The 57,671-nt window shown below is 73.5% G+C and carries 49 protein-coding genes, 1 tRNA gene and 1 riboswitch (1 of these 51 running past the window's edge); of the genes, 9 read left to right on the plus strand and 41 right to left on the minus strand.

Annotated features, from left to right (window positions below; all coding sequences use genetic code 11):
• Positions 1-126 precede the first annotated feature (126 nt).
• Both PSU4_RS12955 and PSU4_RS12960 read right to left on the minus strand, forming a co-directional pair.
• The gene (locus PSU4_RS12955; protein WP_147107115.1) at positions 127-2,310 is read right to left on the minus strand and encodes a bifunctional copper resistance protein CopD/cytochrome c oxidase assembly protein; all 2,184 of its coding nucleotides are present in this window, start codon (positions 2,308-2,310) and stop codon (positions 127-129) included.
• Positions 2,311-2,344: 34 nt separating this feature from the next.
• Complete coding sequence (locus PSU4_RS12960; RefSeq protein ID WP_147107117.1) at positions 2,345-3,145, minus strand: PP2C family protein-serine/threonine phosphatase; 801 nt, start codon at positions 3,143-3,145, stop codon at positions 2,345-2,347.
• Positions 3,146-3,211: 66 nt separating this feature from the next.
• Between PSU4_RS12960 and PSU4_RS12965 the strand changes: the two genes are divergently transcribed.
• The 3 genes from PSU4_RS12965 to PSU4_RS12975 all read left to right on the plus strand — a co-directional run bounded on the left by PSU4_RS12965 (position 3,212) and on the right by PSU4_RS12975 (position 6,384).
• Positions 3,212-4,957: an N-6 DNA methylase family protein gene (locus PSU4_RS12965; RefSeq protein WP_147107120.1), complete on the plus strand. Its 1,746-nt coding sequence runs from the start codon at positions 3,212-3,214 to the stop codon at positions 4,955-4,957.
• Positions 4,948-5,021: transfer RNA gene (locus PSU4_RS12970), tRNA-Arg, on the plus strand. Before PSU4_RS12965 ends, PSU4_RS12970 begins: the two co-directional genes overlap by 10 nt.
• Positions 5,022-5,529: 508 nt before the next feature.
• Positions 5,530-6,384, plus strand: a complete 855-nt coding sequence (locus PSU4_RS12975; RefSeq protein ID WP_147107123.1) for a universal stress protein — start codon at positions 5,530-5,532, stop codon at positions 6,382-6,384.
• A gap of 64 nt (positions 6,385-6,448) precedes the next feature.
• Here the strand turns inward: PSU4_RS12975 and PSU4_RS12980 are convergent, their stop codons facing one another.
• The 4 genes from PSU4_RS12980 to PSU4_RS13000 all read right to left on the minus strand — a co-directional run bounded on the left by PSU4_RS12980 (position 6,449) and on the right by PSU4_RS13000 (position 10,083).
• On the minus strand, positions 6,449-7,039 hold the full coding sequence (locus tag PSU4_RS12980; RefSeq protein ID WP_147107125.1) for an Rv1733c family protein: 591 nt from the start codon (positions 7,037-7,039) through the stop codon (positions 6,449-6,451).
• 241 nt (positions 7,040-7,280) lie between these two features.
• Positions 7,281-8,189 carry a universal stress protein gene (locus PSU4_RS12985; protein ID WP_147107128.1) on the minus strand — a complete coding sequence of 303 codons (909 nt, stop codon included), beginning with the start codon at positions 8,187-8,189 and terminating at the stop codon, positions 7,281-7,283.
• Positions 8,190-8,424: 235 nt separating this feature from the next.
• Positions 8,425-9,039 (minus strand): CBS domain-containing protein, encoded by a 615-nt coding sequence (locus PSU4_RS12990; protein ID WP_147107131.1) that lies wholly within the window; start codon positions 9,037-9,039, stop codon positions 8,425-8,427.
• Between the two features lie 630 nt (positions 9,040-9,669).
• Complete coding sequence (locus PSU4_RS13000) at positions 9,670-10,083, minus strand: CBS domain-containing protein (protein ID WP_147107134.1); 414 nt, start codon at positions 10,081-10,083, stop codon at positions 9,670-9,672.
• Between the two features lie 239 nt (positions 10,084-10,322).
• Here PSU4_RS13000 and PSU4_RS13005 point away from each other — a divergent pair, with 239 nt between their 5' ends.
• Positions 10,323-10,544 carry a hypothetical protein gene (locus PSU4_RS13005; protein WP_147107137.1) on the plus strand — a complete coding sequence of 74 codons (222 nt, stop codon included), beginning with the start codon at positions 10,323-10,325 and terminating at the stop codon, positions 10,542-10,544.
• 294 nt (positions 10,545-10,838) lie between these two features.
• Here PSU4_RS13005 and PSU4_RS13010 read toward each other — a convergent pair whose 3' ends face one another.
• The 10 genes from PSU4_RS13010 to PSU4_RS13055 all read right to left on the minus strand — a co-directional run bounded on the left by PSU4_RS13010 (position 10,839) and on the right by PSU4_RS13055 (position 22,100).
• Entirely contained in the window at positions 10,839-11,726 is an 888-nt protein-coding gene (locus tag PSU4_RS13010) for a universal stress protein (protein ID WP_186816908.1), read from the minus strand.
• 169 nt (positions 11,727-11,895) lie between these two features.
• Complete coding sequence (locus PSU4_RS13015; protein ID WP_147107143.1) at positions 11,896-12,096, minus strand: ferredoxin; 201 nt, start codon at positions 12,094-12,096, stop codon at positions 11,896-11,898.
• A gap of 108 nt (positions 12,097-12,204) precedes the next feature.
• Positions 12,205-13,404 carry a cytochrome P450 gene (locus tag PSU4_RS13020; protein WP_147107146.1) on the minus strand — a complete coding sequence of 400 codons (1,200 nt, stop codon included), beginning with the start codon at positions 13,402-13,404 and terminating at the stop codon, positions 12,205-12,207.
• Positions 13,405-13,717: 313 nt separating this feature from the next.
• Positions 13,718-14,071, minus strand: coding sequence for a nuclear transport factor 2 family protein (locus tag PSU4_RS13025; RefSeq protein ID WP_147107150.1), 354 nt, complete (start codon positions 14,069-14,071; stop codon positions 13,718-13,720).
• Positions 14,072-14,330: 259 nt separating this feature from the next.
• Positions 14,331-15,701, minus strand: a complete 1,371-nt coding sequence (locus tag PSU4_RS13030; RefSeq protein WP_147107153.1) for an NtaA/DmoA family FMN-dependent monooxygenase — start codon at positions 15,699-15,701, stop codon at positions 14,331-14,333.
• On the minus strand, positions 15,698-16,795 hold the full coding sequence (locus PSU4_RS13035; protein WP_147107155.1) for an LLM class flavin-dependent oxidoreductase: 1,098 nt from the start codon (positions 16,793-16,795) through the stop codon (positions 15,698-15,700). Before PSU4_RS13035 ends, PSU4_RS13030 begins: the two co-directional genes overlap by 4 nt.
• Positions 16,796-16,810: 15 nt before the next feature.
• The gene (locus PSU4_RS13040; protein WP_147107158.1) at positions 16,811-17,746 is read right to left on the minus strand and encodes a TIGR03564 family F420-dependent LLM class oxidoreductase; all 936 of its coding nucleotides are present in this window, start codon (positions 17,744-17,746) and stop codon (positions 16,811-16,813) included.
• Positions 17,746-17,901, minus strand: coding sequence for a hypothetical protein (locus PSU4_RS31245; protein WP_186816913.1), 156 nt, complete (start codon positions 17,899-17,901; stop codon positions 17,746-17,748). Before PSU4_RS31245 ends, PSU4_RS13040 begins: the two co-directional genes overlap by 1 nt.
• Before the next feature lie 350 nt (positions 17,902-18,251).
• Complete coding sequence (locus PSU4_RS32315) at positions 18,252-21,029, minus strand: MFS transporter (RefSeq protein ID WP_246115090.1); 2,778 nt, start codon at positions 21,027-21,029, stop codon at positions 18,252-18,254.
• A 15-nt stretch (positions 21,030-21,044) separates the two neighbouring features.
• Positions 21,045-22,100, minus strand: coding sequence for an LLM class flavin-dependent oxidoreductase (locus PSU4_RS13055; RefSeq protein ID WP_147107164.1), 1,056 nt, complete (start codon positions 22,098-22,100; stop codon positions 21,045-21,047).
• Positions 22,101-22,209: 109 nt separating this feature from the next.
• On the opposite strand from PSU4_RS13055, the gene PSU4_RS13060 reads away from it, so the two are divergent.
• Positions 22,210-22,875 (plus strand): nitroreductase family protein, encoded by a 666-nt coding sequence (locus PSU4_RS13060; protein ID WP_147107167.1) that lies wholly within the window; start codon positions 22,210-22,212, stop codon positions 22,873-22,875.
• 20 nt (positions 22,876-22,895) lie between these two features.
• Here the strand turns inward: PSU4_RS13060 and PSU4_RS13065 are convergent, their stop codons facing one another.
• From PSU4_RS13065 to PSU4_RS13085, 5 genes are all read right to left on the minus strand, one after another.
• Positions 22,896-24,515, minus strand: coding sequence for an ABC transporter substrate-binding protein (locus PSU4_RS13065; RefSeq protein WP_147107169.1), 1,620 nt, complete (start codon positions 24,513-24,515; stop codon positions 22,896-22,898).
• A 142-nt stretch (positions 24,516-24,657) separates the two neighbouring features.
• Positions 24,658-25,023: a hypothetical protein gene (locus tag PSU4_RS13070; RefSeq protein ID WP_147107172.1), complete on the minus strand. Its 366-nt coding sequence runs from the start codon at positions 25,021-25,023 to the stop codon at positions 24,658-24,660.
• A 190-nt stretch (positions 25,024-25,213) separates the two neighbouring features.
• Positions 25,214-25,309: riboswitch (SAM riboswitch) on the minus strand.
• A 99-nt stretch (positions 25,310-25,408) separates the two neighbouring features.
• Positions 25,409-26,626: an acyl-CoA dehydrogenase family protein gene (locus PSU4_RS13075; protein WP_246115091.1), complete on the minus strand. Its 1,218-nt coding sequence runs from the start codon at positions 26,624-26,626 to the stop codon at positions 25,409-25,411.
• A 5-nt stretch (positions 26,627-26,631) separates the two neighbouring features.
• Entirely contained in the window at positions 26,632-27,339 is a 708-nt protein-coding gene (locus PSU4_RS13080; protein WP_147107175.1) for an SDR family NAD(P)-dependent oxidoreductase, read from the minus strand.
• A gap of 66 nt (positions 27,340-27,405) precedes the next feature.
• On the minus strand, positions 27,406-28,416 hold the full coding sequence (locus PSU4_RS13085; RefSeq protein WP_147107178.1) for an AraC-like ligand-binding domain-containing protein: 1,011 nt from the start codon (positions 28,414-28,416) through the stop codon (positions 27,406-27,408).
• A 210-nt stretch (positions 28,417-28,626) separates the two neighbouring features.
• Between PSU4_RS13085 and PSU4_RS13090 the strand changes: the two genes are divergently transcribed.
• A complete protein-coding gene (locus PSU4_RS13090; protein ID WP_147107181.1) occupies positions 28,627-31,305 on the plus strand; it encodes a winged helix-turn-helix domain-containing protein in 2,679 nt (892 codons plus the stop codon).
• A 4-nt stretch (positions 31,306-31,309) separates the two neighbouring features.
• Here the strand turns inward: PSU4_RS13090 and PSU4_RS13095 are convergent, their stop codons facing one another.
• The 5 genes from PSU4_RS13095 to PSU4_RS13115 form a co-directional block, all read right to left on the minus strand.
• A complete protein-coding gene (locus PSU4_RS13095; RefSeq protein WP_147107184.1) occupies positions 31,310-32,503 on the minus strand; it encodes an NAD(P)/FAD-dependent oxidoreductase in 1,194 nt (397 codons plus the stop codon).
• 10 nt (positions 32,504-32,513) lie between these two features.
• The gene (locus PSU4_RS13100) at positions 32,514-32,714 is read right to left on the minus strand and encodes a ferredoxin (RefSeq protein ID WP_147107187.1); all 201 of its coding nucleotides are present in this window, start codon (positions 32,712-32,714) and stop codon (positions 32,514-32,516) included.
• Between the two features lie 36 nt (positions 32,715-32,750).
• Entirely contained in the window at positions 32,751-33,839 is a 1,089-nt protein-coding gene (locus tag PSU4_RS13105; RefSeq protein ID WP_147107190.1) for a Rieske 2Fe-2S domain-containing protein, read from the minus strand.
• Between the two features lie 238 nt (positions 33,840-34,077).
• On the minus strand, positions 34,078-34,869 hold the full coding sequence (locus tag PSU4_RS13110; protein WP_147107193.1) for a creatininase family protein: 792 nt from the start codon (positions 34,867-34,869) through the stop codon (positions 34,078-34,080).
• Entirely contained in the window at positions 34,866-36,338 is a 1,473-nt protein-coding gene (locus PSU4_RS13115; protein ID WP_147107195.1) for an amidase, read from the minus strand. The genes PSU4_RS13110 and PSU4_RS13115 overlap by 4 nt, the downstream gene beginning before the upstream one ends.
• 92 nt (positions 36,339-36,430) lie before the next feature.
• Between PSU4_RS13115 and PSU4_RS13120 the strand changes: the two genes are divergently transcribed.
• A complete protein-coding gene (locus PSU4_RS13120; RefSeq protein WP_246115092.1) occupies positions 36,431-38,044 on the plus strand; it encodes a carboxyl transferase domain-containing protein in 1,614 nt (537 codons plus the stop codon).
• Positions 38,045-38,084: 40 nt separating this feature from the next.
• On the opposite strand, the gene PSU4_RS13125 is transcribed toward PSU4_RS13120, so the two are convergent.
• From PSU4_RS13125 to PSU4_RS13170, 10 genes are all read right to left on the minus strand, one after another.
• On the minus strand, positions 38,085-38,945 hold the full coding sequence (locus PSU4_RS13125; RefSeq protein ID WP_222596245.1) for an SDR family oxidoreductase: 861 nt from the start codon (positions 38,943-38,945) through the stop codon (positions 38,085-38,087).
• Positions 38,938-41,340, minus strand: coding sequence for an aerobic carbon-monoxide dehydrogenase large subunit (gene cutA, locus PSU4_RS13130; RefSeq protein ID WP_147107199.1), 2,403 nt, complete (start codon positions 41,338-41,340; stop codon positions 38,938-38,940). The genes PSU4_RS13125 and cutA overlap by 8 nt, the downstream gene beginning before the upstream one ends.
• Positions 41,341-41,343: 3 nt before the next feature.
• Complete coding sequence (locus PSU4_RS13135; protein ID WP_147107202.1) at positions 41,344-41,898, minus strand: (2Fe-2S)-binding protein; 555 nt, start codon at positions 41,896-41,898, stop codon at positions 41,344-41,346.
• Positions 41,895-42,767, minus strand: coding sequence for an FAD binding domain-containing protein (locus PSU4_RS13140; protein WP_147107204.1), 873 nt, complete (start codon positions 42,765-42,767; stop codon positions 41,895-41,897). Before PSU4_RS13140 ends, PSU4_RS13135 begins: the two co-directional genes overlap by 4 nt.
• A gap of 70 nt (positions 42,768-42,837) precedes the next feature.
• Positions 42,838-43,875 carry a sugar ABC transporter substrate-binding protein gene (locus tag PSU4_RS13145; RefSeq protein WP_147107207.1) on the minus strand — a complete coding sequence of 346 codons (1,038 nt, stop codon included), beginning with the start codon at positions 43,873-43,875 and terminating at the stop codon, positions 42,838-42,840.
• A 44-nt stretch (positions 43,876-43,919) separates the two neighbouring features.
• The gene (locus tag PSU4_RS13150) at positions 43,920-44,942 is read right to left on the minus strand and encodes an ABC transporter permease (protein ID WP_147107210.1); all 1,023 of its coding nucleotides are present in this window, start codon (positions 44,940-44,942) and stop codon (positions 43,920-43,922) included.
• Between the two features lie 2 nt (positions 44,943-44,944).
• Positions 44,945-46,417: a sugar ABC transporter ATP-binding protein gene (locus PSU4_RS13155; protein WP_186816909.1), complete on the minus strand. Its 1,473-nt coding sequence runs from the start codon at positions 46,415-46,417 to the stop codon at positions 44,945-44,947.
• A gap of 222 nt (positions 46,418-46,639) precedes the next feature.
• Complete coding sequence (locus tag PSU4_RS13160) at positions 46,640-47,479, minus strand: IclR family transcriptional regulator (protein ID WP_147107216.1); 840 nt, start codon at positions 47,477-47,479, stop codon at positions 46,640-46,642.
• A gap of 106 nt (positions 47,480-47,585) precedes the next feature.
• Positions 47,586-49,478: a hydantoinase B/oxoprolinase family protein gene (locus tag PSU4_RS13165; protein WP_147107220.1), complete on the minus strand. Its 1,893-nt coding sequence runs from the start codon at positions 49,476-49,478 to the stop codon at positions 47,586-47,588.
• 2 nt (positions 49,479-49,480) lie between these two features.
• Positions 49,481-51,538 carry a hydantoinase/oxoprolinase family protein gene (locus PSU4_RS13170; RefSeq protein WP_147107223.1) on the minus strand — a complete coding sequence of 686 codons (2,058 nt, stop codon included), beginning with the start codon at positions 51,536-51,538 and terminating at the stop codon, positions 49,481-49,483.
• Between the two features lie 180 nt (positions 51,539-51,718).
• Between PSU4_RS13170 and PSU4_RS13175 the strand changes: the two genes are divergently transcribed.
• Both PSU4_RS13175 and PSU4_RS13180 read left to right on the plus strand, forming a co-directional pair.
• Entirely contained in the window at positions 51,719-52,375 is a 657-nt protein-coding gene (locus tag PSU4_RS13175; protein ID WP_186816910.1) for an SRPBCC family protein, read from the plus strand.
• Positions 52,372-53,553 carry a CaiB/BaiF CoA transferase family protein gene (locus tag PSU4_RS13180; RefSeq protein ID WP_147107229.1) on the plus strand — a complete coding sequence of 394 codons (1,182 nt, stop codon included), beginning with the start codon at positions 52,372-52,374 and terminating at the stop codon, positions 53,551-53,553. Before PSU4_RS13175 ends, PSU4_RS13180 begins: the two co-directional genes overlap by 4 nt.
• A 177-nt stretch (positions 53,554-53,730) precedes the next feature.
• Here the strand turns inward: PSU4_RS13180 and PSU4_RS13185 are convergent, their stop codons facing one another.
• The 5 genes in view from PSU4_RS13185 to PSU4_RS13205 are tightly spaced (each overlapping or abutting the next) and all read right to left on the minus strand, a layout consistent with a single transcriptional unit that may run on beyond the window.
• The gene (locus tag PSU4_RS13185; RefSeq protein ID WP_147107232.1) at positions 53,731-54,573 is read right to left on the minus strand and encodes a fumarylacetoacetate hydrolase family protein; all 843 of its coding nucleotides are present in this window, start codon (positions 54,571-54,573) and stop codon (positions 53,731-53,733) included.
• Positions 54,570-54,962: a RidA family protein gene (locus tag PSU4_RS13190; protein ID WP_147107235.1), complete on the minus strand. Its 393-nt coding sequence runs from the start codon at positions 54,960-54,962 to the stop codon at positions 54,570-54,572. The genes PSU4_RS13185 and PSU4_RS13190 overlap by 4 nt, the downstream gene beginning before the upstream one ends.
• Entirely contained in the window at positions 54,949-56,169 is a 1,221-nt protein-coding gene (locus tag PSU4_RS13195; protein ID WP_147107238.1) for a vWA domain-containing protein, read from the minus strand. Before PSU4_RS13195 ends, PSU4_RS13190 begins: the two co-directional genes overlap by 14 nt.
• The gene (locus PSU4_RS13200) at positions 56,166-57,080 is read right to left on the minus strand and encodes an AAA family ATPase (protein ID WP_147107241.1); all 915 of its coding nucleotides are present in this window, start codon (positions 57,078-57,080) and stop codon (positions 56,166-56,168) included. Before PSU4_RS13200 ends, PSU4_RS13195 begins: the two co-directional genes overlap by 4 nt.
• Positions 57,073-57,671: the 3' portion of a (2Fe-2S)-binding protein gene (locus PSU4_RS13205; RefSeq protein ID WP_147107244.1), read on the minus strand. 4 nt of this gene lie beyond the right edge of the window; the window shows 599 of its 603 coding nt (coding positions 5-603); the start codon falls outside the window, past its right edge; it ends in the stop codon at positions 57,073-57,075. The genes PSU4_RS13200 and PSU4_RS13205 overlap by 8 nt, the downstream gene beginning before the upstream one ends.

Raw genomic sequence — 57,671 nt, forward strand, 5'->3', positions numbered from 1 at the left:
GCCCCCCTCCGGAGAGGCGTCAAATCGCCCCCCCCATTACCGGGTCTGACCTGCGAAAACAAGCCTCTTCGGGTTACCAGAACGTGTCGGGCCCGCGACGAACGGTCGCCGGCCCGACACGACGACTCAGCGGGTTCCCGATGCGCCCGAGTCGTCCTGACCTGCGGGGACGTCGGCTTGCGTCGGCGCGGAGCCGGCGCCGGACGTCGCAGAGGCCTGACGTTCGTCGCTGACAGTGACGGCGGCCACCTTTGCCAATTCATCGTCATTCGCGACGGACGTAGCGGTTCCCGTCGCCAGGCGGTTCAGCATCGCGTTGTACGCCTTCAGGTCCGCGTCATCGTCCGCATCCGCACGACGATCATCGCGTCGCGCCGACCGTTCGTCGTGGCGGGACCACTGGACGAGCAGCACGATGATGACCAGTAGCAGCGGGACCTCGCCGGAAGCCCAGGTCAGGCCGCCTCCGAGCTGCTGGTCACGCATCAGGTCGGGTACCCACGGCAGGCCGAGGCCCCGGTAGAACGTCCCGCCGATGATCTCGTTCGAGCTCATCAGCGCCACCCCGAAGAAGGCGTGGAACGGCACCGACGCGAAGACGACACCCAGCCTGGCCACGGGTGGTAGCCGGCGGGGCGAAGGGTCGATCCCGATGAGCGGCCAGAAGAACAACCAGCCCACCAGCAGGAAGTGGGCGTTCATCGCCAGGTGCGCCCAGTGCTGGTTGAGCGACGTCTCGAACAGGCTCGAGAAGTACAGGACGTAGTAGCTGCCGACGAACAGCGGCAGCGTGATGAGCGGGTGCGTCAGCCAGCGGGCGACCGGCGAGTGCACCGCGGCGAGGATCCACTCGCGGGCCCCGTCGGGACGGCCGCGGCCCGCCGGGGGAAGGGCGCGCAACGCGAGCGTGACGGGCGCACCCAGCACCAGCAGGATCGGCGCGAGCATCGACAGCATCATGTGCTGGGCCATGTGCACGCTGAACATCGACGGCGCGTAGCGGCCCACGCCCGAGCTGGTGGCCAGCAGCATGACCGCGCAGCCGCAGAGCCACGCCAGTGTGCGACCCACCGGCCAGGCGTCGCCCCGGCGTCGCAACCTTCTCACCCCGACGATGTACAGGGCCGCCATCAGCAGCGCCAGCGAGCCGTAGATGAGGCTGAAGCGCCAGTCGAAGAGCAGGCGCATGAGGGTGGGCGGGCCGTCGAGGTCGTACCCGATGACGGCCTCGGTGATGCTCGGCGGCGGGGCGCCGGTGTCGGGAGGGGCGCTGCGCCCCAACGCGACCGCGAGTCCGATCGTCCCCAGCATCAGCAGGATCTCGACACCACCCAGCGCGACGAGCGCCTTCGTGCGCCCGGCCGCGGCGTCGGCGACGGTTCGCCTGCGGTGCCACGCCCCCAGGACGCCGAGCAGGATCAGCGCCACGGCCTTCGCGACGACGAGCGTCCCGTACTGGGACGTGAACAGTGCCGACAGGGGCACCCGCACGAGCGCGTTGACCACACCCGTGACGGCCAGGACCGCCCAGCAGACGAGGGCCAGCGCCGAGAAGCGGGGCACCGCCGTCGACAAGGCGGTGGCCCTGTCGCGGTTGGCGCGGCTGCTCGCGAGGACCAGCACCGCCGCGAGGCCGCCCACCCACAGCGAGGCGCCGAGGACGTGCAGGACGAGGCTGTCGGTGGCGACGTCGTGCGATCCGCCGGCCGCCGAGTGGCCGGTCAGCGACACAGGCAAGGGGCCGGCCATCGCGAGGCCGAACGCCACGACCGTCCAGCCCCAGCTCAGCACCAGCCGGCACGCGACGAGCACGACCAGCGCGATCAGCGACGTCAACGACCAGGCCGACGCGGCGGAAATCTTCGGGACGAGGTTGACGAGCAGTCCGGGGCTCAGCACGTCGGACACCGGGCGGCCCATGGTGTCGGCGACGTTGAGCGGCACCAGCAGCACCGCGCACACGAACCACGCCGACGCCGTCCAGGACGCGGCACGCACCGCGCGGTACCCGGAGACGTCGAGATATCCGCCCTTCTGCGGTGGGACGAAGAACGCTGCGGACAGCACGAAACCGATGGTCAGCACCATCGCGACCTCGGAGAGCGACCGCACGGCCGGCAACGCGACCGTCGTCAGCTCCCCGGGGTCGGGCAGACCCAGGAGGATCGCGGGGCGGGCGCCCGTGAGCACTGTCAGTCCTGCGGCGACGAGCATCGCGATGCCCGCCCCGAGCCCGATGAGACCGGCCGCCCCGGACGATGACGTCCCGGCCTTCCGTGTCTCGGGGGGCTCGGCGGTCGTCTGCGCCATGACCCCCAGGCTAAGCCTCCGGGAGGAGGCGCCGTCAGACGGCTTCCGAGGCCCCCGCCGCGGCACCGGCGAAGACGGGCTCGACGGCCGCGTCGTCGTCGCCCTCGACGGCGTCGGCGACGATGCAGGTGATGTTGTCGGGGCCGCCACCCTCGTTGGCCAGCGCGATCACGGCGTCGACGACGTCGGCGGGTGTGCGGTCGCCTCCACTGAGCAGCTGGTGCAGCAACTCGTCGTCGAGGACCGCGGTGGCTCCGTCGGAACAGAGCAGGTAGCGGTCGCCGAGGACGGCGGTGTCGTCCCACACCTCGGGGTCGGGGTCGTTGCCCGCCTGCAGCGCGCGGAGCAGGACCGACCGCCGCGGGTGCATCGCCGCCTCCTCGGGCGTGATGCGGCCTTCGTCGACGAGCGCCTGCACGACGGTGTGGTCGTGGGTGATGCGGGTGAGCCGGCCGTCGCGCAGCCGGTAGATGCGGGAGTCGCCGATGTGCAGGATGCCGATCCGGGCGTCGTCGAACAGCAGCGCCACGACCGTCGTCCCCATGCCGCGCGAGCCGGGGTCGCGGCGGGCGCCGGCGTCGAGCCGGTTGGCGGCGTCCTCGATCCCTTCGACGAGCGCGCCGGTGAGGTCGAGCTCGCGGAGGTCGTCGGGCAGGGCCTCGTCCATCGCGGCGAAGGCGGCCACGGTCAGTGAGCTCGCGAGCTCCCCGTGCGCGTGCCCGCCCATGCCGTCGGCCACGACGAGCAGCCGTTTGCCCGCGAGCGCGGAGTCCTGGTTACCGGACCTTCTGCGGCCCACATCGGAGCCGATCGCGAACCGCAGCGCCAGTGGCATGGCGCGAAGTATGGAGGCTGTGTAACCGCTTCACAACTCACGACGCGGCGAATTATCGTTGCGCGCGTGGACGACGCCGCCACCGTGAGCGCGGGAGACATCGCCCGGCTGGGTGGCGTCAGCAGGGCAGCGGTCTCCAACTGGCGACGACGACATCCCGACTTCCCGCGCCCCGTCGACGGGACCCCTGCCAGCCCCCGCTACGACCTCGCCGACGTCGAGAAGTGGTTGCGGCGCAACGGGAAAGCCAGCGAAACACCCGCGCTCGAGCGGATGTGGCAGCGAATGCGGGCAGAGGGCGGCGAACTCGGACTGGGACACGTCGTCGCCCGCGCGGGCGCCCTGCTGGTGTGGCTGCGCGACGGCGACGACGAACCGCTGCTACCCGGCGTCACCGAACGCGCGGATGCCACGTTCGTGGAACTCGCCGAGCACGTGGCCGGCGAGTACGGGCACGCCGAGGCGTTCGAACTGCTCCACGCCCGGTGGGTCGCCGCCGACTCCCGACGGCTGCGCCCCACCCCACCCGACGTCGCCGCGCGGATGCTCGACCTCGCCGGCCCCGCCGACCTGCTGCTCGACCCGGCGTGCGGCACCGGCGGACTGCTGGTCGCGTCCACGGCACCACGCGTCGCCGGGATCGACCGTGCCCCCGACCGCGCGCTCGTCGCCGCCGCCCGGCTGCGGCTCGGCCGGCGCGCCGCGTCGCTGACCGGCGCAGACACGTTCGACGCCGACCCCCCGCCCGCCGACGCCGTCGTCTGCGACCCGCCGTTCGGCGAACGGCTCGACGCCAGTGGCCCCTGGCCCCACGGCACTCCCCCGCGCGGCGAACCGGAGCTCGCCTGGGTACAACGCTGCCTGAGGGCGGTGCGGCCGGGCGGCCGCGTCGTCGTCCGGATGCCGGTGGCCGCGGCGTCGCGACGAGGGGGCCGCCACGTCCGCGCCTCCCTGCTGCGCCACGGCGCGCTGCGCGAGGTGGTCGCCGCCGGACCCGACGCCGACCTCTGGGTGCTGCGCCGGCCCGCGCCCGGCGACCCGCGGCCGTCGACACTCCTGCTCTCCGCGGGCGCCGGCGGCGACCGGCATCGTGTGCGCGTCGACGACCTGCTCGACGACACCGTCGACCTCGGGCCACGCAACCCCGCCCGGCTGGACACGGACCGTTACCCCGCCCGCGCCCGCGCACTCGGCGAGCTGCGGCTCCAGCCGCCGGAGCTGCGTGCCGCCGCCCGCGACGTCGCGACCCTCCCATTGGCGGAGCTGGAACGGGCCGGAGCGGTCCAGCACCTCCACGCCACCACCGCCGCGCCGCCGGACGCCACCCTCACCGCCGACGACGTCCGTCGCCACCGCCCGGCCTCCGGGCCCGCCGGCCAGGCGCGGTGCGTGCACGCCGAACCCGGCGACGTCGTCGTCGCCGACGGAGCCGCCCTCGTCGTCGACGCCCCCGTCGCCCTCGCCACCGGACTCACCGCCTACCGGCCCGACCCCGGGCGGCTCGACGCCGACCTCCTCGCCGGGGTCCTCGCCGACGCCGGCGGAAGCCGCTCCGACCAGCGCCGCGCGATGCTGCCCGACCTCCCGATCGCGGAGCAGCGCCCCCTCGGCGAGGCACTGCGTCTCCTTGCCGGGACATGCTCCGACCTGCTACGGGCCGCCGACGACGCCGCCGCGCTGAGCGCCCGCGCCGTCGAAGGACTGGTGTCGGGACGCCTCGTTCCCACAGGCACCCCGGTCGAGGCGCCGGGTCCGACCGACCCCGCTACCCTTGCCGGGCGACCCGGACGTTCGGGTCGTACGCCCTCGTAGCTCAGCTGGACAGAGCAAGAGCCTTCTAATCTCTGGGTCGCAGGTTCGAATCCTGCCGGGGGCACGCAGCTCAGAGGCCGACAGGCGGGGTCGGCCTCCCCGCTCGATCATGGCCGGGCGTCGGGGCTACCGGTCGTGCGGCGAGCGTCCTCAGCGGGACGCGGCCCCGGAGTCCGCAGCACGGCCGCCTTCCCCGGTGCTCGGCGACGATCACCGTCGGACACCGGCTGTGCCGCGGCGGGCGGGCTGACTGTGCGCGACGTGCCGGCCCGAGCCGAGGACGATGCCACGCAGGCTTCCTCGTCCGTGGCTGCCGACCGCCACGAGCCGCGCACCGGCCGTCGCGGGTCGGCGGGTCCGAAGTCCCTACCGGCCGGACCGGTCGGGCCGCCGTGCTCGACGCATCGGCGCGCTGCAGGAGGTGTCGCCCCGGACCGGGCCCACCGGACCGGTCGTCGGAGGACGTTCGCCTCCGGTGCGCCTCCGCGGACCCGGGCAACGTCTGCGGAGACGACGGGCCACTGACATGGCCCCGGCCCGCACCGACCTGCGTGAGAGGACGTGGTGACGACATGACCCCCAGCGACACCGGAGCCCGGGTCGTCGTCGGTCTCGACGACACCGCAACGGCACTGCACGCGGTCGCCTGGGCGGCCGCGGAAGCGTCGGCGCGCGGCTGCGCGTTGTCGATCGTCCACGCGACCCCCCGGCTCGCGGAGCCGGCGCCGGGTCGTGGCCACGACCTCCTCGACCTCGGCCGGGCCGCGGCCGCCGCGAGCGACCCGCAGCTCGCGGTGTCGACGCTGCAGGTCGACGACGGGCCGGCGACAGCCCTGCTCGACGCCGCGGAGGACGCCGTCCTGCTCGTGGCCGGTCTCGCCTCGACGACCCTTGCCGACTCGATGCTCGGCTCGATCGGGCTGGACCAGCTCGGTCCTGCGTCGTGTCCGGTGGCTGTCGTGCGCCCACCCGACACCGTCGGCGGCGCCGTCGTCGTCGCCGGGGCCGAGCCGGGCTGCGACAACTCGACCGTCCTCGCCGCCGCCTTTGCCGCAGCCGCAGCGCATCACGGTCCCCTCACCGTCGCCTACGTCCTGGCCCGAGGCACGTCGTCCACGCCGGACGACCTGCACGACTGCATCCGGCTGTGGTCTGTTCCCTACCCGTCGGTCGACGTCGACGTCAGGTCCGTGGCGGGGGAACCGGCGGACGTCCTGGCGCAGGTGTCGGAGGGCGCGAGGATGCTCGTCGTCGGCGGCCCGAGCGGTCGCGGCGGCGAGCGGCCGCTCTTCGGCTCGACCACCCGCTCCCTCGCGTGGAACAGCAGGTGCCCCGTGCTCGTGGCGCGGGCGACCGCCGGGGCGGGCGGCCCGGCGCGGCTCGTCGGCACCACCGCCGCCGCGGGGGACCCGCCTGCGCGCGGTTGATCCTCGTCGGCAGTCTTCCCCACCGCGGTGTCGACGTTTCCTTCGTCATGCTCCGGCCCCGTCGTCAGTGCGTGCGCGGTCCCTCCCGGCCCCTCCACCCAGGCTCGGCCCGGCGCCACTCGGCGGCCCATTCGGTCGCCCGCAGCCGGTCGAGCGACCGTCGTTCGACCCACACGACGAGCGCGAGCAGGGCCGCGCCGGCGGCGAGCGTGCCCAGCGCACTCACCGCGGTCATGACCAGCGGGAACTCGGGGCCCGGTGGAGGGGCGACGACGTCGCCTTCACGGTTCGTCCAGATCGTGACGGCCGACCCTGCTCGCGTCAGCGCCGGCACCTGCGTGAAGCCGGTACGGACCGTGCCGTGGGAATCCGTCCATCGCACGCCGCCGTGTACGGAGGCGAGCCCACCGTCGCGCGGGGCCGCGGGTACGTCGGACAGCGTCGTCGCGGGCGTCTGTGCGAGTTCGGCGGCCCGCCGGCGCATCGTGTCCGTGGCCGCACCGTTGACCCACGCGCCGACGGCCGCCGTCACGACGAGCACGGCGGCGGCGAGACCGCAGAGCAACCACGTGGTCACGGCCTCGACCCGGTCGCTGCGACGACGGGGCCCGCGGCGCCGGCCGGTCGGGCGCCCGGGCTGCTCGTCGGTGCGCATGGCTTCCTCCTGTGCCGACTCGGCGGCGACGAACGGGCCTCCTGTGCCGACTCGGCGGCGACGAACGGGCTGCTGCGCGGGGCGGCTGTGTGGATCGGCGACGAGCACATCGCACCGACGTCACGGCGTCCCAGGGCCGAGCGGTCCGTCGCGAGCGCCGGAGGTCCCGCATCCGCGGGCCCGGGGTGTGGAGCGGTTCGTCCACCTCGTCCGGTGCGTCGGGTCGTCACACGGATTCGGATCAGGGCCCCGGCGGTGGCACGACGAGAACCGAGCACTTCGCGTGGTGCACCAGCGCACGGCTGACCGAGCCGAGCAGGAAGTCCCGCACGGCACCGCGTCGTCGGCTGCCGACGACCACTGTCCAGGCGTTCTCCGACAGGGTGGTGAGCGTGCCCGCGGCGCCGTCGCGGACGAAGACGCGCCGGACGGCGACCTCGGGGAACTCCTTCTCCCAGGGCGCCGTCCACTTCGCGACCAGGTCGTCGGACGTCGACTCGATGAGCGGCCAGTCGAGCAGCGGCAGCGCGACCGGGTCGAGCTTCGCGGTGTTCCAGGCGTGGACGACGACGAGCTCGCAGCCATGGGCGGCCGCCTCGGTGAAGCCGAGCCGCAGGATGTCGTCGCGGCCCGCGGAGTCGTCGACACCGACCACGACCGGCGCACCCGGCGGTGTCAGGTCGCGGACCACCGCGACCGGGCAGTGCGCGTGCGCGGCCAGCGCCAACGCGACCGACCCGAGCAGCAGCTCGCCGAACCCCCCGGTGCCGCGGCCTCCGACGACCAGCAGCGAGGCGCCCGCGGACTCGCGTTCGAGTGCTGCCGCGGCGGCGCCGTCGATCACGTCGCCGCTGACCGGCAGGCCTGGCTGCAGGGCTGTGACGCGTGCGGTGGCCGCAGCGACGTGGCCTCGCGCCTGGTCGAGGAGCACGCTGCGCAGAGGGCCCTCCCCCAGCGCGGGAAGCCCGATCGCCCGGTACGTCGTCCACTCCACCGCGGCGACGAGCCGCAGGCTCGTGGAGTGCGCCGCGGCCTCGGCTGCGGCCCGTTCCACTGCGGCGAGCGCGGCGTACGACCCGTCGACGCCGGCGACGACGGGCAGGCGCCACACGACACCACCGCGGGCGTCCTGATCGGCGGCACTGTTCACGACTCCTCCTCACGAACGACGGCGACCCGGGCACGGGCTGAGCCGAAACGGCGCCGGGCTGACCGAGCCGAGCAACGCGTCGCGCAGCGGGCCGCGGCCATGGTCGTCGACGACGACCGACTGCGCGCCGACGGACATCGTCACCGGCGTCGCGGCGGCGCTGTCGCGGACGAACTTCTCGCCCCGCCCGGCCAGACGTTCGCGCCGGGGGCGGGGACCCTCGCAGGTCCGTCGTTCACGTGCCGATGGCGAGGGGAACCCCGGCCGCGATCGTGCATCGCGTGGTTCCGATCACCGATTCCGCGATCCTGATCGCCAGGCTGCGATCCGGTACGTCGGCGGGATGATCGGATCTCAGAACGACCTCCCCGTCGTCCACCCGCACCGTCCACCGGTCCCCGAAACGCAGCGTCAGGCGGCGTCGTACGTCAGCGCGAATGTCCGCATCGGGGCGGGCGAGGGCGTGGATGAGGTCGCGCCAGGTGACCACCCCGGTGACGACCCCGTCGTCGACGACCGGGATCGAACGCAGACCTCCCTCACGCATCACGATGAGCAAATCCCCGGCGTCGTCCCTCGCGGAGGCGGTGAGGACGTCGCGGCGGACGACATCGCCGACGAGCCTGCTCACCCTGCGCGGTCGCCGGTCCGGTACGGGCAGGCGCGGGTCCGGCGGGAGGCGATCGCTGAGGACGTCCGTCTCGCCGACGACCCCGACCAGCCGTCCTCCGTCGTCCACCACCGGGAGCATGGTGAAGCCGCGTTCGTCGAGCAGCCGGGACGCCTCCTTCACGGTCGCGCCGCATCCGACCACGACGGCCGGCGCCGACATCACCTCGCGGACACGCATGACTCCTCCTCCTCCGTATATCGGGCCCGGCGTTCCTGACCCCCGGTCGACGCTAGGACGGCGCGGGCCGCCCCCGATGCCGACGAAGGACCCGGGCGGGCGGGACCTCCCGCCCGACGCCGCCTCACCCGCTCGGGGTCGTTGGGCCCTGTCCGCCGGACGACCCCCGGCCGACGGTGGGTTCCCGCACACGAGAGGAGCGCTGCGTCCGAGGCGCACACGCGTCGGGATCAACGGCGTGGACCGTGGGGACGAGCTCGCCCGCGGGCGCGAACAGGATCGCCGGGTCGAGAGGCTCGGGGGGCTCGCCGTCGGCGGGTCCCGCGGACGCCACCCCGAGCGCGAGTGCACGCCCGCGCGCCTGCTCGGACCTCGTGAGGACGTGGACGACGACACCCTGGGCACGGGCCACCTGCGCGACCACGTGCGCGGACCCCCCGAACCCGGAGAGTCCGAGCCGGCCTCCCGACGGCAGCTCGGCACGCAGCCGCGCGCGGTATCCGACGATCCCGGCGCAGAGCAGCGGTGCGGCGGCCCGGCTCGGGTTCGGGCCGCCAGGTCCGGACCAGTGGTGTCGAGATCGCGACGGGGCCCGGCCGGTCGACCACCCAGGCCTGCATCGTGGCCACGTCAACCGTGCTGTCCGGCGAGCGGCTCCAGGACGTCACGCACGGAGACGATCCCCGCCACGGCCCCGGACGCGGCGCGCACCGGCACGTGACGGACACGGGCCTCGTGCATCCGCTGTGCGACCTCGCCGATCGCGTCCTGGGGGTCCGCCCAGACGATCTCGGTGGTCATGAGATCGGCGGCCTGGAGACGGTCCAGGTCGCCGCCGGTCGCGAGGGCTGTCACGACATCGCGTTCGGACACGATGCCGATGGGGCCGTGCGGGCCCGTGACCAGGACTGCTCCGATCTCGTCGGCGACGAGCTCCTCGGCGATCTCGCGGGCGCTGCAATGCTCAGCGACCGTCGCGACCGGTGCACGCATGACGCGTCGAACCTGGTCGGCCGGGCCGATCCGCTCGGTCTCACCACGCATGGTTCCTCCGTGTCGTCGAGCGATCGTCGATCGTCTCCGCGATCGTCGTCCTGGCGCGGCCGCGCCGGGCAGAGCCCATCGACCTCCCGCTCCCGGGTCCACGGCCGGTGTCCGACGCCTCGTCGCGGGGTCCGACGGCCCGTCGCCACCCCGTCGTCCGGCCCTGGCTCCGCCGGCCCGATCGGCGAACCGTGAGGGCACCGCCCGCACACCCGGGCTCGAGTCCGAAGGAGACCCTCATGGCCACAACAGCTCCCGTCATCTCGGCCGCCGGTGCCGACGGGGCAGCCGTCGCTGTCGTCGTCGACGACAGTGGGATCCGCATCGGCGTCGCGGACGAGCACGGCCAGGTGCGCGACTTCTCCGGCATCCACATCGGCGCGCTGGCCGCGGGCCGCGACGGTGCGGTCCTCGACTTCGCCGGGGTGCGCATCGGTCACACCCTGCGCGCGGGGGGATGACACGCGCACACCGCAGGCTGCCCGGGCCGGGCCTCACCGTTCCACGGACGGGGAGCCCGGCCCCGCTCATGGGGCACGGCCGGTGCCCCGTTGTGTTCGTCGGTGCGGCGCGCGACCGGCGCGAGGTCGCGCTCGGGTGCCGGTCCCGGCAGTGCCCGAGACGGCCCGGGCCGGTCACCGGCCCGATCAGCGCCCCGGGTCGCCGGCCCGGACGTCAGTGCACGCAGCGGTGATCGTCGGCGGGTGCGCCCGTTCGGATCGCGAGGACGGCTGCCTCCGCCGCGCGGGACGCGCTCACGGCGAGCCCGGGACCGTTGCGACGTCGGCGGGCGCCCGGTCCGCGCCGGCCGAGACATACCGGTCGAGGAGCGGCGGAACGGCGACGATCGGGCAGGGCGCGAACTCGATCAGCTGACGCATCGTCGACCGCGCCGACGGCGGCTGTTCGTGGTGGCCGACCACGATCGCACGAGCGGATGCGGCGAGGCCCACCAGACCCGGCCCGCCATGCTCCTCGATCACCTCACCGGTGACAGCGACGCCGCCATCCTGGTCGTTCACCCAGCGCATGGCCCAGTCGACGAGGCGACGGGCCGCTGCACCGTCCTCATCGGAGACCGTGCCCGACGACTCCCGACCGGCGGCGCAGTGCGCCACGAGGACCGGCGCCCCCCACGCACGGGCCAGCAGGAGCGCGGTGTCGAGGACGCCCGGTCCGGTCCGCAGGTCCTCCACCGCTGCGACCACGGGACCGCCGCGTGCGGGGGGCACCCCCGGCGTCGCCCCCCGGACGACGGCGACCGGGCATCCCACCCTGCCGGCCAGCCCGAGGGCGATGTGGCCCACGAGGGTGCCGGACCAGGCCCCGTCGCCGTAGCTGCCGACGACGAGGAGGCGCGCATGGCGCGCCCTGTTGTGCAGCAGATCCACCGTGTTGCCGTGGACGACCTCCACCGCTGCATGTGCGACGCCGCACCGTTCGGCGTCGGCGAGCAGCTCACGCATGTACGGCGGGTGTGGCGCGAGGGCCAGTCGAGCGGAACCGTGGAGCTGAGCGTGCAGGAGCACGAGCGGTGTTCCGGTGGCCGCTGCGAGATCCGCGGCCCAGTGCAGGGCGACGCGGGACGACGCGGACTCGTCGACACCGACGACGACAGGGCGGGGTCGGTGTTCGTCGGACATCTCGGCCTCCATGACGACGCGTACTTCGGTACGCCTCAGCCTCGACCGGACGGACGCGCCCCTCCAGAGGACCTCGGTGGGTTCGGCCGGGGGCGAAGGTCCCCCTCCGCTGTCCCCGCGCATTCTTTCTTCGATACGGAACCGCGGGTCAGGGCAGGACCCGTCGGTGTCAGCTCTCCGTGGCGGTGATGGCCCCTTCGGGGCAGGCGTGCACCGCGCGGCTGGTGAGCTCTTCCTGGCCGGGCGGCACGGGAATCGGGACGTCGCGCTGCATGCTGTAGCCCTCGTCGTCGGGTTCGAAGACGTCGGGGGCGAGGGAGTAGCAGCGGCCGTGCCCGGTGCACAGCGATCCATCGACGGTGACCTTCACCGGTCCTCCTTGTGCGTGGCGGCAGCGGAGTGCGTGGCGGCAGCGGAGTGCGTGGCGGCAGCGGAGTGCGTGGCGGCAGCGGAGTGCGTGGCGGCAGTGGACGTCGCGTCAGGTGGAGGGGGTCCAGACGAGGTGCAGGTTCTTCATGGTGCGCAGCTGCGCGCTCTCATAGGTCGGAGCACTCCCGGGCTTGAGCTCGAAATCGGGGATGCGGGCGAGGAACTCCTCGATCGTGACCCGCAGCTCCAGGCGCGCGAGATGCGCACCGAGGCACCGGTGGACACCCACGCCGAAGGCGGACTGCACGATGTCGGTACGCCGGATGTCGAACTCGGCCGGGTCGGCACAGGCCGCGGGATCGCGGGAGGCGGCAGCGTAGTTCAGCGCGACGCGGTCGCCCGCCTTGAGCTGCACCCCGCCGATCTCGACGTCGTTGCGCACCGTTCGGGCCGGCGCGACCACCGGCGGGTAGAGCCGCACGGTCTCCTCGACCGCGTTCGCGACGAGATCAGGATTGGCGATGAGATCACGGCGGATCTCGGGGTGGGTGGCGAAGTGGTAGATCGCGCCGGACATGGCGTGGGTGGTGGTCGCCAATCCGCCGAAGACGACGTCGAGCAGGGTGTGGACCTTGTCCTCCCATGGGGACGGCTCGCCGTCCTTGTCGACACCGGCGACGATGGCGTCGATGACGTCGCCGCGTGGGTCCTCTTCGCTGCGACGCTTCAGGAACGCGTCGAGGTACCCGTAGACGCGGACGAACGCGGGAACACGGTCGTCGAGGGGCCCGAACGAGTAGGTGTCGATGTCCTGGAACAGCTGAGGCAGGTCGGCTTCGGGCACCGGGACGATCGAGTTGAACAGCACCAGACCGGGCAGGTGCGCGGCGAAGTCGGCGACGAACTCGCATTCACCCTTGTCGGCGAAACCGTCGAGCAGCCGGCGAGCGCAGTCGTGGGCGAGCTCTTCGACCTTTGCGACGTTGCCGGGCGCGAAGAACGGGTTGAGCACCCGGCGCCAGGTGTCGTGGTAGGGCGGGTCGAGGTCTTCGGGCAGGATCGGGATCGACTGGTCGGGTGGGTTGAGCAGCCATCCGTCCGCGCTCGAGAAGGTGCGCCAGTCCTGCCCGGCCTTACGCACGTCGGCGTGCTTGTTGATCACGTGGTAGCCCTTGCCGACCGTGCTGTGGGCGACCGGGCAGTGGGCGACGAGATCATCGAGGACTTCTTCGAAGTTCTCGGCCAGCGACACGTCTTCGATGTCGAAGTCGGTGTGCATGTCGCGGCTGGTCACGCGGGCTTCGGTCACGTCGTTGTGCCCTTCGTTCTCATCTCAGCAGCAGCCGAGTAGCTAATAACGATGACCCTAGATTGAGGGCGTCGACAAATACTGTCAAGCTCCCATCCGCGTGACCCACTGCCCGAATTTCAGGGATATTGTGTTCATAGTTAGGCGTCACTTAGCTAGCGACGCCGGTCGGTCCGATGGCCGCAGCCGAGCACGTCGGTGGGCCGACCATCCGTGGCAACGGCCCCTTGCCGGCGGTGGCTGTAGAGGGTCGGTCCGGGACCAAGAACGCCAAACTGCGGCGCCGGTGTGGACCGCGCCGGTAACGACCTCGCTACGTGACGGGTGTGCCCTGGTGGAAGAACACCCGCCACGGCCCGCCGTCGCGGCGACGCCACAACGAGCTGCGCAGCGCGGGGCGGCCCGGGGCGCCGGTGCGGTAGGTGAGCAGGACGACGTCGTCGGCCAGGCGGGTCGCGACCATGTCGTCGCAACGCGGTGGCGGGGAGTCGTCGGCAGCCATCATGTCGAGGATCGACTCCCGGTCCCACACTCGGCCCGAGGCGCCGAACTCGTGGAACTGCGGGTCGAGCAGTTCACCGGCGAGGCGCCGGGAGCCCCGGACCGCACGGTCCTGCAGCGCCAGCTCCAGATCGACGACGGCACGCAGGTCGGGGTAGTCGGTCATCGGCCGATCCTCGGTGCCCGCACGTCCGGGATGCAATGCGTGTGCGGGGCGCGACTCTCGATCGCCGGCGCCGGCCGGCCGGCCGCGCAGGAATGCCGGGCGGCGAGGTGCGGGACAGCGACGCGTGGGGCGACGCGCGACGACGACCACGCCGGCATGTCCGCCGACGACGTGGTCGGCGCGGCGACTGGCGGGGCACGCCGTTCACCTCCGAGAGCGAGCGCCACGTCTCGATGTGGCGCAGGCCCGCCGCCTGAGGTCAGCGCGGGCCGGTGTCGTCGACGGGCGGCAGGGCGAGGTGGTCGCGCAGGGTGCCGCCGGTGTACTCGGTGCGGTAGACGCCGCGGTCCTGCAGCGCGGGGACCAGCTTCTCGACGATCTCGGTGAGCGACTGCGGGATCAGGTACGGGAGCAGGTTGAACCCGTCGACGGCGCGGGTGCGGACGAAGCGCGCCCACTCGTCGGCGACCTGGCCGGGCGTGCCGACGAAGGACGGGTGCCCGGGCGACACCTCCAGGGCGAGCTGCCGGATGGACAGCCCCTGCGCCGCGGCCTGCTCGCGCCAGCGGGCGATCAGGTCGAGCTTGCCCTTGCGCCGGTCGATGGAGATCGTGCCGCGGGACGGGTCGAGCTCGTCGGCGCTGGGTTCGATGTCGGGCAGCGGCCCGTCGGGGTCGTACCCGGACAGGTCGGCCCCCCAGTACTGCTCGAAGTAGGCGAGTGCGCGCGGCCCGGTGATCTGTTCCTCGCGGACCCAGCGCGCTTTGTCCTCCGCGTCGGCGGGTGTGTCGCCGAGTACCACACCGGCGCCGGGCAGGATGCGCAGCGAGTCCGGCGACCGACCGTGGCGGGCGAGGCGTTCCCGCAGGTCGGTGGCGTAGGCGAGCGCGGCGTCGTACTCGGTGTGGGCGGTGAAGACGACGTCGGCGTGGCGCGCGGCGAGGTCCCGGCCGCCTGCGGAGTCACCCGCCTGGAACAGGACCGGACGGCCCTGGCGGCTGCCGGGCACCGTCGGGGTCGCGGTCAGGTGGACGAGGTCGGTGGCCCGTCGGACGTCGGCGATGGCGCCGGGGCGGCTCCAGCTCTTGGCACGGGCGTCCTGCGCGGCGTCGGGTTCCCACGCGGCCCAGAGCGCTTTCGCGGCCTCCACGAACTCGCCCGCCCGCTCGTAGCGGCGTGCGTGCTCGAGCCAGCCGCCGTGCCGGAAGTTCTCGCCGGTCCACGCGTTGTCGGTGGTGACGATGTTCCAGCCGGCGCGGCCGTCGGACAGCAGGTCGAGGCTGGCGAGGCGGCGGGCGAGGTCGGCCGGCTCGTTGTAGGTCGTGTTCTGGGTGGCGACGAGACCGATCCGGCTCGTCGCACCGGCGAGGGCGGCGAGCTGGGTGATGGCGTCGGGGCGGCCGGCGACGTCGAGGTCGTAGGGGCGGCCGCGGTTCTCCCGCACGCGCAGGCCCTCGCCGAGGAAGAACGCGTCGAACAGGCCGCGTTCGAGGAGCTGTACGACGTCGACGAACGTCTCGATCGCCATGTGCGGCGCGGCGTCGGGGTGGGCCCAGATCAGCTGCGGTCCGACGCCGGTGAGGAAGACACCGAGGTGGACCTGCGGCTCGGTGGAGGGTCGGTCGGTCACGCGGGGCTCCCAGCGGCGACGTGGCGGTTGGCTGGACGGGGCAGTCCGAGGGACGCGCGCAGTGTGCGTCCGGGGCGACGCAGCAGGTCGCGGAGTCCCGGCAGCACCTCGGTCGCGAGGAGCGGGAGGTCGACGGCCAGGACGGCCGGGTGGAACCGGACCCCGTCGACGCTGCCCGCGAGTCGCTTCAGCACCGTCACGAGACCGGCGGGGGTCCCGACGTGGCGCAGCCGGCCGGTCGGGGGCCACACGGTGTCGGCGTCGAGCGCCGCGAGGCGGGCGGCAGCAGCCGGGTCGGAGCCGTCGAGGACGACGTCGACCTCGGCGAACACGCGGGGCGCACCGGCGTCCCTGGCCCGGGTCGCGGCGGCGGCGACGTCGTCGGGGTCGGTCCCCCGCACGAGGACGACGTCGGCGCGGTCGGCGATGCCCAGCGCCGCGTCGGCGATCACGACGATCTGCCCCTGGGGAGGGCGGGGCGTGATCAGCGGCCCCTTCACGGTGAACCGGGCCCCGGTGAAGTCCACGTGGTGGACCTTGTCGGGGTCGAGGTAGCGGCCGGTGGCGACGTCGCGGACGACGCTGTCGTCCTCCCAGGAGTCCCACAGCGCTCGTGCGACGTCGACGACGTCGGCGGTCTCGCGGTGCAACGCGTCGTCGCCGAGCGGGACGGCGCCGACGGTCGCGGCCGACGCGGCGTCGTTCGCGGTGCCGACGACCCAGCCGGCCCGGCCGTTGGTCGCGTGGTCGAGCGCCGCCAGCTGCGTCGCGAGGTGGAACGGCTCGGTCGTGGCGACGTGCAGCGTCGGGGCCAGGCCGAGGCTGCGGGTCGTGGTCGCGACGAACGCGGCGCGGGTGCCCGCCTCGAGCCGGCCCGCGGCGTCGAGACCGCTGCTGGGCGGCAGTGGTCCGTCGGCGAAGGTCGCGAGGGCGAACCCGGCGTCCTCCGCGGTCCGCACGACCGAGCGCAGCGCGGCCGGGCCGAGGACGTCGGCCGGCGCTCGCCCGGACCACCGCCACGCGGCCGGGTGGGCACCGTCGCCGTCGAGCTCGACGGCGGCGACGAGCCCACCGCCGGGGACGTGTGCGGTCATGGGAACCTCCGATTGCTAGAGTTCACCGGCCAGCGCCCAGGTGCGTTGCGCCGCATCGGGTTCTGCGCCGTCGAGGACGCTGAGCACGACCTCGTCCGCACCGGCGTCGAGGTATCCGCGGACGCCGTCGGCGACGGCCTGTTCGTCGCCGAGCAGCGCCAGCTCCACCGCACTGTCCACACCGGCCAGGTCGAGGACGCGTCGGTAGGACGGGACGGCTCCGTAGCGGGTGAGCGATGTGGTGACGGCGTCGCGCGCGGCGTCGGGATCGGTGACGACGGCGGCCGGCACGAAGGCCACGACGCGCGGTCGCGGCCTGCCCGCCGCGTCCGCGGCCGCGGTCAGCGCCGGGACGACGTGTTCGGCGAGCACCTCGGGTGCGGCGAGGTAGGGCAGGATGCCGTCGGCGAGCTCGCCGGAGACCTGCAGCGTCCGCGGGGCCATGGCGGCGACGTACAGCGGGACCGCCGGGCGCGCACCGGCCGTCCCGACCCCGCTCGCGGCGGCGGTCAGCTCGGCGCCGTGGTGGTCGACCGCGTCGCCGGCGAACACGGAACGCAGCACGGTGAGGTACTCGCGCAGCCGGTCGACCGGGCGGACGTGGGGCACGCCGTAGACCGGCTCGGTCATGAACGCCGCACCGAGACCGAGGCCGAGCCGGAACCGGCCGTGGGTGGCGGCCTGGGCCGTGAGCGCGGCCGACGCCGTCACCAGCGGATGCCGGGTGAAGATCGGCACCACCGAGACGCCGACGGTCAACTCCGGCACCTCACGTCCGACGACCGCGGCGAGCAGGGTGGCGTCGAGGTCGGGCCGTTGCCCGATCCACGCCGAGCCGACCCCGGTCGCGGCGGCCGCGCGGGCTCGCCCGACGACGTCGTCGACGGTGTTGCCCGGGTCGGTCGACGCCGACACCGGCGGGGTGAGGGTGATCCCGACGTTCCCGGCCATCAGGCGGCCCGCTCCCCCACCGTCCACGCGTCGGCGAGCAACGCGGGGGCCGCACCGACGGCACAGGGGTCGACGTGGCGTTCGGCGAACCGGACGCGCTGGCAGCCGAGCTGTTCGGCGTCGCGTGCGGGGTCCAGTACCGACAACGGGGTCACGTTCGGGTCCTTCCTCTGGCTGTGCGGCAACGGTCGTCGACGCCGGTCGGCGGTGGCGCCGGGACGGGAGCGGACGGGTGGAGATCGGGCACGGAGGCTCCTGGGACACGGCGGACCGGGCGACTGGCGGGCCGGTGCCACGACGCACGGGTGCGCGGGATCGGCCTCAGCAACAGTGCTGGTCGTAGGCGTGCGCGCGACGGCCCGGCCAGAACGGCTCGAGCAGCGTCCGCGACATGCCTCGATCCCACCCGATCGTGGACGTCGGGGCAAGGTGACCGGCCCCGCTGACCGTATCGCGGGATCGGTTCGCGTACCTGTCCGTACCGGTCGGCCGGGATCACCACGGATCACGACCGTCCGGGGACGGTGCCGACCGGCGTGCGGTGGCGGCGGCCGTCGAGCAGCGACGCGCCCACCGCCGCCGTGGTGAGCGCGGCAGCCAGGCCGAGCGCGAGGGCGACGCCACCGCGGTAGCCCCCGCTGCCCGTCCCGCCGCCCGCGGTGGCCGCGACGACGATGCCGGTGCACGCCGCGAGGCAGATCGTCGCCGAGACACGCTGCGCCACCTGGAAGAACCCGGCAGCGAGACCGTGCGCACCGGGCGGGGCGAGGGCCAGGGTGAGGCCCTGGTTGGGCGCGGTGATCAGCCCGCCGGCCGCGCCTGCGAGGAACTGTGACCCGGCGAGCACGAGCGGCAGCGCTGCGGTGGGCAATGTCAGCACGGCGGCCACCGTCGCCACGAGCACGACCAGCAGCACGACGAGCGAGAACGTCACCGACGCCCGGCCCCAACGGGCGACGACCCGCCAGCCCGATGCAGACGCCACCCCCATCGCGAGCGCCGACGGAACCGTGTACAGCCCCGCGACCAGCGGGCTCAGCCCCAGCCCCTCCTGCAGCGCGAGGGTGACGACGACGCTCGTCCCCAGCGTCGACCCGAACCAGCACATCGCGACGACCGTGCCGAGCACGAATCCGCGTGACCGGACGAGTGCGGGGAGCAGGATCGGGACGGCGCCGCGGCGCTCGACCCGCCGCTCCCACGCTGCCAGGGCAGCGACCGCGGCGATCCCGACGGCGACCCACACCGCCGGCAGCGCGGCCCCGGCCACCGGCAGCAGCACGCACAGCGTGACGAGCGTGAGCAGCCCGATGCCGACGGCGTCGAGGTGCGGGCGGCCCGCGGTCCTCCGCCGGTCGCGCAGCCACACCGCGGCGACCACGCAGGTCACGATCCCGAAGGGGACGTTGACGGCAACGACGAGCCGCCACCCCACGCCCGGCCCCGCGACGGCGAGCAGCACCCCGCCGACGAGCGGCGCGAGCAGCGCCGACAGCGACGCGACGGCCGCGTAGGCCCCCAGTGCGCGGGAGCGGGCCGGGCCGTCGAAGGTGTCCTGGATCAGGGCGATGACCTGCGGGTTCGCCGTCCCGGCGCCGATGCCCTGCACCAGCCGCGCCAGGACGAGCAGCCACGGCGCGGTCGCGAACGCGCCGACGAGGCTCGCCGCGCTGAACACCGCCAACCCGCCGACGAGCAGCCGCCCGCGACCCAGCGCGTCGCCGAGACGCCCGGCGGGCACGAGCGCGAGCCCGAACGCCAACGAGTAGACGGCGAGGATCCACTGGACGTCGCTGCGGTCGGCGCCGAGGTCGGCGCGCAGCGCGGGCACGGCGACGGTGAGGATCGCCTGGTCGAGCAGGGTCGTGAATCCCGTGGCCAGGCAGATCGCGAGGACGGTGCGGGGGTGGGCCGTCATGCCGACGCGCGGCGGTGCCTGCGGGCGACCGCGGGCGGAGCCCGAGGTTCTCCCGCAATGTCGTGCCCTCGTACTCCGTGCGGTAGACGCCACGGTCCTGCAGCGCGGGCACCAGGCGGTCGACGACGTCGTCGAAGCCGCCGGGGACCGAGTTGGGCTGCAGGTTGAGCCCGTCGATCGCGCCGGCGCGCACGTAGCGGGCCAGCTCGTCGGCCACCGACGCGGGCGTCCCGACGAACTCGACCGTGTCGCCCAGGTGCAGCACGAGCTGCCGCATCGTGAAGCCGCGTTCGGCGGCCAGCGTCCGCCAGGCCGCGGCGGTGCGCAGCGGCCGGTCGCTGCTGTTGACCACACCATGGGTGATCGTCTGGGTGGCGACACGGGGTCGGTCGCGGGGAGCGGCCCGTCGACGTCGTGGTCGGACAGGTCGTGGCCCCACACCGCCTCGACGGTGGCGCGGATCCGCCGGTCGCTCCACGTCCGGTCGCGGAACCACACCGCGCGGTCGCGGGCCTCGGACGCGGTGTCGCCCAGGATGATCCGGGTCGCCGGGAAGATGCGCAGGTCGTCGGTGGGGCGCCCGGCCCGTGCCAGGCGGCGGCGCAGGTCGTCGGCGAAGTCCAGCGCGGCGTCGAACTGCAGGTAGCGGGAGAAGATGCCCTCGGCGTGCCGGGCGGCGAAGTCACGGCCCTCCGGCGACTCCCCGGCTTGGAACAGCACCGGTTGGCCCTGCGGGCTCGGTGGCAGCGACGGCCGGGCGCGCCGCGCACTCCGCACGACCTGCGAGATCGCCCCCGGCGCCGACCACGACGTCGCTCCGGTGTCGGACGCCGCGGCACCCTCGGGCCACGCCGCCCACAGCTGCTCGACCGTCGCCAGGTGCTCCTCGGCGTTGCGGTAGCGGTCGGCGTGACCGACCTCGCCGCCCCGGCGGAAGTTCTCGCCCGTCCACTCGTTGTCGGTGGTGACGACGTTCCAGCCCGCCCGGCCGCCGCTGAGCACGTCGACGGTGGCGAGCCTGCGCGCCAGGTCGACCGGGTCGGTGAACGTGGTGTTCAGGGTGGCGACGAGCCCGATCCGCGACGTGACCGCGGCCAGGTGGGCGAACAGCACCAGCTGGTCGGGCCGCCCGGTCACGGAGTGGTCGGTGACCCGGCCGAGGTGTTCGCGCAACCGCTGGCTGTCGCCGAGGAACAGGGTGCTGAACAGGCCGCGTTCGGCGGTCTGCGCGAGCCGGCGCCACGCGGCGAAGTCGTAGTAGACGTCGTCGCGTTCGGCCTCGGACCACACATAGGCGGGTCCGAAGCCGAAGAATCCGGCCAGGTGCAGCCGGGCGTGCGGGCGGGCGGGATCGGCGGATGCCAAGAGGGACCTCCGGGTTCAGGACGCGTAACGGCCCGCGGGACGCGGCAGGTCGAGCCGGTCGCGCAGGGTGTGCCCGGTGCCGACGGAACCGAATGCGGGCAGCACCTCGGCGGCGAGGACGGGCACGTCGCGGTCGAGGACGGCGGGCACCAGCCGGACGGCGTCGACGTGCGGTGCGAGCCGGTGCAGCAGCGCGACCAGCCCCGCCGACGACCCCACGTGCCGTAGCCGCGGCCCGGCCCGCCACGGGGTGTGGGCGTCGAGCGCGGCGAGCCGGACGACCGCGGGCAGGTCGGTGTCGAGGACGACCTCGATCTCGGCGAGCACCCGCGGGGCCCGGACCCCGGCTGCGGCGGTGACGATCCCGTCGGCCGTGGGGGCGGTGACGACCTCGACGTCGACGAGGTCCGCCGGCAGTGCACCTGCGGGGGCGAGGACGACGACCTGTCCCTGCGGCGGACGCGGGACCAGCGCGGGGCCGCGGACCGAGAACGTCGCGCCGCGGAAGTCGACGTGGTGCACGCGGTCGGAGTCCAGGAAGCGACCGGTGGCCTCGTCGGCGACGACGGCGTCGTCCTGCCAGGAGTCCCAGAGCCGGCGGGCGGCGTCGACGACGTCGGCGGCCTCCTGGGCGAGCGCGGTCGTGTCGGGGTCGTGGCGGACGCCGTAGGCGGCGGCGCGGGCCTCGGTCGCGTCGGTGCCGACGAGCCAGCCCGCCCGGCCGAGCGACGCGTGGTCGAGGCTCGAGAGCTGGTTGGAGACGTGGAACGGCTCGGCGTGCGCGGTGTCGACGACCGGGACGAGGCCGATGCGGCGGGTGCGGGCGGAGACGAACGCGGCCGCCTCGACCGGGTCGAACCGGCCGGCGACGCCGTCGCCCGGGGCGCCCGCCGTCGCGTCGTCGAAGGTCAGGAAGCCGAAGCCGGCCGACTCCGCAGCCGTCGCGGTGTCGGCCAGCCGCCCCGGCGTGAGCAGGTCCACGGGCGGATGGGCCGCCTCCCGCCACGCGGCGGGGTGCGCACCGTCGCCCGCGAGCTCGACACCGATCAGAATCTCACGTCGTCTGTCCATACAGGACTCCCTCCGATGTCCACGTGGTGGGAGGAACGGCCGCCGCCGGTCCCGGCGTGCCTACGGTGGCGACGTCCCGCCCGTCCCGTCCTGCCCCTGGAGGCACCCCGTGACCGACCGGCCCGCAGCCGACCGCATCGGCCTGATCGAGGGGCTGTTCAGCACCCCCGCGCGGCGCTACCTGTCCGACCGGCCGATCCCGGAGGAGGTGCTCTGGGAGCTTCTCGACGCCGCCACCCGCGGCCCGTCCGGGGGCAACCGGCAGAGCTGGGGCTGGATCGTCGTCACCGATCCCGAGGTCAAGGACCGGGTGGCCGCCTGGTATCGCGAGGGCTGGGAGGCGGCCTACGGGGTGCGGCGCGCCGAGCTGTCGGATCCGGCCCGTGACCAGGCCGACACCGGCCTGAGCCCGGCGTCCTACCGCGCCACCGAACACCTCGCGCGCCACATCGCAGAGGCGCCGGTGTGGGTCGTCCCGGTGCTGCTCGGGGCCGCCGGGTCGACCGACCCGCGGGCCGGGGCCTCCATCTACGGCGCGGTGCAGCAGCTGCTGCTCGCTGCCCGCGCCCACGGCATCGGCGGCGTCCTCACCTCGTTCCACCTCACGCACGAACGTGAGGTCGACGACCTGCTCGACGTGCCCGACGACGCCCTCACCGTGGGCATCGTCCCGCTGGGTTACCCGGCGCGGGGACGCTGGTCGGCACCGCGGCGCCGCCCGGTCGCCGAGGTCGTCCACTGGGGGCGGTGGGGCGCCGCCCGCCCGCGCCCGTGAGCGCGGGCGCGCGGGCCGCACTACGCCGACTTCCACGCGTCGTGCAGCTGGATGCGTGAGGAGGCGTCGAACGTGATGCCGTGGACCTTCGCGCTCGTGCCGAGCACCGTCGTCAGCTCCACGACCGGCACGTAGAAGCCCTGCGCCACCAGCGTCTTCTGCGCCTGGTCGACGATCGCGGTCCGCTTCGCGGGGTCGGTCTCACCGGCCTGGGCCCGCAGCAGCGGCTCCAACGGGCTGTCGGGAATGCGGTAGTAGTTCGCACCGGCCGTCGAGAACGAGCTGCGCAGGATGTCGGGATCGGCCCGGGTCAGGTTGCCCCAGAACGCGGTGAAGTCCCCGCTCTGCTGCACGACCGACACCTGCGCGATCTGCACCTCCTGGATCTGCAGGTCGATACCCGCGGCCTTGACCTGCTGCTGGATCAGCTCCAGCGTGGGCTTGTTGGTGCCTGCGTTGGCGGCGAACGTGACCGTCACCGTCAGCCGCTGCCCGCCCTTCGCGCGGATCCCGTCGGGCCCCGGTACCCAGCCCGCGGCCTGCAACGTCGCTTTCGCCTTCTCCAGGTCGAAGCCCAACGTCGCCGAGTCGTCGGCGTAGGACGGCGTCGTCGACGACAGCACGCTCGTCGCCGCCTTCGTCTGCGACGTGTAGACGGTGCCGACGATGTCGCGCCGGTCGATCGCCAGGCTCAGGGCCCGCCGAACCGCCGGATCGCCGACGATCGGCTTCGACTGGTTGAACCCGATGCCGAACGCGAGCCCGGGATTGGGCCTCGCGAGCAGCTGCGCGCCCGCGTCGGTCAGCAGTGCCTCGTCCTGCTGCCCGATGCTGCCGATCGCGTCGACCTCATCCGACTGCAGGCTGCCCGTCCGTACCCCCGACTCCGGCACGATCCTGAACTCGATCGAGTCGAGGTAGGCCTCCCCCGGGTGCGCGAACAGTGCCGACCCCCACGCATAACCGGTCCGCTTGGCCAGGACCAGCGACGCATTCTTCGTGTAGCTCGTGATCGTGAACGGCCCGGACCCCACGACCGCGGCGCACCGCTCGTCGTCGGACTTCGCCACCGTCGCCGGGGACAGGATGCCCAGGCTGTGTGTGGACGTGCCCTGCAGGAACTGCACGTTGGGCTGCTGGAACGACACCGTGAACCGCGTCGGGCTCTCCACGGTCGTGCCGCTGTAGCCGGCCAGGTAGCCCCTCGGCAGGGTTCCGCGCGCACCGATCTGCGGCACCCGGTCGAAGTTGGCCTTCACCGCCGCGGCGTCGAGCGGGGTGCCGTCGGAGAACGTCACCCCCTCGCGCAGGGTGAAGGTGTAGCTCTTCGCGTCCGGCGCGGACTCCCACGCCGTGGCCAGCCACGGCCGCAGCTCACCCGTCCCCGGATCCTGGTCGGTGAGCGAGTCGACGATCTGGCGCAGCGAGTAGATCGAGTCGTTGCTGCCGACCTGCTGCGGATCGACGCAACCCTGGTCGCTCGACACGGCGAACCGCAACGTCCCTCCCGCGACGGGCGCACCGGCGTCGGCCGCGTCGGTCGCGGCACCCCCGCCACCACAGGCGACGAGGGTGAACGCGGCCGCGGCCAGCACGGCGACCGCGGCGCGCAAGGGGGATCGGGAACGGGATCTGCTCATGGGAGTGGGAGTCCTCGGGGGAAGCAACGGCGGGGAGATGGGCGGCGGCGCGGGCGACGGCGTCAGGGCCGACAACCCGCCCCCGACGTCCGGCAGAGGTCGACGTGGCGGCGCCGTACCCCCTGGAATCCGACGCCGTCGGTCACGGCGTGTTCCGGCGTTCCCGCTGCGCGCGGGCGGCGACGTCGACGGAGATCGTGGTGGACACGGCCGGGCACGCCGCCGCGGGCGCCGACGCACGCCGCGCCCCAGGTCCAGCGGGGACCGCCGTCAGCGACGGCGTGCGCTGAAGTGCCGCGCGGGCCAGCTCCAGCTCGTGCGCGACCTCGGCGGCGATCAGCTCGGCGTGCAGCGCGCTGATGTCGGGCTCCACCAGCAGCGCCCGGTGGCGGGTCAGCAGCGACTCCAGCCCGTCCAGGAGACGGGCGGCGATGTCGGCGCGGCGGCGCTCACGTGGAGATGCGCCCGAGGGGGACGCGGAGGGCGGGGACGGGACGGCACGGGTCATGGCGGCACTCCGGGAAGGGTGAACGGTGAGGGCGGCTGCGCGACACCGTCCGCACCCACGCCTGGTCCGGCCTCGGCCGGGTGGCGGGTGTCAGCGGAGGGACGCGCGCGGCGTCACCGACAGAGCGCGGCCTCGGTCCTGCCGAAGTCGACGTGGCGCCGACGTGACCACCGCTCCGGGCTCATCGCTTCCTCCATCGCACCCGGCGGGAGCACCCGCACCCGCGCGAGGCGGGGGGTTGCTGCGGCGTCGTCGAGCCGGGTCTCTCAGCCGCTCTGGATGGTGCCGGCGAGGGGGTTCCGCGCCGTACGTCGACTGTAGGTTCCGCAACCCGGCGCCTGTCAACACGGACAATTCTTCCCGCGATGTGGGACGGGCGCCCTGGTCAGACGTCGATCGTCGCCCACGGGTCGTAGGTGGGGTCGGCGAGCAGGGCCTGCAGGCGACGGCGTCGGAACCCGATGTTGCCCCCGCTGAACAGCGGATACGCCAGCGCGTCCTGGACGAGCCCGGCGAGGGGGAGGTGGTGGCCGTAGGAGTCGACGCCGACGACGCGCATGAGGTCGAGCAGCGACTGCACCGCGGCCTCGGACCCGAACACCTTGGCGTGCACGGACAGTTCCTCCGCGGCCGGCGATCCCGCGTCCAGGGCGGCGCAGGCCCGGTAGGTGAGGCTGCGGACGGCCTCGATGCGGGTCTTGACGTCGGCCAGCAGGAACCCGACACCCTGGTGCTCGACGACCGGGACCCGCCCGCCGCGGCGGTCGGTGCGGGCGAAGGCCAGCGCCGCGTCGAACGCGACCCGCATGACACCCGCCGCGCAGGCGCCGATGAGCGCGCCACCGAACGCCGCGGTGACGATGCCGAGCCCGTCACCGACCTCGCCGACGAGGTCGGCCTCGGGCACCCGGACGTCGACGAGCGAGAACCGCGGCAGCAGGTGCGAGCGGTGTCCGAGGGGGTCGAGCACCGCGTCGATGCGCAGGCCGTCGACCGGGCCGGGGACCAGCAGCACGACGAGGGCGGTGGCCGGGTCGTCGCCGGCGCGGGCGACGACGGTCATCAGGTCCGGCCCGGTGCCGCCCCAGCCGGTCGCGTGCGAGACCCACTGCTTCTGCCCGTTCACGACCCAGTGCCCGTCCTCGCGGCGGGCGGTCGTGCACAGGCCGGTGTCGGGGCCGGGCTCGTCCAGGTTCGCGGTGCCACCGGGTTCGCTGAGGGCGAGCGATGCGAGCGGGGCACCGGTCGTCGCCAGGAACGGCGGCAGGTACCGGGCGTGCTGGTCCGCGTTGCCGGCCCGCAGCAGCGGGGTGAGGCCGAGTCCGGTCGAGAACAGATTGAGCGCGACGCTCGGGTCGCCCGCGACGAGTTCCTCGGCGAGGACCGCGGCGGCCGACGCCCCGGTCCCGTCGCCGCCGAGGGCCTGCGGGATCAGCGCGCGCAGGAACCCGGCCGCGACCAGCTGCTCGTAGAACGGGCGGGTCGCCCGGTAGCGCTCGGTCGCCGTCGGGAGCGCCTCGGTTGTCTCACGCGCCTTCGACAGGACGTCACCGGCGAACTCGCGGGCGTTGGCGCGCAACGACTTCAGCTCTGCTGCCGGCACCGCGCTCAGTGTCCCGCGCTCTGGCCGCCGTCGACGTGCAGGGTCTCCCCCGTCACGAACGCCGCGGTCTCGAGATACATGACGCCGTGGACGATCTCGTCGATCTCCCCCATGCGCCCCAACGGGTGCAGTCCCGCGTAGGCGCTGTGCGCCTCGACGGGGTGCATCGGGGTCTTGATGATCCCCGGCGACAACGCGTTGACCCGGACCCCGGCTGCGGCGAGCTCGATGGCGAGCGACCGGGTGGCGGCGTCGAGGCCGCCCTTCGTCAGCGCCGCGAGCACGGACGGCACCACGCTCAGGGCGTGGTCGACCAACGACGTCGTGATCGTGACGACGTGCCCCGACCCCTGCTCGACCATCGGCACGACGGCACGACGGGTGACGGCGAAGAAGCCGGCCAGGTTGAGGCTCACGACCGTCGCGAAGTCCTCGTCGGTGTAGGCGGTGAACGGCTTGGCGAGGAACGCGCCGGCGTTGTTGACCAGGGAGTCGATGCGCCCGAAACGGTCGAGCGCGGCATCGACGACGCGGTCCGCGGTCCCCGGCTCGGCGAGGTCGCCGGCGACGGTGAGCACCTGCGGGTCGTCGGACGGGCCGATGGAGCGTGACGTCGCGACGACGGCGTACCCCAGCTTGCGGTAGCCCTCGACGACCCCGGCACCGATCCCGCGCGAGGCGCCGGTGACGATCGCGACCTTCGGAGCGGACATGACGGTCTCCCTTCGTACACAGTGGACAGTGCAGGTCGAACGGAGCCACAGGTGACACGGCCGGGGTCAGGCGGTGGCGAGCCCCGCGGCGGGGCGCGGGCCGCCGCGCTCCCAGCGGCCCGAGCGGCGGATCTCGGTCGCCGTCACGCCGAACTCCGACTTCAGAGCACGGCTGAGGTGCCCGGCGTCGGTCATCCCCCAGCGCGCGGCGATCGCCGAGACGGTGCGGCCCGACAGCGACTCGTCGGCCAGGTCCCGGCAGATGCGTTCCAGCCGCTGCCGCCGGATCCAGGCCGACAGCGTGATCGCGCGCGGCGCGAGGACCTTGTGCAGGTACCGCACCGACACCCCGTGCGCACGCGCCACCGACTCGACCGTGAGGCGCGGATCGGACAGGTGCGACAGACAGTGCGCCAGCATCCGGTCGGCGAGGTCCTCCCCGGCGCCGAGAGGCGGGATGTCGACCAGTTCCGCGAGCACCAGCGACACGATCGCGTCGGCGAGGTACTCCTTGCTGCAGTTCGCCTCGCCCGCGGTGCAGTCGCCGATCTTCGCGGCGAGCCCCTCGAACAGGGTCCCCACCACGTCGCGGGGCCCGCTGTCGGTGGCGACGGCGATCGCCGTGCGCCCGGCCAACGTGTCCGCGTGCGACCCCAGCGCCGCCAGCGGGACGGTGATCACGACCGTCTCGTACGGCTCCCAGAACGTCAGCTCGTACGGTCGCGAGGTGACGTAGTTGACCAGGTCACCGGGCCCCACCAGACAGTGCCGCCCGTCCTGGGCGACAGCGGCCCGTCCCGCCCGGTGCAGCGCGACCGTCAGGAAGCCGGGATCCGAGGCGCGGATCAGGTCGGCGTCCCGGGTCACGACGCACGGGCTGCCGCTCATCGCCGAGACCCGGACCTCGCCCGCGGCCGCGCTGCGCAGCGAGCTGCGGAACGTCCCGTCGGCGAGCGGCCGGACGCGGACCGGCGCGAACGTCGACCCCAGGAGCGAGGCGAACCCGTCCCGGTCGTCGACCTCCGCCGCCGCGGTGAGGTGGCGTGCGGGCAGGGCCGTCGCACGACTCACGACCATCCGCCACCTCCTCGGTCCGGCGACCCGGTCGGGCCTGCACAGACTGTAGGCGCCGTGACCAGCCGTGACCCGCCGTTGCGCGCACCGGGGCCCGCCAGATCGCGCACTCGCGCACCGACGCACGGACGATGGACCTCCGTTGCTGTCCGGCTTTAAGGTTCAGACCTTGAACCACGCGGCTGGACGTCTGTCCCGACCACAGGAGCAACCATGCGCGACGCGGCGCAGGGACGGAACGGGGCGCCGATGCCCGACCCGTTGGTCGCGCGCAAGATCGTCGTGCCGACCTCCCGGGGCGCCGTGGTGCCACGGCCGCGGCTGTTCCGCCTACTCGAGGACGGCAGCCGCTACCCGCTCGTGACGGTCGTGGCCCCGGCGGGCTGGGGCAAGACCACGCTGCTGTCGACATGGCTCCAGCAGCCCGCCGACGATCGCGTCGTCGCCTGGCTGTCGGTCGACGGCGAGGACGACGACCCGGTCCGCTTCTGGTCGCACGTGATCACGACGATGGCGCACGCGCTGGCCCTGCACCCCGACCATGCGCTCTCGACGATGCGACCCACCCGCGCCACGTCGAACGACGCGCGGTTCGTCGCCGAGATGATCGACGTGCTCGCCGCGCTCCCCGAACCGGTCTGCCTCATGATCGACGACGTCCACGAGATCGGCGAGCCGAGCATCCCGGCGGCGCTCACCTACCTGGTCGCGCACGCGCCACCGAACTTCCGGCTCGTCCTGTCGGGCCGGTTCCTGCCCGGAATCCCGTTGGGCCGCATGCGCGTCCTCGACGAGGTCCTGGAGATCAACGCGGCCGCGCTGGCGTTCACCGACGCCGAGCTCTCGTCCGTCCTCGACGCCGCGGGACACGAGGTCGCCCCGGCGGACACCGCGCGGTTGCTGCAGCGCACCGAGGGGTGGCCCGCCGGCGTACGGCTCGCGGAGCTGGCGATGTCCGGTACCGCGGGCCCGCCCGCCACCCTCACGGACCTGACGGGGGAGGAAGCGGTCGTCGCCGAGTACTTCATCAACGAGGTCTTCGACCGCCAGGACCCGGTGACGCGCGAGTTCCTGCTGCTCACCTGCGTGGCCGACACGCTGACCGCCGACCTGGCCGACGCGCTGACCGGCCGGGCCGACTCCGAGCAGCTGCTCGAGACGATGGCCCGGACCAACACGCTCATCGGGATCCAGGGGCGGCGCCCCTGGTACCGCTACCACCAGCTGTTCGCCGAGACCCTGCGCTCGACGCTGCGCCGCGACGACCCGCAGCTGATGCGGGCCCAGCACCGCACGGCGGCGCGCTGGCACGCCGCGCGCGGCGACCCGGTGGCAGCCGTCCGGCACGCCGTCGACGGCGGCGACCTCGCGACCGCCCGGCTCGCCCTCGGCAGGGTGTGGCTGCGCCTCGTGCTCGACGGCGAGCTCACGACGCTCACCCGGGTGCTCGACCTGCTGCCCCGCAACACCGTGTCCGGGGACGCCGAGCTCGTCCTCGTGCGCGCGGTCCTACACCTGGAGTCGGGACGCGACCGGCTCGCGCAGGCCGACGTCGAGACCGGGGAGCAGCTGCTCGGCGGTCTCGACGGCACTGACCGGACCAGGGCCGCGGCGGTGGCCGCGACGGTGCGGCTGCGGCTGGCCCAGCTCGGCGGCGACATCCACGCGGCACGGCACGCGGGCGAGGCCGTGCTGGCGTCTCCCGCCCTGGAGGTCGACGACCCGTTGCGGGCCATGGCCCTGCTCGCTCTCGGCGTGTGCGAGTACTTCACCGGGCGTCGTGGCGCGTCGCAGGAGATCCTGCGCGAGGGCCTCCGGATCGCCCGGACGACTGGCCACGACTATCTGGTCACGGGCTTCCTGAGCCAGCTGGCCGTGGTCCTGACGGCGCAGGACCGGCCCGTGGAGGCCGTCGACGCGGCGCAGGAGGCCGTCGAGCTCGCACAACGGCGCGGCTGGGGCGCGACGCCGCAGATGGCCGTCACGTGGCACGCCCTGGGCTGGGCGCACTTCCTGTGGAACCGGCTCGACGAGGCCGACCTCTACCTGGACCGGGCCGAGCTGGCCGCGCCGAGCGGTGACGCCGCCCTGCTCGCGGCGATCCACATGGTGCAAGGCCTCGTGCAGTCGTTGCGCCGCAACCGCGACGCCGCCCTCGCGCTCCTGGCCGCCGCGGAGGGCAACCTCGGCGACGTCATCGACCGCTTCGTCTTCCGCTCCTACATCCGGGCCGAGGTCGTCCGGCTCCTGGTGGCGACGGGCCGGCTCGACGAGGCGGACCGCCGCCTCGCCCCCCATCGCGGCGGGCAGCGGTCGGTGGGCCTCGCGGTCGCCGAGGCCGAGCTGGCGAGGGCCCGTGGTGACGTCGCCGGCGCACTGGCAGTCGTGGGGTCGGCGCCCGGCGGCACCGGGAGCGGGTTCCTGGACCAGCACCTGCAGGCCCGTGTGCTGACGGCGGTCCTGACCGCGGAGCTGGGCCGTCCTGACGATGCCGACCGCGTCCTCGAGGACGCCTTGGACCTCGCACTTCCCGGCGACTACCGGCAGCCGTTCCTGCAGTTCGACGCGGCGCGGGCGCTGCTCGAGGCCCACCGTGGCTGCCCGGCGCACCGGCGGTTCGTGGCGGACCTGCTCGGGTCCGACGACGCCGCCGTGGCCGGGACGGCCGCCCCCGGCGCGGAGGTGCTCTCCGACCGGGAGGCCGAGGTCCTCGGCCACCTCGCGGCAATGCTCACCGCCGCCGAGATCGGCGCCGAGATGTTCGTGTCGGTCAACACCGTGAAGACCCACCTGAAGAACGTCTACCGCAAGCTCGGTGTGAGCAGCCGACGGCAGGCGGTGGCGCGCGGCGTCGCGCTGGGCATCGTGCGGCCCGGCCCCGGCAGGGGGTGACAGGTCAGCCGAGAACCGCCGCGTGCACGTCGGCCCACGCCACACCCCGGTCCATCGCCGTCTTGGCGCGGACGAACGCGGCCGACCGGTTCTTGGCCAGCACCCCGACCAGGCGCCCGCCGTCGCCGTAGCCGACCACGAACTCGTCGGCCTCCAGCCCACCGCAGAGCATGCGGACATCCGGGGCGCACGGGTCGCCGGCGAACTGGAAGTGGTGGCCGTACTGGTGCGTCCAGAAGTAGCGTCCGCTGGTGAACGGGCCGGGCGTGCCGCCGGTGAGCCGGTTCGCGACGTGGCGGGCCTGCTCGACCGCGACCATCCACTGCTGACCGCGCGCCGTCCGCCCGGTCGAAGTGTCGGTCCAGCGCGCGACGTCACCCGCGGCGTGGATGTTCGACGGGCCCGCGCACAGCTGCTCGTCGCACACCAGGCCGTCGTCGATGCGCAGGCCCGACCCCGCGAGCCACTCGACGTTGGGCACCACGCCGAGGCCGGCGACGAGCAGGTCGCACGGGAGCACGCTGCCGTCGCTGAGCCGGACCGCCTCGACCCGCCCGCGGCCCAGGACCTCGGCGATGCCGACCCCGCACCGTAGGTCGGTGCCGTTGTCGCGGTGCATCGACACGAACGCCGCGTCCACCCGGGGCCCCACGGCCCGCACGAGCGGCGTCGGCTGCACCTCGACGACGGTGACGTCGAGCCCCAGCGCCCGCGCGCTGGACGCCACCTCGGCACCGACGAACCCGGCCCCCGCGACGACGACGGTCGGGCACCGTTCGAGCTCCGCCCGGATCGCCGCCGCGTCGTCGACGGTCCGCAGCGCGAACACGCCCTCCGCTGGGATGTCCCACGGGACCGGCCGGGGCCGTGCGCCCGTGCAGACGACCAGGTCGTCGTAGGGCACCGGACCCGCGGCGGTCTCGACGACGCGGCGCCCGGGGTCGAGACCGAGGACCGCGCAACCCGTACGCAGCTCGACGTCGAGGTCGGCGAAGGCCTGCTCGTCCTTGAACGTGGCGTCCTGCGGCTTGACCTTCCCGGTGAGGACCTCCTTGGACAGCGGCGGACGGTCGTAGGGCAGGTGCGGCTCGTCACCGAGCACGACGACCGACCCGTCGAATCCCCTGCGCCTGAGGAACTCAGTGACCCGCACCGCGGCCAGCCCGCCGCCGGCGACGACCACCCGCCGCGTCCCCATCCCGGTGCCCTCAGCCCTCGGCCGCGACGCCGATGGCGTCGACCGGGCAGCAGGCCGCGGCGTCGTGCACGCTGTCGAGGTCGGCGCCGGTCACGGTGTGGTGCAGCACAACCAGCCGCGCGTCGGGCCCCATCCCGAACACGTTCGCCGCGATCGTGGTGCACATCCCCGAATGGATGCACCGGTCCCAGTCGATCGTCACGTCCGCCATGTCTCCTCCTTCTCCGTCGGGCCGGTCGCGCCGGTTTCAGCTGCCGCCGAGCTTCTCGGCCAGCTCGAACAACCAGCGCCGGTACTCGATGGAGTACTTGTCGACGCCCTTGAGGTGCATCTCCTCGGACAGGTCCTCGGGCAGTTCCTCGGGGCGCTGCGACTCGACCACCGGGCGGTCCTGCTCGTAGATGAAGTGGACGAACCCACCCAGCTCCTCGTCGGCCTTCGCCGGGTCGCCGAAGTCGCGGCCGGCGATGGTGAAGTTGCGGATGCTGCGCGGGCCCAGCGGGGTCGGGTGGAACAGCAGGTTGTACTTGTTGCCGTCGGAGAAGACGATGTTGAGCATGCAGGTCAGCGGCATGAACACCCGCCAGTCGATGGAGAAGTAGACGTACGGGTCCTCGGGCAGGTCCTTGCCGCCCCAGGCCGCCGAGTCGACCGGCACCCGCACGAGCGTCTTCTTGTCCTGCAGGTTCTCGAGGCGGTTCTCGTCGCGCCAGACGTCGTGGCCCGGCACCGCGGGCTGCGACGCGTCGCCCAGGTAACCGTCGTGCAGGATCGCGAAGTGCGAGTAGTCGGTGTAGTTCTCGACCCGGCGTGGCGCGCTGCAGTCCCAGTCGGTCAGCGGACGGCACGCGATGTGGTGCAGCCCCGGGTCGTCGAACTGGGGGTACTCCGGCAGCGGGTAGTACGGCTCGTCGACCAGGCAGGCCCAGATCAGCCCGTAGCGTTCCGCCGACAGGTACTTGTGCACGCTCGCCCGGAGGTGGCCCGCGAGGTCGGGGCGCTGGGGTGCGAGGGTGCAGCGGCCGCTGCCGTCGTACTGCCAGCCGTGGTAAGGGCACTGCAGCTCGCGGCCGCCGATCACGGTGCCGATCGACAGTGCGGACCCGCGGTGCGCGCACAGGTCGTCGAAAACACAAACCTCGCCGTCCAACCGGACGACGACCAGCTGCTGCCCCATGAGCGTCGCCCGGATCGGCGTGTCCCCGAGATCCTCGGCGTAGGCGATGGGATGCCAGAAGTGCCGCAACGAGCGGTAGATCCGGGCCTCGCCGTCGGCGTTGAACTCGTTGACCCGCGAGGTGAACGCGGACTCGTCCGGGAGGTCGGTGAGCGTCATGGTGGAGGTCCCTTTCTCGGCGGTGAGGTGGGGGCGTCATGTCCGGCTCCGGTCCACAGTGTCGGGCGTCACGGAGATCGAGTCGACACACGGGGCGGGTGACCCCTCGGGCCGAACCCCTCACCCGCGACGGGTGACCCGGCACCCGGAACTGCATGCGCGCGAACGGGTTCGGACATGCCGACGCGGGCCGCGGCGGCTGGTCGGCCGCGGCCCGCGAGGCGTGGACGTCCTCCCGCTACGGCGTGCCGGCGGGCACCCGTCGGTCGGCGTAGGACGGCCGGATGTCGGTCATCATGACGACGAGCTCCTCGACGACGGCGTCGAGGAACGCACGGCCGCTCTCCGCGGACGCCACGTGCGGGTCACCGAAGATCGAGGTGTCGTTGGTCGAGGGGCTCGGCCGGGTCGTGTACGTCCGCGACGGCGTGACCGGGGCGACGAGGTCCCAACCGACCAGCGGCGTCGCCACCCCCTCGATCGCGGCCATGTCGACGAGCTCCGGGCGGACGGCGAGCTGGAACGACGTCTCGAACTCGCAGCCGTGGCCCATGCCGCCGACCTCGGACCGGCGCAGCGCGTGGATCCGGGCCGCCGCGGGCTCCCAGTAGCTGACGGCCGTCACCGTCGGGGCGAAGGTCGTGTCGAGGTCGTCGATCAACCGCCGGGCCACCGCGTCGTTCGCGGTCCCGTTGGGCCGGTTCCCGTTGAGGATCAGCAGCTTGCGGAACCCCTGCTTGATCAGCGCCGTCCCGACCTCGTAGACGAGCTCCTGGTAGAGCGGCACCGACAGGGAGATCGTGCCGGTGAACGACTCGAAGGTCTTCGAGATCCCGTAGGGCAGGGGCGGGGCGACGACGGCACCGAGCCGCTCCGCCACCAGCGTCGCGACGTGCTCGGCCTGGTGGGTGTCGGCGTCGTTGGGCATGTGCGCGCCGTGCGCCTCGGTGGCGCCGGTGGGCAGGATGACCAGGGCCTCGCGATCGATGGCCTCCTGGACCTGCCGCCAGCTCATGTGGGCGATCTTCATCGGGACTCTCCTCCCGCGACGGCCGCAGCCGTCGCGTCGACGACGGGCGGCCGCCGGCGGCCGTGCCCGGTGGACGTCTCGAACATGTGGCCGATCTCGAGGACCCGCCGGTCGGCGCCGGGTGGGCCGACGATCTGCATGCCGACGGGCAGCCCGTCGTCGGTGAAACCGGCCGGTACCGACAACGCCGGGCATCCCGTCGCACTGATCCAGTAGGCGAGGCGCATCCAGTCGAGGTATCCGGCCCCGCCCGCGGGGCCGCCGTCGCCGGCCGCCGGGAGGCGGGGGTACTCGAGCCGGGCGTCGAACGGGGGCACCGGGCTGACCGCGGCGACGAGGACGTCGTAGCCGGCGAAGAACGAGCGCATCCGTTCCCACAGCTCGCCGCGGGTGCGCTCGGCGCGGGCGACGTCCTCGGCGCGCAGTGCACGGCCGGCCTCGATATTCGCGACCAGGCTCGGCTTGACCAGGTCCCGGTGCGCGTCGAGCAGGTCGCCGTAGGCGAGCTGGAACTGCCACGCGCGCAGGGTGCGGAAGACCTCGTCGGCGCCGGCGAGGTCGGGGTGCTCCTCGACGACCGTGCAGCCGAGGCCTTCGAGGACGCCCACCTGTCGTGCGAGCACGTCCGCGACGGCCGGATCGAGCGCCACCGCGCCGCCGAGGTCCGGCGCCCACGCCACCCGCACCCCGTGCAGGTCGACCTCGAGTGGGCCGTCGAGCGTTCGAGGGTCGTCGGCCAGGCTGATCGGGCACCGCGGGTCCGGCCCGGCGATCACCGACAGCAGCAGCGCGACGTCGTCGACCGAGCGGGCCATCGGGCCGGGAACGGTCAGGCTCGACCACGGCAGCACCGACGGGTACTGCGGCACCCGTCCGGACGACGGCCGCAGGCCGACGACGTTGCAGAACGACGCCGGGTTGCGCAGCGAGCCCCCCATGTCGTTGCCGTCGGCCAGCGGGTGCATCCCGCAGGCCAGAGCTGCGGCCGCACCGCCGCTGCTGCCACCCGCCGACCGGTCGAGCGCGTAGGGGTTGCGGGTGAGCCCGAACACCTCGTTGAACGTGTGCGAGCCGGCCGCGAACTCGGGGACGTTGGTCTTGCCGATCGTGATCGCGCCTGCCGCGCGGATGCGTTCGACGACGAGCTCGTCGTCGTCGGGGACGTGGTCGGCGAAGATGCGCGAGCCGTAGGTGGTGCGGAGGCCGGCGGTGCGGTGGGTGTCCTTGTGCGCCACCGGTATCCCGTGCAGCGGACCGCGCAGGCGGCCGGCAGCGCGGTCCTGGTCGGCCCGGGCGGCGTCGGCGAGCGCCTGTTCCGGCACGAGCGTCACGATCGCGTTGACGACCGGGTTCACGGCGTCGGTCCGGTCGAGGTGGGCACGGACGAGCTCCACCGCCGACACCTGCCCGGTGCGGACGAGATCGGCCATCTCCCGTGCCGGGAGGAAGCACAGCTCATCGGCCGTCACGGGGGCGGCCCCGCCGCACGAAGCGGATGTGACATACGCCCTCTCCTGTCCGCTGAGCGGATATGTCATCCTTCTTGCGGACAGTCAAGCAGGTGGCGCCGCCGACCGTCAACGCCGTCGGAGGCCCCCACCGCCGGACCGAGGAGACGATCAGCGATGGCCACAGCCCGTCCCGGCACGTCCCGCCCCACGGTCACCCCGACGTCACGGAGGGCGGGGTGATGCCCGGGGCCGCGTCGCTGATCGCCACGGTGCTCGACACCGGCACCTTCGTCGGCTGGGACGCCCCACCACCGCCGGTGGCCGACGACGACTACCGGACCGCGCTGGCCGCCGCCGCTCGGCGTAGTGGCGCCGACGAGGCGATCGTCACCGGTCAGGGCCGGATCGCCGGCCGGGCGGTCGCCGTCGTCTGCAGCGAGTACGGGTTCCTCGGCGGTTCGATCGGCGCGACCGCCGCCGGCAGGATCGTCGCCGCCGTCGAGCGGGCCACCGCCGCCCGGCTCCCGCTGCTCGCCTCCGCGGCCTCCGGCGGAACGCGGATGCAGGAGGGGACGCCCGCATTCGTGCGGATGGCGCCGATCGTCGCCGCGGTGACCGCGCACAAGGCCGCGGGCCTGCCCTACCTCGTCCACCTGCGGCACCCGACCACCGGTGGCGTGCTCGCCTCGTGGGGGTCGCTCGGCCACGTCACCGTCGCCGAACCCGGCGCCCTCATCGGCTTCCTCGGGCCGACGGTCTACGAGGCGCTGCACGGACGCCCCTTCCCTGCCGGCGTCCAGACCGCTGAGGCCCTCCACGACCACGGCCTCGTCGACGCGGTGCTGCCGACATCGCTGCTGCGCGGGATCGCCGCGCGCGCACTCGCGCTGCTCGCGCCACAACCGCCCGCCACCGACGCCGCCACCCCCGCGCCCACGCCCCGAGGCCCGGTGCCCGAGCCCCCCGCGTGGGAGTCCGTCCGCCGGACCCGCCACCCGGGCCGGCCGGGGCTGCACGCCGTCCTGCGCCAGGCCGAGGACGCGCTCCCCCTCAGCGGGACCGGGGCGGGCGAGCGCGGCGAGGCGCTGGTCCTGGCGCTCGTCCGGTTCGGCGGCACGGCCTGTGTGCTCGCCGGCCACGACCGCACCGTCTCCCGGCCGCCGACACCCGCCGACCTGCGCACCGCGCGCCGCGGGATGCGGCTCGCCGGCGAGCTCGGCCTGCCGTTCGTCACCGTGATCGACACCGCCGGCGCGGAGCTCAGCCCGGCCGCGGAGTGGGGTGGCCTCGCCGGGGAGATCGCCCGCTGCCTCGCCGACCTGCAGCAACTGCCCGCACCCACGCTCTCGGTGCTGCTCGGCCAGGGCACCGGCGGCGCCGCGATCGCGCTGCTGCCGGCCGACCGCGTCGTCGCCGCCCGGCACGCCTGGCTCGGGCCGCTGCCGCCCGAGGGCGCCGCCACGATCCGCTTCGGCGACCCGCGCCGGGCCCCTGAGATCACCGAGGCGCAGCACGTCCGGGCAACCGACCTCCTCGATGCCGGCGTCGTCGACCGGGTGCTCGACGAACTCCCCGACGCCGCCGACGAGCCGGAGGCGTTCGCCCGCCGCGTCGCCGACGTGATCGCCGAGGAGCTGCGGCGCCTGGGCTCGGGCGACACCGCACTGCGCAGCGCCGAACGGGTGGCCCGCGGCCACCGGCTCGTCGCCCTGCCTCCCGCCTGACCCGGGGAACACGTCCTCCGGCGCCGGCCGGGGCCGGCGGTCAGCCGGCCCGGTCGGCGAGGGTCACGAGGTAGTCGTCGAGCGTGCGGGCGGGCCGGCCGAGCAGCGCCTCCAGGACGAACGGCGTCCCGGTGAACCCGAACTCGCGGTAGTGGTCGGACATGAGCGCGAGACATCGGCCCGCGTGGTCCGCCGCCGCGGCCGGCGGGGCGTCGACGGCCCGGACGGCACGTCCGAGCCGGCGCACCAGGGCCGCGGCGACGTCGTCGGCGTCGAGGGCCTGCGGCCCGCACAGCTCGAAGGTGCCGCCGCCGAGCCCGTCGGTCGTGAGCAGCACTGCCGCTGCATCGGCGACGTCGCGGAGGTCCACGTAGGACAGTCGCGCTCCTACCCCCCACGGGCTGGTGAAGCGGCCCGTCCGGCGTACGGCGTCGAGCTGCCCGCCGATGTTGTCGAGGTAGGCGCAGGGCTGGACGACCCTTCGGTCCACGTCGAGAGCGTCGAGGAACTCCTCCACCCGCAGTTTCTGCCAGTGGTGCGGCATCCGCTCCAGCTGGGGGCGCAGCACCGAGTGGTAGACGAGCCTTCCCACCCCGGCCTCGCAGGCCTGCCGCGCGAGCCGGGTCGCGCCGGCGAACTCGTCCGCGTCGAAGTTCGGCCAGATCAGGTACACGGCGCCGCAGCCGCGCAGCGCAGCCATCGTCGCGTCGTCGTCACGCAGGGAGCCGACCACGACCTCCGCACCGAGCGCGGCGAGCTCCGCAGCGGCGCGCCGGCCCCGCACCAGCGCCCGCACCGGCAGGCCCCGGCGCCGCAGCGCGGCGGTCACGGCGAGGCCGGTCATCCCGCCGGCCGCGGTCACCAGGATCATCCGCCGGCCGCCGTCGATCCGGTCACGCACTCACCCGCGCCTCGCGCAGCAGGTCGTGGATCGCGCTGGGGCTCAACGGAACCTGCCGCACCGGTGGCGCACCGAGCGGGCTCAACGCGTCCTCCACCGCCGACGCGATGACCTGCCCGACCGGGATGGTCCCGGCCTCACCGACGCCCTTGATGCCCAACGGGTTCAGCGGTGACGGCGTCTCCATGTGGATCATCTCGATGTGCGGGACCTCCGTCGCGTAGGGCACGAGGAAGTCCATGAAGCTCGCGTTGCGCAGCACGCCGTTCTCGTCGTACTCCAGCTTCTCGTAGAACGCGCCGCCCATCCCCTGCGCGACACCGCCCGCGACCTGACCCTCGACGATCATCGGGTTGATCATGTTGCCGCAGTCGTGCACGCACACGTACCGCTTGACGTCGATGTCGCAGGTGACGGGGTCGACCTCGACGAGCGCGGCGTGCACCCCGTAGGCCCAGGTCGCGTGCGGCGGGGAGTAGTACTCGGAGACCTCGATGCCGGGGCGTTCCCCGTCGGGCAGCGGTTTGCCGGTGCTGCGTGCCGTCGGCGCGAACTGGGTGGCCGTCTGCGCGGCCTTGTTGAACGCATAGCGAAGCGGGTTGCTCATCGTCGCGACCTCGGCGAGGGTGACACCCCGCGAGCTCGTCCCGCGCACGAACGCGCGCCCGTTCTCCAGCTCGATGTCGTCCGGGTCCGCCTCGAGCATGTTGGCCGCGGCCTGCGCGATCCGGGCCCGCGCGCTCACTGCGGCGACGTGGACGGCGTTGCCGCTGACGACGGCGGCACGGCTGGCGAACGTCGCCACGCCCCAGTCAAAGACGCCGGTGTCGCCCTCGACGACGATCACGTCCTCGGGCCGCACACCGATCTGGTCGGCGACGATCTGCGCCCACGCCGTCTCGTGGCCCTGCCCCTGCGCGGTGAGCCCGGTGTTGACGTAGGCCTTCCCGGTGATCGGGTGCAGCCGGATCTTCGCGCCCTCGTACGGACCGAGCCCGGTTCCCTCGACGTAGAACGACAGGCCGAGGCCGAGCAGGCGGCCCTCGGCACGGGCCTGTTCCTGCTCGGCGCGGATCGCGTCGAGGTCGAGCGCCTTCTCCAGCGCGGCCAGTGCGTCGTCGTAGCGTCCGCTGTCGAGCGTGACCGGCAGCCCGTCGGCGAAGACCAGGTCCGGGCGGGTGTAGGGGAACTCGTCGGGGGCGATGAAGTTGCGCCGCCGGATCTCGAAGCGGTCGATGCCCAGCTCGGCCGCGAGCTGGTCCATCGCACGTTCGATCGCGAAGTTCGCCTGTGGGCGTCCGCAACCGCGGTAGGGCGTCACGGGGACCGTCGGGGTGTAGACGCAGTCGAACGTCACGTGGATCGCCGGGATGCGGTACGGACCGGCGATCTGGGTGGACGCGACCTGCGCGACGGCGATGCCGTAGGGGATGAACGAGCCGGTGTCGTGCAGGAACGTGTCCCGCAGGCCCAGGACGACGCCGTCGCTGGTCGCGGCGAGCTCGATGTCGTGGATCTGGGTCCGCTCGTGGGTCATGTGCACGAAATTCTCGGAGCGGTCCTCGACCCACTTGACCGGCCGGCGCAGGTCCTTCGCCGCGAACGGCACGAGGATCTCGTTGCTGTACGGGAACACGATCTTGGGCCCGAAGCCGCCACCGACGTCGGGGGCGACGACGCGCACCTTGTCCTCGTCGAGGTCGAACAGGCTCGACAGGGCGCCGCGCAGGCCGATCGGGGCCTGGGTGCCGTCCCACACGGTGAGCTCGCCCGAGACCGCGTCCCAGCGGGCCGCCGTGCTCAGGCATTCCATCGGCGCGGCGGTGCTGCGGTCGACGCGCACCTGGATGCGGGTGACGTGGTCGGCGGCCGCGAACGCGGCGTCGGGATCGCCGCTGACCTGCACGAGGTGTGCCGCGATGTTGTTCGGGACGTCCTCGTGCACCAGCGGTGCGCCGTCGAGTGCGGCCTTGGCGGGGTCGACCTCGACCGGCAGGATGTCGTAGTCGATCTCGATCAGCCGCGCCGCGTCCTCGGCGATGTAGCGGTCGTCGGCGACGACGAACGCGATCGCCTGCCCGACGTGGTAGACGTCCTCGTGCGCGAGCGGGTACTGGGTGCGCGGGTGGCCGATGCACGGGTGCGGGATCAGCAGCGGCATCGTGACGTCGAGCTCGCCGAGGTCGGCGTGTGTGTAGACGCGGTGCACGCCCGGCAGGGCCCGCGCCGCGGTCGTGTCGAGGTGGGTGATGCGGCCGCGGGCCACGGCACTGCGGGCGAAGGCGCCGTGCAGCACGCCGTCGAGCGGCAGGTCGTCGACGAATCGGCCGCGGCCGGTGATCAGGCGCGCGTCCTCGTTGCGCTGGACGCGGGCGCCGAACTGGCGGGTGGACATCGGCTATCCCTTCGACGCGATCTCGGCGGCGGCCCGGCGGGTGGCCGCGACGATGCCCATGTAGCCCGTGCAGCGGCACAAGTTTCCGGCGAGCTGGGCGCGCAGGCCGTCGTCGGTCTCGGCCAGCTCCTCGTTCTCGACGAGGTGGGTCACCGCCATCAGGAACCCGGGTGTGCAGAACCCGCACTGCAGGCCGTGGCACTCCCGGAACGCGCGCTGCACCGGGTGCAGCGTGCCGTCGGGCTCGGCGAGGCCCTCGACGGTGCGGACCTCCATGCCGTCGACCTGCACGGCCATGGTCAGGCAGGAGCGGGCGGGCATCCCGTCGAGGTGGACGGTGCACGCCCCGCAGACGCCGTGCTCGCAGCCGACGTGCGTCCCGGTCAGGCCGAGGTCGCCGCGCAGGAAGTCCGACAGCAGCAGGCGGGGTGACACCGCCGCCTCGACCTTTTCCCCGTTGACCGTCAGCGAGATCGCGATCCGGTCGTCGGGGCCGTAGCGTGTGTCGCCGTCGACCGGTTCGGCATCGAGGTGGTCCGTGCCGTGGTTGCCGTTCATCGTGGTCCTCTCGCCCGCGCGGCCGCCCGCGTCAGGACGTCGTTCACCAGCCCGCTCAGCAGGTGGCGCCGGTAGTCGGCACTCGCGGCGGTGTCGTCGACGGTGGTCACGGCGTCGCGAGCCAGCTCGCCGGCTGCCCGGAACGCCTCGGTGCCCGGCTCGGCCCCGCGCAGCGCCTCCTCGGCCGCGCGCAGCCGCACCGGGGTGGTGGCGACGCCGCAGGCCGCGAGCCGGGCCCGCGCGATGCGGCCGGCGTCGTCGAGCAGCAGGGTCGCGCCGGCACCGGCGACGGCGAAGTCGCCGTGCCGACGGGCGAACTCGCGGAACGCCCAGCCCTCCCCCGGCTCGAGGACCGGGAAGGCGACCTCGACCAGCAGTTCCTCGGGCTCGAGCGCGGTGGTGAAGACGAACTCGAAGAAGTCGGCCGCGGGGATCGTCCGCTCACCCCTCGACGACCGCGCGGTCAGCTCGCCGTCGAGCAGCACGAGCAGGCACGGCAGCTCGGACGCCGGGTCGGCGTGCGCGACGCTGCCCCCGATCGTCCCGCGGCTCCTGATCACCGGATGGGCGATGTACTCCATCGTCTCGCGGATCAGGGGGTTGCGGGCGAAGGCGGCCTCGTTGCGTTCGAGGGTCCGCTGGCGGGTCATCGCGCCGACGCGGATCATCCCGTCGCGGGTGTCGACCGTCGCCAGCTCGGCGACGCGGCGCAGGTCGATGACCGTGTCGGGGTTGGCGAGCCGGAAGTTCAGGGTGGGAACGAGGCTCTGACCACCCGCGAGGACCACGGAGTCCTCGCACTCCGCCCGCACCCGCAATGCACCGGCCAGGGTGTCCGGCGCGACGTACTCGTAGCAGGGTGGCTTCATCGCCGACCTTCTTCCTTCGTCGTACCGCCGGTCCGGTGCGCAGCCGCCCGGCCACGGCGCGTCGCGGGGGTCACAGCGCGAGCTTCGAGGCGAACTGTGGATACCTGATCGGGTGCTGGGCCAGGATCGCGTCCTTGTTCTCCGCGGTCATGATGTCCTGGAACACGGTGTTCTGGAACTGCGGCGAACCGCCCTCGACGGCCGTCCGCACGATCTTCGCTGCGATCAGCCCGGTCTCGGCGGCCGAGTAGAAGCGGGACGCGCGCAGGAAGGGCGTGCCCAGCCACGTCAGCATCTCCTCGTCGGCGTCGCTGGTGACGTGCGTGACGTCGGTGATGTTGTTCTGCTTCAGGTAGGCGGCGATGCCGTCGCCCATCGTCGCCGCGTAGGAGACGACGATCTTCGCGTCGGGGTGGGCCTGCAGGCCGCGCTCGACGACGCCGACGGCGGTGTTGCGGTCGAACATGCCCTGCTCGCGCACGACCACCTCGAAGCCGCTGCCCTTGAGCGAGGCGTCGAGGCCCTCGTCGATCCGCTCGGAGAAGCCCTGGCCGACGACGCCTTGCACGACGATGACCTTGCCCGGCGTGACGTTGGCCTTGAGCCAGTCCCCGACCAGGGTGCCGCCCTTGACGGAGTCGAGGTCCGCGACGCCGCTGACGTACGGGTCGAGCGGCCCCGGCCCGGCCCAGAGCGCGAGGCCGACGGGGACGTCGGAGCTCTTCGCCTCACGGACGCCGTTGAGGGTCGTCTCGATCGTGTTCGGGTTGATGACGACGCCCGCGGCACCCTGGGAGAGCAGGCTCTCGATGTTGCGCAGCTCGGTGGGGCCGTCGAAGTTCGCCTGCACGACCTTGATCTGGTAGTTGCCGCCGTCGAGACCCATCGCGACGCCCTCGGCGACGTACTTCGTGTAGTCGACGACGCCGTTGAGCGACAGACCGATCGTCTTGGCGGCGCCGCCCGAGCCGGAACCGGAGCCGGCGGCGGCGCCGGTGCCGGTGCCGCCACCCGAGCCGCACGCGGCGGTGGCGAGGGCGATGCCGCCCAGCGCGCCGAGGCCGCCCAGCAGCGAGCGACGGGACAGCAGAACGGGGTCCTTGGCCATGATGGTCTCCTTCGGGGATGGCCGGGCCGGCGCGGTGGAGGGCGTCAGCCGGTCCGGCGCGCCGCCCGGATGCGGCGGATCTCCGACGTCGCGGTCACGGCGACCGCGCCGATGAGGATCACGCCGAGCACCAGCTGGTTGTAGGTGTCGGGAACGTCGAGGAAGGACAGCGAGTCGGTGACCATCGCGACGACGAGCACCCCCAGCACGCCGCCGACGATGCTGCCGCGGCCGCCGGCGAGCGATGCGCCGCCGAGCACGGCGGCGGCCACGACGGTGAGTTCGAGGCCGACGCCGCCGCGGGGGTCGCCCGCGCCGACGCGGCCGGCGAACATGACGCCCGCGAGACCGGCGAGCAGGCCGTTGATCGAGTAGAGGGCCATCTTGACCCGGGCGGTCGGGACGCCGGCCAGGAAGGCGGCCTCCTCGTTGGCGCCGACCGCGTAGACGTTGCGACCGAAGCGTGTGAAGTGCAGCAGCAACGCACCCAGCACGATGACCAGGGCCCACACGATGACCGCGACCCGGACGCCGAGGACCTCGGCGCGTACCCAGGTCATGCCGGCCGGCATCGGGATGGGTGTGCTGGCCGCGAGGGTGAGGGCGAGCGAGGCGAACACCGCGAGCCCGCCGAGGGTGAGGATGAACGGCGGCACCTTGAGGTAGGCCACGATCAGGCCCCAGCAGAGCCCGATGACCGCGCCGGCCACGAGACAGACGGCCACGACGACGACGGTCGGCAGGCCGTGCAGCACGAAGCTCGCCGTCACGACCCCGCCGACGGAGACGAGGCTGCCGACGGACAGGTCGAGCTGTCCGCCGACCAGCAGGAGCGTCTGACCGACGACGAGCACGCCGAGCACGGCGTTGGCCGCGAGCAGGCGGCCGATGTTGGCGCCGCTGAGGAACGCCGGGTTGTACACGGTCGTCACCACGCCCAGCGCGACGACGATGAGGACGAGCGGTGCGTAGATCCGCAGGTGCTCGCGCATCAGCGGCGAGAGCCCACGGCGCTGCAGCGGTGGGGTGGCCGCGTCGACCTCCGGCGGCACGTCGGTGGTGGTCATGGTCAGCTCCTGGCTCCGAGGGCGAACAGTGCCTGTTCGGTCGCGTCGACGCCGGGTATCTCCCCCGCCACGACACCGTCCCGCATGACGATCACCCGGTCGGCGACGCAGCGGATCTCCTGGTACTCGGTGGACAGCACGACGACGGCGGCGCCCGCGCGGGTCAGGGCGCGCAGCTGTCGGTAGATCTCGGCCTTGCTGGGGATGTCGATCCCGACTGTGGGTTCGTCGAGGACGAGGACCCGGGCCTCGACGCGCAGCCAGCGGTCGATCAGGACCTTCTGCTGATTCCCGCCGCTGAGCCCGCGCACGGGCAGCCGGACGTCGGAGGCCTTGAGCCCCAGTCCGTGGCCGCCGCGCCGCGACCGGTCGGCCGCGCGGGTGGCGGAGTACCAGGTCATCGGGCGCGCCGCGTCGCCCGCGAGCTCACTGTTCTCGTGGATCGGACGGTCGAGCAGCAACCCTTCGCGTTTGCGGTCGGCCGGGATGAGCGCGACCCCGCGCATCGCGGCCCGACGGCGGGTCGAACCCGGTTTCCCCATCAGTTCGACGGAGCCGGCGGTCGGTCGTGCGGCACCGCTCAGAATCCGGCCCAGCTCGGCGGCGCCGGAACCGACCGGACCGTTGATCACCACTGTCTCCCCGAACCGCAGGTCGAGGTCGACACCCTTGAGCCGGCGACCGAAGTGCACGTCGCGCAGCCGGGCCGCGACGTCGCCGGGCTCAGTGCCGCCGCCGTGGATGTCCTCGCGGCGCAGCGACACCTCGGTCCCGAACATCTGGGCCACGAGCCCGTCCGTCGTCGTGTCCTCGACGAGGCCGCCACCGACCCGGCGGCCGTCCCGCAGGACGGTGTAGTCGTCGGCGAGCGCGATGACCTCGGAGAGGTGGTGGCTGATGTAGACGACACTGACGCCGTGCTCGCGCACGCGGCGGACGACCTCGAAGAGCTGCTCGATCTCGTCGGGATGCAGCGACGCGGTGGGCTCGTCCATGATCAGGCAGCGCGCGTCGAAGGTGACCGCGCGGGCCAGCTCGAGCAGCTGGCGCTGCGCGACCGACAGCGTCGCGACCGGGGCGCGCACGTCGAGCTCGACGCCGACCCGCTGCAGCCGCCGCCGCGCTTCGCGCTCGACGAGCCACTGGCCCGACAGTCCGAACCGGTTGCGCGGCGCCTCGCCGAGCACGACGTTGTCGGCGACCGACCGGGTCAACGCGACCTGGCGCTCCTGGTGCAGGACACGGATGTGCAGCTCGCGGGCGTCGCGCGGGGTCAGCCGGACCGGCCGGCCGTCGACACGGATCTCGCCCGAGTCGGGCTGCAGGACGCCGGACGCGATCTTGATGAGGGTCGACTTGCCGGCACCGTTCTCGCCGACGAGGGCGTGCACCCGTCCCGGCGTGAAATCGACGGACACGTCGGTCAGAGCCCGTGCCCCCGGGAACGACCTACTGACGTTCTGGAGCTCGATCATGACACCTCGTATTCGGTGAGCGGATACCATAGCCGCTCAACGGTCAGCGGTGAGTGTCTTGGGCCACGTCGGCCCTGTCAAGAGCGGTGCCGTGTCACCCGGCCGTGCGGGCGCTGGAACGGTCCGACCACATACGGTGACGCCGAGGACACGGGCCGACAACCAGCCCCGCACCGGGGCGCGCGGGAGTCGGGACGACTCCCGACCCGAGCGGGAACCGCGTCAGGAAGGCCGGCCGTTGTCGTAGGTGGCCCAGTGCATCGGCTGCCATCCGGTGCCCAGCGAGATGGTGCGCGCGACACGCTGGACGCTCTGCAGCGCGGCGGCCTCGGCCGGTCCGCCGTCGAACTCGGTGCGCGCCATCACCAGGCACACGCACGCCACGACCTCGCCGACCGAGTTGTGCACCGGCGCGGACAGGGAACCGGTGAACGACTGGACGTCGCCGACCGTCCGGGAGTAACCCTGCTGACGGATCACGTCGAGCTTCGGCCTGATCGACGCCGGGTCGGTGTCGGTCTCCGGCGTCAGCCTCGCCAGCGGACCGGCCAGGTACTCGTCGATCTCCGCCGGGGGCAGATTGGCGAGCAGGACCAGACCCTTGCTGCCGCAGTGCATCGGGAAGTGGTGGCCGTAGGTGGTCCGGGTGATCGTCTCGCCCGACATGGCGTCGCGGGCGTAGAGCGTGACGACGAGGTTCCCGCTGCGCTCGGCCAGCTGGTATACCCCCGACGGGGTGTCCTCGGCCGCCTCCCGGAACAGCGGGATGGCCAGCTCCAGCAGGGGGTGCCCGACGAGATACGTGGATCCCAGCAGCCAGGTGCGCCTGCCCATCCGGAAGACGCCGGCGTTGTCGCGGGTGATGAACTCCGCGCTCTCCAGCTGCGACAGCGTGCGGTGCAGCGTCGCCCACGACATCTGCAGCGCCTCGGCGGCGTCGGTGGCACGCATGGGGCGCTCGGCGAGGAGCTCCAGCACGCGCAGGGCGCGCATCACGCCCTGCAGCGTCGCCTTCGGGCGCTCGTCGCCCTCGGAACGAGCCCGCCCCGGGGGGCCGTCCACCTCCGACGACACCACTCCACCCCCTCAGTCGGGCACGACGGTACCGGACGGTTCGGGGCGCGCACCGACCCCGACCGTGCGCGACCGCCCGGCACACGACGGGCGCCTAGCCCGCGGGCGTGGCCGGGTCGACCACGGCGTGCACGTCGTCGGGGTCCGACCAGCCCTCCGGCCGGACGAGGCCGCCACCGGCCTTGACCGACTCGAAGTAGGCGCCGCGGTCGAACATCGGCACCGCGCCGCGCCCGGACCGCAGCGCGTCGCGCAGCTCCGACGTCGCGACCTCGTCGATCTCGACCTTTCCCTGCACCCGGGTGACGACGACGCCGTACTCGCGACGTGCCGCCTCCTCGGTGACGAGGCCGACCGCCACGTCGTAACGGACGCGCTCCGGGTCACGCCGCAGCGGATCGCCCCACCCGCCGCCCCCGGTCGTCCACACCGTGACGAGGTCGTCGGGTGCGATGGGCACACCGTCGATCATGCCGGGCAGGCTCTCCGTGCTGCCGTCGCCGCGGGCCACCTCGATGCCGTAGGGCCAGCCGGCCTTCCCGCCGTTCACCCCGTACGTCGCGAGCTCGGACCGGTCGGCGTTGGACAGCAACGTCGACGACCGCAGCGACCGGATCTTCTTCTGGTACCCGAACCCGCCGCGGAACTCGCCCGCGCCGGCGGAGTCGGACCGCAGCTCCAGGCTCTCGACCAGCACCGGGTAGCGCTGCTCGGAGAACTCCGCGGGCAGGTTGCGCGAGTTCGGGACGATGTGCACGACGTCGCTGCCGTCGGCCCACGGCCGGCCCGGCCCGCCGCCGCCGAGCACCTCCCGGAACAGCGAGAGCTTCCCCTCGGTGTCGCGGCTGTGCAGGCCCCAGATCCGGATCGTCTCGTGGTCGGCCGGCATCCGCCCGCCGGTGGCCTTGGCCAGCGCGCCCGCGAAGATGCCCAGCGCGCGGATGAGGATGAAGAACCGCAGGCCCGTCGGGCGCCCGAAGTGCGGGGTGACGAGCGTGCCCTTCGGTGGGAACACCACGTCGATGACGTCGAGGATGCCCTCGTTGATGTCGATCTCCGCGGCGCGCTCCGGCGAGTCGGCCAGGCACCGCAGTACCGGACCCATCCACTTGCGGACGAACCGGCCCTCGCAGTAGTCGATGGCCCAGTTGATCGGACCCTCGGCCTCCGGGTCGGTTCCGGTGAAGTCGAGCAGAATCCGGTCCGCGGTCTTGGTCATGGTCAGCCGCATCGCGTAGAGCTTGCGGGTGAACCCGTCGCACTCGACGTAGTCCTCGAAGGTGTAGACGCCGTCGGCGATCTTGGGCAGCAGCTCGTCGCGGACGGTCCGCGCGCAGTTCTCGATGATCGCGTCGAACCCGCCCTCGAGCACGTCGACGCCGTAGCGGTCGGCAAGCTCGGTCAGCCGCCGCGCCCCCAGCCGGCAGGCGCCGATCTCGGAGTCGATGTCGCCACGCAGGTGCTCGGGCAGGCGCGAGTTGCGCTCCAGGATGCGGAACGCGGTCTCGTTGAGGACACCGCGGTCGTAGAGCTTGATCGGCGGGACGACCAGTCCCTCGCCCCACTGGTCGTGGACCTGCACCGGCAGGCTGCCCGGCACGCAGCCGCCGACGTCGTCGTGGTGTCCGAAGACCTGCGCGAAGCCGAGCAGCCGGTCGTCGCCGTGGAAGATCGGCACCGTCGTGCACAGGTCGGGAACGTGCCCGCAGGACCCGGCACTGTTGTAGGGGTCGTTCCAGAAGAAGACGTCGCCGGGGTGGATGTCGTCGCCGAAGAACTCGAACACCGGCTCGATCAGCGAGCCGTAGGAGCGCCCGGTGAGCTTGCGACCGCGGGCGTCGTAGAGACCGACGCGGTAGTCGTGCTGGTCGCGGATCATCGGGGACCGCGCGGCCCGCTCGACGGCGGCCTCGATCTCCACCTCCGCGGAGCGGATGGTGCCGGTGATGACCTCGAGCTCGATCGGGCCCAGAACCGTGGTTGCCATGCTCAGCCCTTCGTGAGGATCAGGTTGGCGGCGGGGTCGCAGGTGACCTGCCACCCCGGCGGGACGACGACGGTCGCGCCGTACTCCTCGACGACGCCCGGACCCGCGACCGAGGTCCCCGGCGTGAGCGCGGCGCGGTCATGGATCGTGCAGGGGCGCCAGCCCTCCCCCGGCCAGTAGACGTCGCGGGTCGTCGGGGCCGGCGCGGCCGCGCCCGCCGCCTCGTAGCGGGAGCGGTGCGGCGGCCGATGCAGCCTGCCGACAGCCTGCACCCGCAGGTTGACGACCTCGACGTCCTGCTTGCCGTCGTAGGAGAAGCCATAGATGCGGTGGTGCTCGGCGTGGAACGCGGCGATGGTCGCGTCGAGTGCCGGGCGCCCGGTGAGGCCGGCCGGGACCGACACCGCGACCTCGTAGCCCTCACCGACGTAACGGGCGTCGGCGCCGCGGATCACCTCGACGTCGTCGTCCTCGACCCCCTCGGCGGTCAGCTCCGCGGCCCCGGCCTCCTCCAGCTCGCGCCAGATCACGTCGAGGTCGTCGGCCACCCGCGGTTCGAGGGGGCTGACGTAGGTCCGGACGAGGTCGCGCTTGATGTCGGTGACCTGCAGCCCGAACGCCGACAGATTCCCCGGGTAGGGCGGCACGAGCACCCGCGTCATCCCGAGGAAGTCCGCGACCTGCGCGGCCAGCAGCGGGCCCGCTCCCCCGAACGCGACCAGCGTGTAGGCCGCCGGGTCGCGACCCTTGCTCGTCGAGACCTGCCGGATGCCGGCGACCTGCCCGGCCGCGGCGACCTCCAGAACGCCTGCCGCGGCCTCGTCCGCGTCGAGACCGAACCGGCGGCCGAAGTCCTCGAACGCCGCGCGGGCAGAGTCCCGGTCGAGCACCAGCTCGCCGCCGACGAGGCTCGCCGGGAAGCGGTTGAGCACCGTCGCGGCGTCGGTGACGGTCGGCTCGGTCCCGCCGCGCCCGTAGGCGATCGGCCCGGGCACGGCACCCGCACTGCGCGGCCCGACCTTGAGGCTGTGGTTGGGCCCCACCCACGCCAATGACCCACCACCCGTACCGACGGTCGCGATGTCGATCATCGGGATCTTCACCGGGTAGCTCTCGACGACCGACTCGCTGGTGAGCCGGACCGTCAGGTCCTCGATGAGCGCCACGTCGGTGGAGGTGCCGCCGACGTCGAGGGTGATGATGTCGGAGATGCCGGCTGCACGGGCGGCCTCGATGGCGCCGAGCACACCCCCGGCAGGGCCCGACAGAAGCATGTTGACGGGACGCTCGCCCGCCGCCTTGGCGGTCACGACACCGCCGTTGGACTGCATGATCAGGAAGGGTCGCGGGCCGGCCCGCCGTGTCAGCTCGGCCTCGGCGTTGCCCAGGTACGTGCGGCAGTAGGGCTTCACCATGACGTCGAGCAGCGTCGTCATGGCCCGCTCGTACTCGCGGTACTCGGGCAGCACGACGCTGGAGAGCGAGACGAACAGCTCGGGGAACCGCTGCGCGAGCAGCTCACCGATGCGGCGCTCGTGGTCGGGGTTCGCATAGGAGTGCAACAGGCAGACCGCCAGCCGGTTCACACCCTCGGCGACGAGCTCCTCGGCGGCGGTGACGACCGCGTCCTCGTCGAGCTCCCGGGCGACGGCGCCGTCGTAGAGGATGCGCTCGGGCACCTCCCGCACCAGGTGCAGCGGCACCAGCCGCGGCGGCTTGACCCAGAAGAAGGAGTTGCCGTAGCCGTCGGGCACCGATTGACGGGCGATCTCGATCAGGTGCCGGAACCCCTGCGTGACCAGCAGCCCGATGCCGTCGAACTCGTGCTCCAGTACCGCGTTCGTTGCCGTCGTCGAGCCGTGGACCAGCAGGCTCACGTCGTCGAACCCGCGTCCCGCAAGGCCCAGGACCTTCTCGACGCCGGTCACGAGGGCGCGGCTGGGATCCTCCCGATCGCTCGCGGTCTTGACCGCGTACAGGTCGCCGCTGTCGGAGTCCACCGCGATGACGTCGGTGAACGTTCCGCCGGTGTCGACGGACACACGCAGGCTTCCCGGCATGGGCCTCTCTCCCTTCGATCGGACCACGCTTGACACGTATCCGGTGGGCGGACACGATATCCGCTGTCCGGGGACAGTAGGACCTCGCCGAACACGGTGTCAATCGCCGCCGACCCGGCCGCCAACGTCCACCCCGCCGAAGCCACCGCCCTCGCACCGTCCGGGCCAGAGGAGTGCTCCGTGCAGCTCGACCATCAGTTCACGATCCCCGTCGACGTCGAGACGACGTGGGCAGGTCTGCTCGACATCACGCGGGTCGCCACCGCCTTCCCGGGCGCGACCCTCGCCGACCACACCGACGACTCCTTCACCGGAACCGTCAAGGTCAAGCTCGGACCCGTCGGCCTCACCTACCGCGGCAAGGCGACGTTCACCGAGGTCGACGAGGCCGCGCGCCGCGTCGCGATCGTCGCGTCCGGTTCCGACGTCAAGGGCAACGGCAACGCCTCCGCCGACGTCCACGCCACGCTGGCCGCGGGCCCCGACGGTTCGACGGTGTGCGACCTGCGGACCAACCTGGAGGTCACCGGCAAGGCCGCCCAGTTCGGACGCGGGCTCGTCGTCGACATCGGCAACCGGGTCCTGACCCAGTTCGCCCGCAATCTCGAGAAGAGCTTCCACCAGCCCGCGCCGGCACCCCCGGACCCCGCCGTGCCGATCCGTGCCGCCGCGGCCGCACCGGTCCAGGATCCCGCCGCGGCCGCGTCCGACCAGCTCGACGCGCTGGGCCTGCTCTGGGGAAGCCCGCGCGGACGCCGCGGCCTGCTGAGCACCGCCGCGCTGCTGCTGGCGGTGTTCGCGTTCGTCCTGGGACGGCGGACGGCCGGCGCCCGATGAGCCGCCGCACCGACGCCGGGCCCCTCGACGGCCTCGTCGTGCTCGACCTCAGCCGCGCACTCGCCGGCCCGCACGCCGCGATGTTGCTCGGCGACCTCGGCGCCCGCGTGATCAAGGTCGAGAACCCCGAGGGCGGCGACGACTCCCGCGGCTGGGGACCACCCTTCGTCGGCGACGGCGAGTCCACCTACTTCATGTCCTGCAACCGGAACAAGGAGTCGATCGCCCTCGACCTCAAGGCCCGCGACGACCTCGACCTGCTCGCGCGCCTCGTCGTGCGCGCCGACGTCCTCGTCGAGAACTTCCGGCCCGGCACGATGCACCGGCTCGGTCTCGGCAACGACCGCCTCCTCGAGCTCAACCCCCGCCTCGTCGTGCTGTCCATCAGCGGTTTCGGCCACGACGGCCCGGAAGCCGGACGCGCCGGATACGACCAGATCGCCCAGGGCGAGGCCGGCCTCATGTCGCTCACCGGCCCCTCACCCGACGATCCTCAGCGCGTCGGTGTGCCCATCAGCGACCTGCTGGCCGGCCTCTACGGGATCACCGGCGTCCTCGCCGCGCTGGCCGAACGCGAACGCACCGGGCGCGGGCAGGTCGTCCGCACCTCGCTGCTCGCCGCGACCGTCGGCGTCCATGCCTTCCACGGCACCGGCTGGACCGTGGCGGGCGAGATCGGCCAGGCCCGCGGCAACCACCATCCGTCGATCACCCCGTACGGGATGTTCCGCTGTCTCGGCGGCCACGTGCAGCTCTCCTGCGGGTCGGAGGGGCTGTGGCGACGGCTGTGCGCCGAGTTCGGCCTCGATCCCGCCGCACCGCGCAGGGCCGACAACGCCACCCGCACCCGCAACCGGGAGGAGGTCGTCAGCCTCCTGGAGGCCACCTTCGCCGACATCCCCGCCGACGTCCTCCTGAAGCGGCTGCTCGCGGCCGGCATCCCGGCAGGGCGGATCCGCAGCATCGCCGAGGTGTACGAGTGGGAACAGACCCGCTCGCAGGGGCTGGTCACCGAGATCGCGCACCCGACACTCGGGACCGTCACCGTACCGGGACCCGCGCTGCGCTTCTTCGACCCGGATCCCGGCGGCGGCGAGCAGGAGACGACGCCCGCCGTCCGGTCGGCGGCACCGGCGCTCGGCGCGCACGACCGCGTGATCCGGGAGTGGGCGACGTGACGCCGAGGGCGTGACCGTCTGGCGGGCGGCATCCGCGCGGCGTGGGAGGGGTCATGACGCACCCGGCGCGGCCCATCCGGCTCGGCATGGTCCTGCCGTCGTCCAACACCCGGGCGGAGCCCGCGGCCCAGCGCACTGCTCACTTTCCGCAGCGACGTCGGGTTGTCGCGGCCGCCGTCAGCGGACCTGCTGGCGCTGCCGTCCGAGGCCGTCGATCTCCATCTCGACGACGTCGCCGCGGACGAGGTAGGGGAAGCGGCCCGAGAGGGCGACGCCCTCGGGGGTGCCGGTGAGGACGAGGTCGCCGGGTTCGAGCACCAGCCGCTGCGACAGCACCCGGACCAGGGTGGCCACGTCGAAGACCATGTCCTTGGTCGACGAGTCCTGCCGCGGCTCGCCGTTCACCCACGACCGCAGCCGCAGCGCCTGGGGCTCGACCTCGTCGGCGGGGACGAGGCCGGGGCCCAGCGGGCAGAACGTCGGGAAGGTCTTGCCCGTGGACCACTGTCCGCCGGAGAGGTCGAACTGGTACTCGCGCTCGGAGACGTCGTTCGCGACGGCGTAGCCGGCGACGTGGGCCAGCGCCTCCTCGTCGCTGCCGCAGTCCGCGGCCCGCGACCCGATGACGACGGCCAGCTCGACCTCCCAGTCCCCGCGGGTCGAGCCGCGCGGCAGCACGACGTCGTCGTCGGGGCCGACGAGGGTGTTGGGGTGCTTGAGGAACAGGATCGGCTGCTCGGGGACCGGGCTCCCGGACTCGGCCGCGTGGGCCGCGTAGTTCTGGCCGATGCAGAGGATCGCCTGCGGTCGCGCGACGGGCGGCCCGATCCGAAGGCCGGTGGGGTCGACGACGGGGAGCCGGCCCGCGCGGGCCTCCTGCGTCGCCCGGGCGAGCCCGTCGGCGGCGAGGAAGGCGCCCTCGATGTCGGCGGTCAGCGGGGTGAGGTCGAAGACGATGCCGTCGATCTCGACGACGGGTCGTTCCGAGCCTGCCGGGCCGAGCCGGCGGAACGCGGTCACGACGGGATCCCGACGACGGCCTCGATCTCGACCCGCAGCTCGGGCAGGATCAGCGCGGACACCTGGACCAGTGTCGACGCGGGCTTCTCGACGCCGAAGAACTCCTTGCGGACCTCGTTGACGGCCTGCCGGTCGTCGATGTCGGTCAGGTAGACGGTCACCTTCAGCACGTCGGCGAACGACGCCCCGACCAGCGCGAACGTCTTCCCCAGCAGCTCGTGGACGTACCGGGCCTGTGCGGTGACGTCGCCCGCGCCGACGATCTCGCCGTCGGGGGACAGGGCGACCATCCCCGAGACGTGCAGCAGGTCGCCGAAGCGGACTGCGTCGGTGTAGTGCGACACGGCGGGTGCCCCGCCGGGTACGACGAGCTCCTCACGAACGGGCATGCGGTCCTCCGGGGTTCGGGTGGTGGCGTTCGAGATGGTCGGCGACCCCGCGCAGCGCGGCGGGGCCGGAGAGGTCGACGTGGTCGTCGACGTGGGGCAGGGCGGCGCGCAGCCCGCGGACCTGCGGGTCGAAGCCGGTGGCGGCGGCGTGCGGGTCGCACCAGACGATCCGGTCGACCCGCTCGCGCAGCCGGCGCATCTGGGCGGCCAGCAGCTCGGGCTCGCCGACGTCCCAGCCGTCGGACAGGACGAACACGACCGTGCGCGGGGTGAGCCCGGGCCCGACGGCGTCGACGAACTCCCGCAGGCAGTGGCCGATCCGGGTGCCCCCGGACAGGGCGCCGGCCCGCGCGGCGAGCCGCCGGACGGCGACCTGTCGCGGGTGGCGCCGCAGCTCCGCCCCGACCAGGGTGAGGTCGACGTGGAAGACGCCGGCCTCGACGAGCCGCGCGTGCCGTGCGAGCGCGTGTGTGACGGCGAGGAACAGGCCGGTCACGCCGGCCATCGACGAGCTCACGTCGCACAGCACCGCGACCTCGGCGCGGGCGGGCCGCGGCCGGGTGCGCAGCAGCTCCACGAGCTCGCCCGAGCGCAGGCCGTGGCGGAGGCTCCCGCGCAGGTCGAGCTGGTCCCCCGCCGGCGCGGTGCGCCGTCGCCGGCCCGGTGCCCGGGCGAGCGCCCGCACCATGCGGCGGACCTCGGTGTCGACCTCGTCGTCGTCCACCGCGGTGACCGGCGTCGGTTCCCCGCGCCGCAGGCTCGCCGTCGGCCGGGGCGCCCGGCGGTCCCCCTGCCTGCCGTCGTCGCCGCCGGCGTCACCGCTCTCGGCGGCGCCTCCCTCGGCGGGCGACGGGGACGTGTCCCCGGCCGCGCTGTCCGTGGCGGTGGCGACGACGTCGCCCCGGCTCCAGAAGACGGGGAACACCAGGTCGAACAGCCGGGTCGACGGCCGGTCGGAGACCAGCGTCGCCCGCATCGCGGCGTGCACGTCGTCGCGGCGGTCGAGGGCGACCTCGCCGAGCGCGCGGACGGCCCGGGTGGGTGCCCCACCGGGGACGGCGGCGCCGCAGGACCGCAGGAGCTCAGCGAAGATCACGACGTCGTCGGCGATCCGGCCGGTGCGCCGGCGGCGGGCGTCGCGGGCGCGGGCGAGGACGCCGTGGCGTGCCCCGCCGCGTCCCGCCGGTCGCGGCGCGGCGGCGCTCACCCGACGCCCGCCGCGCGGAGCAGCCGTTCACCGTCGCCGGCCCGGAACCGCGCCAGGTCGTCGGCGTCCTTGACCAGGCAGCCCGCCGTGTCGTGGACGGCGCGGGGGTCGAGCTCGCCGCCGAGCGCGGTCAGCGCCCGGATCCAGTCGACGGTCTCGGACACCCCGGGCGTCTTGCGGTACCCGCCGGCGCGCACCCGCGCGACGAGGGCGCACGCGCGCCGGACCAGCTCGTCGGGGGCTCCGGGTATGCGGGCCTCGACGATCTGCACCTCGCGGTCGGTCGTCGGGTAGGGCAGCCAGTGGTAGAGGCAGCGGCGGCGCAGGGCGTCGGACAGGGCGCGGGTGCGGTTGGCGGTGAGCACGACGCGCGGCCTGCGCGCCGCGACGATCGTGCCGAGCTCGGGGACGGTCACCTGGAACTGTCCGAGCACCTCCAGCAGCAGGGCCTCGAACTCCTGGTCGGCCCGGTCGACCTCGTCGACGAGCAGGACGACGGGCCGGTCGTCCTGCGGGTCGATCGCCTCCAGCAGCGGCCTGCGCAGCAGGAACTCCGGGGAGAACACCTCCGCGCGCAGCTCGTCGCCGACCGGTCCGCGCGCCTCGGCCATGCGGATGGCCAGCAGCTGGCGGGCGTAGTCCCACTCGTAGAGGGCGTGGTGGGCGGCGAGGCCCTCGTAGCACTGCAGCCGGACCAGCCGGGCACCCGTCGCCTCCGCGAGCGCCTCGGCCACCGCGGTCTTCCCGACGCCCGGTTCGCCCTCGAGCAGGACGGGCAGCTCCAGGACCTCCGCGAGGTGCAGGACCAGCGCGAGCTCACGGTCCGCGACGTACCCGGTGCCCGCGAGCGCCGCGACGAGCCCGGCGACGGCGTCGTCGGAGGCGGCGTCGGCGGGTCCCGGCTCAGCCACCGTCGACGGCAGCCGTCATGGCGTGCGCGGCGCCCTCGGGCACCGGGTCCCCGCGCATCTCTGCGGCCGCCTCCATCGCGGCGTCGACGATGTGCTGGTAGCCGGTGCAGCGGCAGAGGTTGCCCGCGATCGCCCGGCGGACGTCGTCGCGGGTCGGTTCCGGGTTCTCCTCCAGGTAGTCCTTGAGGACCATCACCATCCCCGGCGTGCAGAACCCGCACTGCACGGCGTGGCAGCGGTGGAACGCGGACTGCACGGGATGCAGGTCCTCGGGCGTGCCGCGGACGGCCTCCAGGGGGCGGTACATGCCGGCGAGGCTCTGCGTCGTGATGTGGTCGACGGGCGCGAGCCGTTGCGGGGCGAGGCCCTCGATCGTCGTGACCTCGGCGCCGTCGACCTGGACGGCGAGGACGTTGCAGGACTTGACGACGTCGCCGTCCACCTCGATCGCGCAGCAGCCGCAGCGCGCCTCGAGGCAGCCGTTGTGGGTGCCGGTCAGGCCGGCGACGTCGCGGACGAACTCCAGCAACAGCGTCCGCTCGTCGATCTCGGCGCTGACCTCGCGGCCGTTGACGGTGAGGCAGACCTTCT

The organism is Pseudonocardia sulfidoxydans NBRC 16205 (assembly GCF_007989085.1).
Classification (GTDB): Bacteria; Actinomycetota; Actinomycetes; order Mycobacteriales; family Pseudonocardiaceae; genus Pseudonocardia; species Pseudonocardia sulfidoxydans.

Bases quoted from the DNA above. Each gene is read 5' to 3' on its own strand.
- PSU4_RS12955 (WP_147107115.1), bottom strand. From the start codon at position 2,310: ATGGCGCAGACGACCGCCGAGCCCCCCGAGACACGGAAGGCCGGGACG.
- PSU4_RS12960 (WP_147107117.1), bottom strand. From the start codon at position 3,145: ATGCCACTGGCGCTGCGGTTCGCGATCGGCTCCGATGTGGGCCGCAGA.
- PSU4_RS12975 (WP_147107123.1), top strand. From the start codon at position 5,530: ATGACCCCCAGCGACACCGGAGCCCGGGTCGTCGTCGGTCTCGACGAC.
- PSU4_RS12980 (WP_147107125.1), bottom strand. From the start codon at position 7,039: ATGCGCACCGACGAGCAGCCCGGGCGCCCGACCGGCCGGCGCCGCGGG.
- PSU4_RS12990 (WP_147107131.1), bottom strand. From the start codon at position 9,039: ATGCGTGTCCGCGAGGTGATGTCGGCGCCGGCCGTCGTGGTCGGATGC.
- PSU4_RS13000 (WP_147107134.1), bottom strand. From the start codon at position 10,083: ATGCGTGGTGAGACCGAGCGGATCGGCCCGGCCGACCAGGTTCGACGC.
- PSU4_RS13005 (WP_147107137.1), top strand. From the start codon at position 10,323: ATGGCCACAACAGCTCCCGTCATCTCGGCCGCCGGTGCCGACGGGGCA.
- PSU4_RS13010 (WP_186816908.1), bottom strand. From the start codon at position 11,726: ATGTCCGACGAACACCGACCCCGCCCTGTCGTCGTCGGTGTCGACGAG.
- PSU4_RS13025 (WP_147107150.1), bottom strand. From the start codon at position 14,071: ATGACCGACTACCCCGACCTGCGTGCCGTCGTCGATCTGGAGCTGGCG.
- PSU4_RS13035 (WP_147107155.1), bottom strand. From the start codon at position 16,795: ATGACCGCACACGTCCCCGGCGGTGGGCTCGTCGCCGCCGTCGAGCTC.
- PSU4_RS13040 (WP_147107158.1), bottom strand. From the start codon at position 17,746: ATGGCCGGGAACGTCGGGATCACCCTCACCCCGCCGGTGTCGGCGTCG.
- PSU4_RS13055 (WP_147107164.1), bottom strand. From the start codon at position 22,100: ATGGACAGACGACGTGAGATTCTGATCGGTGTCGAGCTCGCGGGCGAC.
- PSU4_RS13065 (WP_147107169.1), bottom strand. From the start codon at position 24,515: ATGAGCAGATCCCGTTCCCGATCCCCCTTGCGCGCCGCGGTCGCCGTG.
- PSU4_RS13070 (WP_147107172.1), bottom strand. From the start codon at position 25,023: ATGACCCGTGCCGTCCCGTCCCCGCCCTCCGCGTCCCCCTCGGGCGCA.
- PSU4_RS13080 (WP_147107175.1), bottom strand. From the start codon at position 27,339: ATGTCCGCTCCGAAGGTCGCGATCGTCACCGGCGCCTCGCGCGGGATC.
- PSU4_RS13085 (WP_147107178.1), bottom strand. From the start codon at position 28,416: ATGGTCGTGAGTCGTGCGACGGCCCTGCCCGCACGCCACCTCACCGCG.
- PSU4_RS13090 (WP_147107181.1), top strand. From the start codon at position 28,627: ATGCGCGACGCGGCGCAGGGACGGAACGGGGCGCCGATGCCCGACCCG.
- PSU4_RS13095 (WP_147107184.1), bottom strand. From the start codon at position 32,503: ATGGGGACGCGGCGGGTGGTCGTCGCCGGCGGCGGGCTGGCCGCGGTG.
- PSU4_RS13100 (WP_147107187.1), bottom strand. From the start codon at position 32,714: ATGGCGGACGTGACGATCGACTGGGACCGGTGCATCCATTCGGGGATG.
- PSU4_RS13105 (WP_147107190.1), bottom strand. From the start codon at position 33,839: ATGACGCTCACCGACCTCCCGGACGAGTCCGCGTTCACCTCGCGGGTC.
- PSU4_RS13110 (WP_147107193.1), bottom strand. From the start codon at position 34,869: ATGAAGATCGCCCACATGAGCTGGCGGCAGGTCCAGGAGGCCATCGAT.
- cutA (WP_147107199.1), bottom strand. From the start codon at position 41,340: ATGTCCACCCGCCAGTTCGGCGCCCGCGTCCAGCGCAACGAGGACGCG.
- PSU4_RS13135 (WP_147107202.1), bottom strand. From the start codon at position 41,898: ATGAACGGCAACCACGGCACGGACCACCTCGATGCCGAACCGGTCGAC.
- PSU4_RS13140 (WP_147107204.1), bottom strand. From the start codon at position 42,767: ATGAAGCCACCCTGCTACGAGTACGTCGCGCCGGACACCCTGGCCGGT.
- PSU4_RS13145 (WP_147107207.1), bottom strand. From the start codon at position 43,875: ATGGCCAAGGACCCCGTTCTGCTGTCCCGTCGCTCGCTGCTGGGCGGC.
- PSU4_RS13150 (WP_147107210.1), bottom strand. From the start codon at position 44,942: ATGACCACCACCGACGTGCCGCCGGAGGTCGACGCGGCCACCCCACCG.
- PSU4_RS13155 (WP_186816909.1), bottom strand. From the start codon at position 46,417: ATGATCGAGCTCCAGAACGTCAGTAGGTCGTTCCCGGGGGCACGGGCT.
- PSU4_RS13165 (WP_147107220.1), bottom strand. From the start codon at position 49,478: ATGGCAACCACGGTTCTGGGCCCGATCGAGCTCGAGGTCATCACCGGC.
- PSU4_RS13170 (WP_147107223.1), bottom strand. From the start codon at position 51,538: ATGCCGGGAAGCCTGCGTGTGTCCGTCGACACCGGCGGAACGTTCACC.
- PSU4_RS13180 (WP_147107229.1), top strand. From the start codon at position 52,372: ATGAGCCGCCGCACCGACGCCGGGCCCCTCGACGGCCTCGTCGTGCTC.
- PSU4_RS13190 (WP_147107235.1), bottom strand. From the start codon at position 54,962: ATGCCCGTTCGTGAGGAGCTCGTCGTACCCGGCGGGGCACCCGCCGTG.